The organism is Nonomuraea sp. NPDC049141 (assembly GCF_040648415.1).
Classification (GTDB): domain Bacteria; phylum Actinomycetota; class Actinomycetes; order Streptosporangiales; family Streptosporangiaceae; genus Nonomuraea.
This window is the reverse complement of sequence record NZ_JBEZDR010000003.1, coordinates 512,369-570,039: the sequence shown is the minus strand read 5'-3', so window position 1 is coordinate 570,039 and position 57,671 is coordinate 512,369. Positions and strand designations below refer to the sequence as shown.

At 69.8% G+C, this 57,671-nt stretch carries 40 protein-coding genes (2 of these 40 running past the window's edge); 12 read left to right on the top strand and 28 right to left on the bottom strand.

Annotated features, from left to right (window positions below):
• Both AB0B91_RS11030 and AB0B91_RS11025 read right to left on the bottom strand, forming a co-directional pair.
• Positions 1 to 772, bottom strand: partial view of a sugar ABC transporter substrate-binding protein gene (locus tag AB0B91_RS11030; protein ID WP_358318108.1) — the 5' portion only. Its footprint begins 389 nt before the window's first position; only the first 772 of its 1,161 coding nucleotides appear in the window; its start codon is at positions 770 to 772; its stop codon lies off the left edge, out of view.
• A gap of 41 nt (positions 773 to 813) precedes the next feature.
• A complete protein-coding gene (locus tag AB0B91_RS11025; RefSeq protein WP_358318107.1) occupies positions 814 to 1,995 on the bottom strand; it encodes an aldose epimerase family protein in 1,182 nt (393 codons plus the stop codon).
• A 197-nt stretch (positions 1,996 to 2,192) separates the two neighbouring features.
• Here AB0B91_RS11025 and AB0B91_RS11020 point away from each other — a divergent pair, with 197 nt between their 5' ends.
• Positions 2,193 to 2,837, top strand: a complete 645-nt coding sequence (locus tag AB0B91_RS11020; protein ID WP_358318106.1) for a sugar ABC transporter permease — start codon at positions 2,193 to 2,195, stop codon at positions 2,835 to 2,837.
• Positions 2,838 to 2,855: 18 nt separating this feature from the next.
• Here AB0B91_RS11020 and AB0B91_RS11015 read toward each other — a convergent pair whose 3' ends face one another.
• Positions 2,856 to 3,875, bottom strand: coding sequence for a LacI family DNA-binding transcriptional regulator (locus AB0B91_RS11015; RefSeq protein WP_358318105.1), 1,020 nt, complete (start codon positions 3,873 to 3,875; stop codon positions 2,856 to 2,858).
• Positions 3,876 to 4,217: 342 nt separating this feature from the next.
• Here AB0B91_RS11015 and AB0B91_RS11010 point away from each other — a divergent pair, with 342 nt between their 5' ends.
• Complete coding sequence (locus AB0B91_RS11010; RefSeq protein ID WP_358318104.1) at positions 4,218 to 4,436, top strand: hypothetical protein; 219 nt, start codon at positions 4,218 to 4,220, stop codon at positions 4,434 to 4,436.
• Between the two features lie 421 nt (positions 4,437 to 4,857).
• On the top strand, positions 4,858 to 6,771 hold the full coding sequence (locus AB0B91_RS11005; protein WP_358318103.1) for a PIG-L family deacetylase: 1,914 nt from the start codon (positions 4,858 to 4,860) through the stop codon (positions 6,769 to 6,771).
• An 84-nt stretch (positions 6,772 to 6,855) separates the two neighbouring features.
• Here AB0B91_RS11005 and AB0B91_RS11000 read toward each other — a convergent pair whose 3' ends face one another.
• The 3 genes from AB0B91_RS11000 to AB0B91_RS10990 form a co-directional block, all read right to left on the bottom strand.
• Positions 6,856 to 7,617: a peptidylprolyl isomerase gene (locus tag AB0B91_RS11000; RefSeq protein ID WP_358318102.1), complete on the bottom strand. Its 762-nt coding sequence runs from the start codon at positions 7,615 to 7,617 to the stop codon at positions 6,856 to 6,858.
• Positions 7,618 to 7,686: 69 nt separating this feature from the next.
• Positions 7,687 to 9,990 (bottom strand): FHA domain-containing protein, encoded by a 2,304-nt coding sequence (locus AB0B91_RS10995; protein WP_358318101.1) that lies wholly within the window; start codon positions 9,988 to 9,990, stop codon positions 7,687 to 7,689.
• 24 nt (positions 9,991 to 10,014) lie between these two features.
• Positions 10,015 to 12,993, bottom strand: coding sequence for a LuxR C-terminal-related transcriptional regulator (locus tag AB0B91_RS10990; protein ID WP_358318100.1), 2,979 nt, complete (start codon positions 12,991 to 12,993; stop codon positions 10,015 to 10,017).
• 170 nt (positions 12,994 to 13,163) lie between these two features.
• Between AB0B91_RS10990 and AB0B91_RS10985 the strand changes: the two genes are divergently transcribed.
• Both AB0B91_RS10985 and AB0B91_RS10980 read left to right on the top strand, forming a co-directional pair.
• A complete protein-coding gene (locus AB0B91_RS10985) occupies positions 13,164 to 22,778 on the top strand; it encodes a LamG-like jellyroll fold domain-containing protein (RefSeq protein WP_358318099.1) in 9,615 nt (3,204 codons plus the stop codon).
• Between the two features lie 90 nt (positions 22,779 to 22,868).
• Entirely contained in the window at positions 22,869 to 23,189 is a 321-nt protein-coding gene (locus AB0B91_RS10980; RefSeq protein WP_358318098.1) for a hypothetical protein, read from the top strand.
• Here the strand turns inward: AB0B91_RS10980 and AB0B91_RS10975 are convergent.
• The 5 genes from AB0B91_RS10975 to AB0B91_RS10955 form a co-directional block, all read right to left on the bottom strand.
• Positions 23,159 to 23,722: a dihydrofolate reductase family protein gene (locus tag AB0B91_RS10975; protein WP_358318097.1), complete on the bottom strand. Its 564-nt coding sequence runs from the start codon at positions 23,720 to 23,722 to the stop codon at positions 23,159 to 23,161. The genes AB0B91_RS10980 and AB0B91_RS10975 overlap by 31 nt on opposite strands.
• Before the next feature lie 136 nt (positions 23,723 to 23,858).
• Complete coding sequence (locus tag AB0B91_RS10970; protein WP_358318096.1) at positions 23,859 to 24,860, bottom strand: 5'-nucleotidase; 1,002 nt, start codon at positions 24,858 to 24,860, stop codon at positions 23,859 to 23,861.
• 226 nt (positions 24,861 to 25,086) lie between these two features.
• The gene (locus AB0B91_RS10965; RefSeq protein ID WP_358318095.1) at positions 25,087 to 25,908 is read right to left on the bottom strand and encodes an SAM-dependent methyltransferase; all 822 of its coding nucleotides are present in this window, start codon (positions 25,906 to 25,908) and stop codon (positions 25,087 to 25,089) included.
• Between the two features lie 177 nt (positions 25,909 to 26,085).
• Positions 26,086 to 27,000, bottom strand: a complete 915-nt coding sequence (locus tag AB0B91_RS10960; RefSeq protein ID WP_358318094.1) for an SPFH domain-containing protein — start codon at positions 26,998 to 27,000, stop codon at positions 26,086 to 26,088.
• 89 nt (positions 27,001 to 27,089) lie between these two features.
• Positions 27,090 to 27,410 carry a GYD domain-containing protein gene (locus AB0B91_RS10955; RefSeq protein WP_358318093.1) on the bottom strand — a complete coding sequence of 107 codons (321 nt, stop codon included), beginning with the start codon at positions 27,408 to 27,410 and terminating at the stop codon, positions 27,090 to 27,092.
• 178 nt (positions 27,411 to 27,588) lie between these two features.
• Here AB0B91_RS10955 and AB0B91_RS10950 point away from each other — a divergent pair, with 178 nt between their 5' ends.
• Both AB0B91_RS10950 and AB0B91_RS10945 read left to right on the top strand, forming a co-directional pair.
• A complete protein-coding gene (locus tag AB0B91_RS10950) occupies positions 27,589 to 28,320 on the top strand; it encodes a hypothetical protein (protein WP_358318092.1) in 732 nt (243 codons plus the stop codon).
• A 454-nt stretch (positions 28,321 to 28,774) separates the two neighbouring features.
• A complete protein-coding gene (locus AB0B91_RS10945; protein ID WP_358318091.1) occupies positions 28,775 to 29,206 on the top strand; it encodes a hypothetical protein in 432 nt (143 codons plus the stop codon).
• A gap of 62 nt (positions 29,207 to 29,268) precedes the next feature.
• On the opposite strand, the gene AB0B91_RS10940 is transcribed toward AB0B91_RS10945, so the two are convergent.
• From AB0B91_RS10940 to AB0B91_RS10905, 8 genes are all read right to left on the bottom strand, one after another.
• Positions 29,269 to 29,493 (bottom strand): hypothetical protein, encoded by a 225-nt coding sequence (locus AB0B91_RS10940; RefSeq protein WP_219533331.1) that lies wholly within the window; start codon positions 29,491 to 29,493, stop codon positions 29,269 to 29,271.
• A gap of 132 nt (positions 29,494 to 29,625) precedes the next feature.
• Positions 29,626 to 30,519: a CHRD domain-containing protein gene (locus tag AB0B91_RS10935; RefSeq protein ID WP_358318090.1), complete on the bottom strand. Its 894-nt coding sequence runs from the start codon at positions 30,517 to 30,519 to the stop codon at positions 29,626 to 29,628.
• Positions 30,520 to 30,591: 72 nt separating this feature from the next.
• The gene (locus AB0B91_RS10930) at positions 30,592 to 32,013 is read right to left on the bottom strand and encodes a hypothetical protein (RefSeq protein WP_358318089.1); all 1,422 of its coding nucleotides are present in this window, start codon (positions 32,011 to 32,013) and stop codon (positions 30,592 to 30,594) included.
• A gap of 40 nt (positions 32,014 to 32,053) precedes the next feature.
• Complete coding sequence (locus AB0B91_RS10925; RefSeq protein ID WP_358318088.1) at positions 32,054 to 32,536, bottom strand: hypothetical protein; 483 nt, start codon at positions 32,534 to 32,536, stop codon at positions 32,054 to 32,056.
• Positions 32,537 to 32,607: 71 nt separating this feature from the next.
• Entirely contained in the window at positions 32,608 to 32,886 is a 279-nt protein-coding gene (locus tag AB0B91_RS10920; RefSeq protein ID WP_358318087.1) for a hypothetical protein, read from the bottom strand.
• An 85-nt stretch (positions 32,887 to 32,971) separates the two neighbouring features.
• Positions 32,972 to 36,031 (bottom strand): BTAD domain-containing putative transcriptional regulator, encoded by a 3,060-nt coding sequence (locus tag AB0B91_RS10915; RefSeq protein WP_358318340.1) that lies wholly within the window; start codon positions 36,029 to 36,031, stop codon positions 32,972 to 32,974.
• 405 nt (positions 36,032 to 36,436) lie between these two features.
• Positions 36,437 to 37,561, bottom strand: coding sequence for a HupE/UreJ family protein (locus tag AB0B91_RS10910; RefSeq protein ID WP_358318086.1), 1,125 nt, complete (start codon positions 37,559 to 37,561; stop codon positions 36,437 to 36,439).
• A 59-nt stretch (positions 37,562 to 37,620) separates the two neighbouring features.
• On the bottom strand, positions 37,621 to 41,514 hold the full coding sequence (locus tag AB0B91_RS10905) for a metallophosphoesterase (RefSeq protein WP_358318085.1): 3,894 nt from the start codon (positions 41,512 to 41,514) through the stop codon (positions 37,621 to 37,623).
• A 385-nt stretch (positions 41,515 to 41,899) separates the two neighbouring features.
• On the opposite strand from AB0B91_RS10905, the gene AB0B91_RS10900 reads away from it, so the two are divergent.
• Positions 41,900 to 43,594, top strand: a complete 1,695-nt coding sequence (locus AB0B91_RS10900; RefSeq protein WP_358318084.1) for a glycosyl hydrolase family 28-related protein — start codon at positions 41,900 to 41,902, stop codon at positions 43,592 to 43,594.
• Positions 43,595 to 43,667: 73 nt separating this feature from the next.
• Here AB0B91_RS10900 and AB0B91_RS10895 read toward each other — a convergent pair whose 3' ends face one another.
• A complete protein-coding gene (locus AB0B91_RS10895; protein ID WP_358318083.1) occupies positions 43,668 to 44,222 on the bottom strand; it encodes a hypothetical protein in 555 nt (184 codons plus the stop codon).
• Here AB0B91_RS10895 and AB0B91_RS10890 point away from each other — a divergent pair.
• Positions 44,215 to 44,352 (top strand): hypothetical protein, encoded by a 138-nt coding sequence (locus AB0B91_RS10890; RefSeq protein WP_358318082.1) that lies wholly within the window; start codon positions 44,215 to 44,217, stop codon positions 44,350 to 44,352. The genes AB0B91_RS10895 and AB0B91_RS10890 overlap by 8 nt on opposite strands.
• A 142-nt stretch (positions 44,353 to 44,494) precedes the next feature.
• Here the strand turns inward: AB0B91_RS10890 and AB0B91_RS10885 are convergent, their stop codons facing one another.
• A complete protein-coding gene (locus AB0B91_RS10885) occupies positions 44,495 to 44,812 on the bottom strand; it encodes a hypothetical protein (RefSeq protein ID WP_358318081.1) in 318 nt (105 codons plus the stop codon).
• A 156-nt stretch (positions 44,813 to 44,968) separates the two neighbouring features.
• Here AB0B91_RS10885 and AB0B91_RS10880 point away from each other — a divergent pair, with 156 nt between their 5' ends.
• A complete protein-coding gene (locus tag AB0B91_RS10880; protein WP_358318080.1) occupies positions 44,969 to 46,171 on the top strand; it encodes an MFS transporter in 1,203 nt (400 codons plus the stop codon).
• Here AB0B91_RS10880 and AB0B91_RS10875 read toward each other — a convergent pair.
• The 6 genes from AB0B91_RS10875 to AB0B91_RS10850 form a co-directional block, all read right to left on the bottom strand.
• Complete coding sequence (locus tag AB0B91_RS10875) at positions 46,168 to 47,037, bottom strand: LLM class F420-dependent oxidoreductase (protein ID WP_358318079.1); 870 nt, start codon at positions 47,035 to 47,037, stop codon at positions 46,168 to 46,170. The genes AB0B91_RS10880 and AB0B91_RS10875 overlap by 4 nt on opposite strands.
• A 171-nt stretch (positions 47,038 to 47,208) precedes the next feature.
• Complete coding sequence (locus AB0B91_RS10870; protein WP_358318078.1) at positions 47,209 to 47,649, bottom strand: S26 family signal peptidase; 441 nt, start codon at positions 47,647 to 47,649, stop codon at positions 47,209 to 47,211.
• The gene (locus AB0B91_RS10865) at positions 47,646 to 49,499 is read right to left on the bottom strand and encodes an ABC transporter ATP-binding protein (protein WP_358318077.1); all 1,854 of its coding nucleotides are present in this window, start codon (positions 49,497 to 49,499) and stop codon (positions 47,646 to 47,648) included. Before AB0B91_RS10865 ends, AB0B91_RS10870 begins: the two co-directional genes overlap by 4 nt.
• On the bottom strand, positions 49,496 to 50,056 hold the full coding sequence (locus AB0B91_RS10860; protein WP_358318076.1) for a hypothetical protein: 561 nt from the start codon (positions 50,054 to 50,056) through the stop codon (positions 49,496 to 49,498). The genes AB0B91_RS10865 and AB0B91_RS10860 overlap by 4 nt, the downstream gene beginning before the upstream one ends.
• Positions 50,057 to 50,146: 90 nt before the next feature.
• Positions 50,147 to 50,332 (bottom strand): hypothetical protein, encoded by a 186-nt coding sequence (locus tag AB0B91_RS10855; RefSeq protein WP_358318075.1) that lies wholly within the window; start codon positions 50,330 to 50,332, stop codon positions 50,147 to 50,149.
• A gap of 140 nt (positions 50,333 to 50,472) precedes the next feature.
• Positions 50,473 to 53,226, bottom strand: a complete 2,754-nt coding sequence (locus AB0B91_RS10850) for a BTAD domain-containing putative transcriptional regulator (RefSeq protein ID WP_358318074.1) — start codon at positions 53,224 to 53,226, stop codon at positions 50,473 to 50,475.
• A gap of 117 nt (positions 53,227 to 53,343) precedes the next feature.
• On the opposite strand from AB0B91_RS10850, the gene AB0B91_RS10845 reads away from it, so the two are divergent.
• Complete coding sequence (locus AB0B91_RS10845) at positions 53,344 to 53,868, top strand: MauE/DoxX family redox-associated membrane protein (protein ID WP_358318073.1); 525 nt, start codon at positions 53,344 to 53,346, stop codon at positions 53,866 to 53,868.
• 123 nt (positions 53,869 to 53,991) lie between these two features.
• The gene (locus tag AB0B91_RS10840; protein ID WP_358318072.1) at positions 53,992 to 55,674 is read left to right on the top strand and encodes an aromatic amino acid ammonia-lyase; all 1,683 of its coding nucleotides are present in this window, start codon (positions 53,992 to 53,994) and stop codon (positions 55,672 to 55,674) included.
• Between the two features lie 70 nt (positions 55,675 to 55,744).
• Here the strand turns inward: AB0B91_RS10840 and AB0B91_RS10835 are convergent, their stop codons facing one another.
• Positions 55,745 to 57,671, bottom strand: partial view of a glycoside hydrolase family 6 protein gene (locus AB0B91_RS10835; RefSeq protein ID WP_358318071.1) — the 3' portion only. Its footprint extends 404 nt past the window's final position; the window shows 1,927 of its 2,331 coding nt (coding positions 405–2,331); its start codon lies beyond the right edge, outside the window; the stop codon is at positions 55,745 to 55,747.

Genomic DNA, 57,671 nt, shown 5'->3' with positions numbered 1-57,671 from the left:
GCCCCTGGGCATACGCGTCGATGATCGACAGCCCCTTGGTGATGTCGGCGTTCGTCCCGACCGACTGGAACGTGATCGCCTTGCCCGAGTCCTTGACCGCCTGGGCGGCGCCGTCGATCCTGGGCTGGATGTTCAGGGCGCCCGGGGTGGCGATGAACCCCACCACGTCGCCGGAGTCCACCTGCTGAAGGGCCCGCTGGCCCAGGGCGTAGCCGGATTCGTAGAGCCCCTGCCCGATGTACGCCAGCCGGCTGGTCCCCTTGTCGTCACGGGCGCCGTCGGCGTTGTAGGACACCACCGGGATACCCGCGTCCAGGGCACGGTTCACCGGCTCCTTGAAGGCCGCCTTGTCCACGACCGCCACCCCCAGCCCATCGGCCTTGGCCGAGATGGCGGTGTTGGTCGCGTTGACCATCTCGGCCACGATCGAGTCCTTCGACCCGGTCCATTGGAACTCGGTGCCGAGCAGCGCGCACGCGTCCTGGGCGCCGTACTGGGTGGGGGTGAAGAACGGGTTGGTGGTGACGTGGCAGACGAAGACGAACTTCCACTTGGGCGTGGACGGGAAGTCCCCGGCCCCGGCCGCCGCCGCGGTGCCGCCTGAGGCGGCGGGCCTGTTCCCGCCCGAGTCACTGGTGCACGCGCTGAGCAGCGCGGCCGCGGCGGCCGAGGCGCTGACCAGGCCCGCCCCGGACAGGAGGCGACGGCGCGCGACCCGGTTCAGGTTGAGTGTGTCGAGGGCCTCCTCGACCTTCGGATGGATGTCTTTCATGATCCTGCCTCATGAGATCGGCGGGGGATTTCACGCAGTTGTCACACCGTGGAGAACGCGTAGATCGTCGTGGTCCGGTAGACCTCGCCCGGCCGCAGGACGGTCGAGGGGAAGTTCTCGTGGTTGGGCGAGTCCGGGAAGTGCTGCGACTCCAGAGCGAAGCCGGACCGCTTCGGGTAGAGGCGGCCGCTGGTGCCGCGCAGCGTGCCGTCCAGGAAGTTGCCCGAGTAGAACTGCAGGCCCGGCTGGTCGGTGATGACCTCGAGCACGCGCCCGCTGTCCGGCTCGACGACCCTGGCGGCCAGTTTGAGGCCCCGCCCGTGGCTCTGGAGGACGTAGTTGTGGTCGTACCCGCCGCCTCGCACGATCTGCTGGTTCTCGCTGTCGATGCGGTCGCCGATGGCGGTGGGCCGGCGGAAGTCCAGCGGTGTCCCGCCCAGCCGGGCGATCTTTCCGGTGGGGATGAGCGTCTTGTCGACCGGCGTGTAGCGGGAGGCGTTGATCTGCAGCTCGTGGCCGAGGATCGTGCCGTTGCCCTCACCGCGCAGGTTGAAGTACGCGTGGTTGGTGAGGTTGACGATCGTGGGCCTGCTGGTGGTGGCTCGGTAGTCCATCCGGAGCTGGTTGTCGTCGGTCAACGTGTAGACGACCTTGGTACGCAGCGTCCCCGGGTAGCCCTCCTCACCGTTCGGGCTGGTGTAGGTCAGCACGAGCCCCACGCTGTTGTGCCGCTTGACCGGGTGGGCCTGCCAGACCTGCTTGTCGAAACCCTTGTTGCCGCCATGCAGGTGGTTGGGGCCGTCGTTGGTGGCCAGCCGGTACGTCTTGCCGTCCAGGGTGAACCGCCCCTTGGCGACGCGGTTGGCGTACCGGCCGGTGATGGACCCGAAGTACGGGCTCTTCTTCACGTAGTCGGACAGGTTGTCGAATCCGAGCGTCACGTCGGCGAACTTGCCCCCGCTGTCGGGGACCTCGATCGACTGAAGAATGCCGCCGTAGGTGAGGATCTTCACCCGCATCCCGTTGGAGTTCCGCAGTGTGTAGATGTCGATCTTCTTGCCGTTGGGCAGGATCCCGAACCGCTTCTTGGTGATGCTCGGCCCGCCGCCGGCGGCCTGCGCCGGGGGCACGGCCGCCAGGCTCATTCCCAGGGCGAGAACGGCCACGAGGACGACCCTGACGGTGGTGGCGAGTCTGTTTCGGATGCGGGCGCTACTGGGCATGGACGATCTCCCTTCAGCTGCGCTGATCTCCGTCATCGTCGGTAAGTCGCGAACCCCAGGCGCCCCAGAATGCTGCGGGTCATATGTCACCTGACGAATGGCCGTGGTTGCGTTAACAGTCCGCCCGGCAAGCGTGGGAATTGCGTGGTGCTACAGCAATGCGCAGAACTGAGAGGCCGCCAGAGGGGAGGCGCAATATGACCACACCTGGCTCCACCAGTGAGCCGGTGACTCCCGAATCACAAAATGAAAACGATTTAATGCAATCGTATTCATGGTTACGTTCCCATCAGCAGGGGGTCGTGTCAACACCGGTCCACTCCGAAGAGAGGAGCCTGGCACATGAGGACCCATCCCAGGCGGCCTGTCCGGGCGGCCGCGGCGGTGCCGTTGCTCGCAGCCACCGCCTGCGGCCAGGAGGAGCCTTCGCCCTGCTCTACACCGCGCTAATAACTCCATTCCTCATCATTGGCGGCTATCTGCTGGCACTGCTCACCGCCAGGAACACCGCCCTGCGCCGGGTCACCCGGACGGTGGTCTTCATCCCGGTCGTGATCGGTCTCGGAGTGTCGAGCCTGCTCTGGTACTGGCTTTTCAGCACCGATTTCGGTCTGGTGAACCGGGCGCTGCTCGATCTGGGGATCATCGACAAGCCCGTGCTGTGGCTGGGCGTGGACGCCGGCGTCTCCAACTTCGCGATCAGCGCCTCCGTGGTCTGGAAGGTGATCGGCTTCGGGATGATCCTTTTCGTCGCCGCGATCCAAGCCGTACCGACGGACGTGGTCGAAGCCGCCCTCGTCGACGGGGCGAGCCCCCGTCTGATGAGCGGAGCCGTCAAATAAGCGTTGGCATGATCGGTTTCAGCTCAGCGCAGGAGGTGCGGTCGAGTCCCGCACTATCAATTCCGGCTGGAAAATCTCAAGAGCCGGCAGGCGCTGGGCGTCGGCCGGTTCCCGGGCCAGCCTGACCGCCTGCGTAACGGCGTAGCCGACGATCTCCGATATCGGCATCCGCACGGTGGTCAGGGCCGGCACGGTATGCGCCGCGATGACGATGTCGTCGAAGCCGACGACCGACAGGCAATCCGGCACTGTCACGCCCAAGCTGTGCGCGGCGTGCAGCACGCCCACGGCCACCACATCGGTCGAGGCGGCGATCGCCGTGGGCGGGTCGGGCCGGTCCATCAGGCGCCGCAGCGCGGCATCGCCGCCGGCCAAGGTGCTGGGGCTGCGCTCGGCATAGCCCGGCGGCACGGCGCCGAATCGATCACGCATGAAATCGAGGTAGGCATCCTCCCGCGCCCGATATTCATTGGGAAGCTCAGCGTTGATGTAGGCGATCCTCTTGTGTCCCAGTGACACCAGATGGCGCAGGCCGGCCCGGATGCCGGCCCGGTCGTCGGCGTCAACGGTCGGGAACTCGTGCGGGCTCGTGCCCGGCCAGAGCGCGACCACCGGCACGATCGAGTTGCGCAGGTCGGCAAGGAACCGCGGATGCTGCTGCATGTCACCGAGCAGCACCACCGCATCGGTGTGCCGGGTCTCCAGCACGGTGGTCAGCGAGAGCGCCTCATCGCCCGCCCGGCCCGGCACGTGGCCCAGAACAACGTTGTAGCCGTGCGCCATCGACTCGACCACGAGCGCCTCGATCGCCCCGGCGAAGAAGAGATCGCTGAAGTCGCGCACCACCGCACCGATGAGGTTCGTCGAGGCGCCGCGCAGCCCGCGAGCCAGCGGGTTGGGCCGATAGCCCAGCTCCCGGGCGGTCCGCAGCACCCGCTGGCGAGTCTCCTCCGCGATGGGCACGGCGGTGGGCGCGCCACTGAGGACACGGGACACGGTGCTCTGCGAGACGGCAGCCACAGCGGCGATGTCCCGCATGGTAGGCACTGACCGCCTGGCCGACCGGTCTTTAGACATCCAGCCGAGACTATCGCATCACGATGCAGGCATACGATTTCGCCCACCTAGGAGGCAGTCTTGACCATGAGCGACAACACGTACAACCTTTTGCACGGCCACGAACAAGTGCTCCGCGGGATTTCCAGATTCTGGCGTCGAGCCACCCAAGCTGCCTTAGCACGTGCGAGCTCGACCGCGCGGCTGCCGGAACTCTGGCGGGCATGAGGGACATCATCCTGATAATCGCCAAGTGTCCTGACAACAGGTGGAAGCCCAGCTTCAGCGGATATGTTCCGGGCTTTCGCCTTGTCGCGGTCGAAAATGACTCGACGCGGCGACACTGACGGCATCGACCCCGGCCTGCGGCTCGGCTGGATCGTGGTCGTCGCCGACTGCCTGGTCACGGCCACGCTGGTCAACAACCTCCGGTCGCGCATACTGAACGCCCGACTCGTCGAGTACAGCCGGAAGGCGCGGGCACCGAGGCCGGCGACGTCAAATGATGCGGGCACCCTGAGCCCCGAGGAGGCGAGAGCGTAGGGGACCTGACCAGTCGCGGATGTCGTCGGATTTCTGACCGGCCGTCAAATTCACATCAACAGCGGAATGGATTCACCGGGTCGAGCAGGCGATGAGCCCAATGGTGGGAAAATTCTTCGACAGATCGCTTCCCTCGTGAATTTTATTTCTATTTTATACTCACCATTCATCCAATCGCAAAAGCAATACGCCAGGCGTACCTGTTCGTTCACGCCGAAGGCCACCGGAGCGATCGAGCTGCAACCTCGCCAGCACATATTCCCAGGCCAGAGCCATCTCGCCTGTTAAATGATCTTCCTTTTGAAGTGTGTTACGCAGTTGTTATCAGGCTTCCCCTTGCCCCCGGGTTGCAGACTATTCACTATTCGACTTTGGGCCACGAAAATCTTTTGTTCGGTACGGCCCGCGTGGGGGGAAGCACATGCGCGAAGGCAGGACTACGTCATTATGGATGCGGCTGTTAGCCGCGCTCGCAGCGCTTGTCGTGGTGGTGCCGATGGGTGGAGTGGCCGTCGCCACGCCCACCATCGCACCCGGCGCGTTCATGCAGATTGTGGCGCATGAGGACGACGACATCTTGTTCATGAACCCCGATATCGACGACTCGATCCAGTCGGGGGCGGCGAACGTCACGGTCTTCCTGACCGCGGGGCAGGTCACTGGAGACGGTGATACCGACGAGCAGCGGGCCCGTAATCGGCAGCGCGGCATGCTGGACGCCTACGCCCGGATGACGGGGGTGCCGGACGTGAATCCGGCCGCCCAGGAGGAGTGGACCGGGGTGGCCTGGACGATCGCGAATCGGCAGGTCGAGCGGTACACGCTCACGGACCATCCGCAGATCCAGCTGGTGTTCATGAACATGCGGGACAACGAGATCGGCTGGTTCAACTGGGTGGACGACTTCGTCGATCACACGATCATCCCCGAGGACGGCCTGGTGAGCGAGTCGTACACGTACGAGCGCGCTGACGTGATCGCCGTCCTGGCGGGGTTGATGAACCACTACCAGCCCAACGTGCTGCGCGCCCAAGACCCCATCGTCGACAACCGCTACGACCCGGGCCACGGCGACCATGTGGCCGCGGGACGGTTGGCCGGGGACGCGGCCCAGGCGTCAGGCTTGCCGATTCTGCTGGTGAACTACCGCGACTACAACATCGCCGACGCGCCGATGAACCTGACGACCGCGATCAGCGCCCGCAAGAGCGCGATCATCGATCACTACATCCAATACGACCACGCGTTCGACCCGAACGTGTGGCCTACCCGGATGTACTACCGCTGGGCCAGGGGAACCCATTGGGCGGGCCGGAACGCTGATGGCCGACCCCAGATCTTCGTGGTGCGCAACGGTGTGGTGAACACCTACGGGCAGACCCTGCTGGGAGCGTGGGACGGCCCGCACGTGCTGGCCGGCGCGGGCGGCGCCCTGGCGCCCGCGATCAGCGTGGGCAAGCAGGCCGACGGCCGCCTGGCGATCTTCGCCAGGCGAATGACCGACCACCACATCGTCACCATGTCCCAGACCGCGGCCAATGGCGCCTGGACAGGGAGCTGGACCGACCTTGGCAATCCCCACACGGACTGGGAGATCCAAGAACAGATCGGCCTGCCCGTGGTCGCCTCCAACGCCAACGGCCGGATGCAGCTGTTCGTCAAGAACGGCAACGGCGGGGTCAGCAGCCGCGTCCAGACCGCGGCCAACGGCGGCTGGGGCGCGTGGCAGAACCGGGGCGGCACTGACGTGCAGGACGGCCTCACCGCCGTTACCACGCCACTGGGTCTCATTGAGGTGTTCGCCAGTTCCAGGACTCGACTGCTGCGCTGGTATCAGTCCACACCCAATGGCAGTTTCACTTTCGCCACCACCGTCCCGTCGATGACCCCGGCCAGCCCGCCCTCGATCGCTCTGTCCCAGGACGGGCGTCTCCACGTGGCCTACCGCCGCGCCGGCACCGCTGAGATGGTCGTCAGCTACCAGCTCGTCGCCGGTGGCCCCTGGAGCACCACGCCTGCTGTGATCGGGGGACACGCGGGGGTTGGTGAGCCCGCTCTCGTCACCACACCGGCTGGTCCGGACGCGCGGATCCTGATGTTCGAGCGCAACGCCGGGACCGGGGTCAGCATGACCAAGCAGTTGACCGCGAACGGCAGCGGTTATGGCGCGTGGGCCGACCTCAGCGGAACCATTGTCGATTACCCTGCGGCCACTCTTGATGCGAGTGGGGCTGCCGTGATGTTCGCCATCGGCACCGATGGCGTTGTTCATGCCCGCAAGCAATCGGCGCCGGGAGCCGACAGTCCGTTCGGGGACTGGGAGGCTCTGCCCTGATTCACCTGGGGTTGCAGTGATCCTGTCGACGTTCTGGGAGGAGCTGTACTGGATCCGGCCGTGGACCTCCGCGGCCGGATCCAGCTAGCGGCAGACGCGGGCCCGCTCGATGTTCGCCGGCAGCACCGGCTTGCCGTCCACCGGCGGCGCCGGATCCCCGGGTGTCGGCTGGATGCCACCCGCGGCGATCCGGTCCAGCACGGCCAGCCCGGCGGCGTCCACGGTGCCGAAGATGGTGTAGCCCGGCCGCAGCCCTGAATCCCCGTACACCAGGAAGAACTGGCTCCCGTTCGTGTCCGGCCCCGCGTTCGCCATGGCCAGCACACCGCGCGCGTACGTCTTCCGCTCCCCCGTCGGATCCCCCGGCCACGGCGGCAGGTCGGTGGGCAGCTCGTCCTTGTACCGGTAGCCAGGCCCACCCTCGCCGGTGAAGCTGGGGTCGCCGCACTGCAGCACCTTCAACCGGTCGTAGGCGGTCAGCCGATGGCAGGAGGTCACGTCGTAGAACCGGTGCCGGATCAGGTGGACGAAGCTCTGCACGGTGCACGGCGCCTTGACCGGGTCGAGGGTGATCCCGATGTCGCCGTGGTTCGTCTTCAGCACGGCGGAGACGGGCCGGGTGGGCGTGCGGCGCGGGTCGGGCGGCAGCGGCACCTCGCGCACGGCGGGGTCGTCGGGCGTCTCGGTGTACTGGCACGGGCCCTTGGTCACCTTCGGCGGCCGGGCCCCGTTCGTGGTCGGGGCCGCGGCCGTCGTGGGCTCGTCCGGCTCCGCGGACGCGGGCGGCGCGAACGCCACCAGGCAACTCGCCGCCACCGCCAGTGGTAACCATGCTCTACGGATCATGACACCCGTTTAGTCGATCTCGACCGTCACGTCAACCATCGGTGAGCGCGGATTGTCCGGAAGTACCGGTCACTTGCCGCGCATCACCGCCGGCTCGTGTCGGCGCAGCATGCGGGCCACCAGGAAGGCGAAGACGATCGCGAGGATGGCCAGGACGCTCATGTCCAGGAACCAGGTGCCGAAGTCCTGGCTCCACAAGGGGTCCGGCGGATCCTGGACGTGCGGGATGAGCTGGCCCACGTCGAGCGTGCCCGCCAGCGCGGCCAGCGCCCAGCGAGCCGGTACGAGCCAGGAGATCTGCTCCATCACCGGCTTGCCGTCCAGGTGTACCAGCGCCCCGCAGAAGACGAGCTGGATCAGTGTGACGAGGACGAGCAGCGGCATGGTCATCTCGCTGGTCTTGGCCAGCGCGGAGATGAGCAGGCCCACGGTCATCGCGGTGAACGACAGCAGCGCGACGGCGAGCGACAGCTCGGTCAACGGCGCGGTGAACACCCCCTTGTCGTACGTTTCGACGTTCAGCATCGCCACGTAGGTCAGCACGATGCCCTGTGCCACGGTGATCAGGCCGAGCACGAGCAGCTTGGAGCAGAGATAGGCCGATCTGGACAGCCCGACCGCCCGTTCTCGCTGGTAGATGGCGCGTTCCTTGACCAGTTCGCGCACCGCGTTCGCGGCGCCGGTCAGGCAGCCGCCGATGCACAGGATCAGCAGCAGGTTCGCCGCGTTGCCGTTGCTGTTCGGAGGTCCCTTCAGGTCGCCGGTCGGGACGACGCGGGCCAGCAGGCCCATGATGATCGGCAGGGCGATGGTGATGCCGAGGAACAGCCGGTCCGCCACGATGCTCCGGCAGTAGCGGCGCACCAGCGTGCTGAGCTGCTCCGGCCAGCTCTGCGGTTTCGGCGGGATCTCCCGCTGCGCGGAGGGCCGCGCCGAGACCGGCGCGATCAGGTCGGCCGCGATGTACTTCCGGTGCAGCGGAGATCGCGCGTACTCGCCGGCCCAGTCCCTGGCCTGGTCGTCGAACGCCAGGAACACATCCGCCCAGTCGGTGAAGCCGAGGAACGGCAGCGCCTCGTCAGGCGGCCCGAAGTAGGCGATCTTCCCGCCCGGCGCCATCACCAGGAGCCGGTCGCAGATGTCCAGATTGGCGACGCTGTGCGTGACGACGGCGACGGTACGGCCGTCGTCGGCCAGGCCCCGCAGCATCTGCATCACCGACTTGTCCAGCCCCGGGTCCAGGCCGGAGGTCGGCTCGTCGAGGAACAGCAGGGACGGCTTGGTCAGCAGCTCCAGGGCGACGCTGACGCGCTTGCGCTGTCCGCCGGACAGCGAGGAGATGCGGTTGTCCTTGCGGTTGTCCAGCCCGAGCTGCCGCAGCACCTCGTCGACCCGCGCCTTCCGCTCGTGCTGCCGGGTGTCGTCGGGGAAGCGCAGCTCCGCGGCGTAGATGAGGGCGCGGCGCACGGTGAGCTGGCTGTGCAGGATGTCGTCCTGCGGCACGAGGCCAACCCGCGAGCGCAGTTCGGCGTAGTCGCGGTAGAGATCGCGTCCGTCGTAGGTGACGACGCCCTGGTCGGCCGGGCGCAACCCGGTGAGTGCGCGCAGCAGGGTGGACTTGCCCGAGCCGCTGGGGCCGACGATCGCCAGCAGGCACTTCTCGCCCACCGGGAACGACACATGGTCCAGGAGCACCTTGCCGCCTCCCACGGTGACGGTGAGGTCGTGCGCCTGGAGGCAGACCTCGCCCGTGTCGGCGTACTCCATGAGCGTGTCGCCCACGAGCTGGAACGTCGACGGCCCGATGCCGATGAGATCGTCCGGGGAGATCTGGGCGCGCCGCACGCGCCGGCCGTTGACATAGGTGCCCATGCCGCTGCCCACGTCGACGATCTCGTGGACGCCGCCGGTGATCCGGAGCTCGGCATGTCGCCGGGACACCCGCAGATCGGTGACGACCATGTCGTTGTCCGGCGCCCGGCCGATGCGCACGACCTGCGCGCCGCCGACGTTCCTGACGGCGGCCGGCTGACGCCACTGCCCGGTGCGCGGGAAGCGGACTGTGGGCGTCGCCGGCAGTTCCGGAGCGCGGAAGCCGATGAGTTCGCCCTCCGCCGGGTCTCCGAGGTGGATCCTGGTTCCCGGTCCGACGACGACCCGCTGGACGCGGTGGCCGTTCTCGTACGTGCCGTTGCTGCTGCCCGCATCCTCCAGGATCCACTGTCCGCCCTCGAACCGCAGCACGGCGTGCGTACGCGAGACGCGCTCGGCGCTGACGACGATGTCCGCCCCCGGGTCGCGGCCCAGCCGGTACGAACGGCCCGGATCGAGGGTCACCGACATGCCAGGGCCTTCGATGACAAGCTGCGTCACGAGACCGCCTTTCTCTTGGAGGGCCTACGCCGGCGTGACCGTCCCGAAACCGGTGCCGACTTGCCGCAGCAAGTCCGCCAGCTCGGTTCGGGAGGTGATGCCCAGCTTGGGGAAGGCACGGTAGAGGTGGTAGCCGACGGTCCGCGGGCTGAGGAAGAGCTTGGCGGCGATGTCCCGGTTGGACGACCCCTGCGCGGCGAGGGACACCACGTGCCGCTCCTGCGGCGTCAGCCCGCGCAGCGCCTCCGGCAGCGGCTCCGCCGGGCTCGCCTCCCCCGTCGCGCTCAGCTCGGCCGCGGCGCGCTCCGCCCAGGGGGTGCTGCCGAGCTGCTCGAACGCGGCCCGCGCGGCCCGCAGATGAGAGCGGGCCTCGGACCTGCGCCTGATCCGGCGGAGCCACTGCCCGTACGCGAGCTCGGTCCTGGCCCGCTGGAAGGAGGAGGCCGGGGACGGGCCGTGCAGATCGAGCGCGCCGGTGAAGAGCGGCTCCGCCTCGCCGTCCGGCGCGACCAGCGCCCGGCACCGCAGCGCCACCGCGCCCACCCAGCGCTGGCGCGTGTCGCCCGCCCATCGCTCCAGCAGGGCGAGCGGCTCGACGGCGGCGCCAGGCAGGTCGGCCTGGACGGCCGCGTCGACCAGGTCGGCCGCGCAGTGGACCGCCACCACCGGGTGGTGCGCGGGGCCGGCGACCACGCGCGCGAGGTGGTCCACGGCGGCGCCCGCCCGGCCCCGCCCCAGCTCCAGCAGGCCGAGCGCCCAGGTGGCCAGCGCCGCGCTGGCCGGCGCGTCGTGGTCGGCGCAGTAGGCCAGGCTCGACTCGGCGTAGGCCCGGCAGCGCTTCTCGTCGCCGCTCAACGCGGCGATCAGCGCGACCAGGCCGCTCAGGTGCCCGACCCGGTGGGTCTGGCCGAGGTCACCGGCGAGCTTCAGCCCCTCGGTGGCCTGCCTGAGCGCTTCGGCCTTGCGGCCGCTCAGCAGGAGGGCCTGGGCCTGGAGTTGCAGGGCGTACGGCAGGAGCCCCAGCAGGTCCTGGTGGCGGCAGTCGGTCACAAGCGTGGAGGTCAGCCGCAGCGCCGAGCCGGCGTCGGCGGCCATCAGCCCCAAAGAGGTGGCGGTTATGGCTTGCTGGGTGGCCAACGCGGGCGTCTGCTCGACCAGCTCGCCGATGGCGGCGAAGCCGCTGAACGGGTCACCGGCCATGATCTTCGCCAGCGTGGGCAACGATCGGGCCAGCGGAGCCGACCATGAGGGCTGGGCTCCTGACCGCGCGACCTGCGAAGGGGCTCGCGAAGCCGCCGGTGCCGTGTCCGGCACCGGACCCGCCGGATCCTCGACCGCGCTGCCGGACGCCCGACCTTCGACCGTGCCGCCGGACGCCCGACCTTCGACCGCGCTGCCGGACGCCTGGCCCTCGACCGCGCTGCTGGACGCCCAGACGGCGGCGGCGATCTGGGCGGCGAGCCCCTCGTCGCCGCTGTAGCCGAACAGCCGGATCGCGTCGGCGATCATCACGATGGCCATGGCGTGGTCGTCGTCGCCGATCCTGGCCGCCGCGTCGAGCAGCATCTGCGCGGCCTTGGTCGGCGAGCCGATCTCGGACTCCACGGTGGCCAGCACGCGGGCGGCCGAGGCCAGCGTCGAGGGTTCGGCGCTCAGCTCGCTCGCGCGGGTCGCCAGGTCCGTCGCGCGGCGGAGCTGGCCGGCGTCGCACGCGGCGACCGCGGCGGCCGCATAGCGCCGGGCGCGCGGCTGGGGGTCGGCGGTCAGTTCGGCCGCGCGTTCCAGCGCCGACGACGTCCCGATGGCCGCCAGCTCGCGCGCGATCTCCTCGTCCGGCCCCAGTACGGCAGCGGCGGCGAGATGCCAGACTCGCCGCTCGGGCGACACCTCGGCCAGGGCCCGGTGCGCGGCGATGCGGGCCGAGACCGGCGCGGACTGGTAGGCGGCGACCAGGATCAGCAGGTGGCGAGGGGTGAGCCCGGCCCGCCGCACCTCGACGAGCTGGGCGGTCTCGGCGGGCTCCAGATCAGCCGGGGTCGCTCCGGCGGCAGCGAAGAGCTCGGAATGCGAGGCCGGAATCGCCCTCGTGGCGGCGAAAGACTCGAAGTGGGATGCCGGGATCGCCTCGGCGGCCGCGAAAGACTCGGAGTGCGAGGCCGGAATCGCCTTGGTGGCGGCGAGCAGTTCGGGCAGGGAGGCCGCGGGGTCGGTGGCGGCCAGCAGGAGGAGGAAGCGGGTCCGCTCGGGCAGGGCGCGTAAGCGCTCGCCGTACAACTGATCGGCCCGGCGCGAACGCCCGGGCCAGCCGGTATAGAGGCCCAGCGGCGACAGCCCGCCCTCGACCTGCGCGGGGCTGAGCCCCGCGGCCAGCTCGCACAGGGACAGCGGATTGCCGCGGGCGTCACCGACGATCCGCTCACGCACCTGCGGGACGATGCCCGGCCTGCGCTCGGCGACGATGTCCAGCGCCGCCTGCCGGTCGACACCGGGCAGGTCCAGCTCGTCGATCCCCCGCAGCGCGGGCAGGTCGCCCTCGCCGGCCACCAGGATCACCACGCGCGCGGCAGCGAGGCGGCGGACGCAGAAGGACAGGACCGCCAGGCTCTCCCGGTCCAGCCAGTGCGCGTCGTCGATCAGGCAGAGCACGGGCCCTCGCCCCGCCAGGTGACGCAGGAGGTTCCAGACCGGAAGGTACGGCCAGGCATCGGGGCCACGCGGTTCCGGCTCGCCCAGGTGGTCGAGGACGTCGCGCTGCTGGGCGGGCAGGTGTTTCCAGCGCGGGCGGGTGGTCGCCAGCAGCATGTGCAGGCCGCCGTACGGGAGGTGAGACTCCTCGGGGGTACCGGAGGCGCGGAGTACGATTTGATCACTCGCGATCTCGGCGGCGAAGGCGAGCAACGCGCTCTTGCCCGCCCCGGCTTCCCCGCGCACCATCAGGGCGCCGCTCTCACCAGCGAGAAGTCGCATGATCCTGGCCTGCTCCGCGATGCGCCCGTGCAGCACGAGGCGAGAGTACCGGACTTGTAGTGGATCTCATACCTAACCGGGAAGGTTCGGACGACCTAGATCCACGTCCCCCGTACAGATGTGGGGCGGACAGGTGGCGATTACGGTCGCCGCCGGAGGTCTGCATGAGGAACCGTTGGGCTACCCGTCTTTGCGCTGCACTGACAGTGAGCACCCTTGTCATCAGCGTCGCAGCTCAGGGAGCCTCAGCGGCTCCCAAGGAGCCCACGCTTCCCGAGCAGCGGCTCGGCTCGGCGGCGAACCGTGCCCACCAGGTGGCGGCGGACGCGACCCAGGCGCGGACCGAGCCGGCGAAGCGGGCCGCCGCCAAGCCGCCCAAGGGGACCGTGCCCCAGGAGGCCCCGAAGACGCCCAAGCCTGTCTCCCGGCTGTCCAACAAACCACAGCGGGTGGGCGCGGCGACCGGCAAGCCGGGCAACGGGGAAGTTCACGGGTTCGACGCCAAGCAGAGCCAGGTGGTGCCCAGGCTGGGCGACGCGACGTCGAAGGTCTTCCAGAACCCTGATCAGACCTACACCGTACGCACCTACTCCAGGCCGGTGCGATATCAGACGGCCACCGGCGAGTGGAAGGACATCGACCTCAACCTGACCGGCGCGGCCGGGCGCTGGCGGCAGGCGGCCAACGACGTCGGAGTCGAGGTGGCCGACGACGCCGCCGACTCCAGGCTCCAGTCGATCACCTTGGACGAGGGGCACAGCCTGTCCTTCGCCCTCCAAGGAGCAAAAAGCACCAAAGCCAATATTTCTGGAAATATCGCGAAATACAGCGAGGTGCTGCCGGGGACCGACGTCGAGGTCGAGGCCACCTGGAACGGGATCAAGGAGTCGCTCGTCCTGACCTCGCGCCAGGCCGCGACGGGCCCCTGGGACTTCCCCTTCCAGGCCAAGGGTCTGACGCCGCGCAGCTCGCCGCAGGGTGTGGAGTTCGTCGACGAGCATGGCGCCGTCCGCATCACCGTCCCCGCCGGATTCATGCGCGACGCCGCGGGCGCCCGCTCCGACGCGGTCCATTACGCCCTCGTCGGCAACGTCCTGCGGGTCAGCGCCGACGAGAAGTGGCTGCACGCCGAGAAGCGCGCGTTCCCGGTGGTCATCGACCCTTCCTCCTACGTACGCACCACCAGCGGCGCCGCCTCCGACACCTACGTCGACAACCACTCCGGCGCCAACCACTCCGGCAGCGACCAGCTCCTGGTCGGCTCCCAGGACGGCACCAAGCGCAACAACTCCTACATCAACTTCAACCTCGCCTCCCAGATCCCGCACGCCTACGTGACCGGCGCCGCGCTCTTCCTCTACAACACCCTGTCGAACTCCTGCTCGGCCAACCCGGTCACGGTGAAGGAGATCACCAGCAGCTGGAACGTCGGCACGATCGCCTCCTATCCCGGCGTGACCCTCGGCGGCACCTGGGGCTCGGCCAGCTTCAGCGGCGGCGTCACCTGCGGCGGCGCCGGCTGGGCGTGGATCGGGATCAACAGCGCGGGCCTGTCCGCCCTGTCGGACTGGGCCAACGGCGCGGGTAACAACGGCCTGGCGCTGACCGCCGACAGCTTCAAGGAGTTCGCCAGCGCCAACTCGGCCAACCCGCCGTACCTCCAGGTGGATTACAGCCCCTGGCGGGCGCTCTACGTGATCGGCTCCGACGCCACGATCGACCCGCCGGTGACGGCCACCACCGCCGGCAAGCTCCCCGTCACGGTGATCAACAATGGGATGAACTCCTGGTCCCCCGGCTCGGTCAAGCTGGGCTACAAGCTGTACACCACCGGCGGCACCTTCGTGGGCAGCTCCACCGCGGCCGCGAGCCTGCCCGCCACGATCGCCAACAACGGCTCGGCGAAGGTGAGCGCCACGATCGACTCGCTCAACCCGGGCTCCTACCAGATCTGCTGGGACATGGTGGCGAACGGGCAGTTCTTCTCCGACTGGGGTGTGCCCGTCTGGTGCGTCAGCCTGACCGTGGTCAACATCCCGCCCCAGATCGACTCGATGTGGCCGGGCAGCGGGTACGTGGAGTCCACGCTGACGCCGGAGTTCACGGTCACCGGCCATGATCAGGACGAGTGGCCCGGCGGCTCGCTGAACTTCATCTTCAACGTCTGCCTGCTCTCCGACACCAACACGTGCCCCGCGGCCGGCCTGGTCAAGGGCGACTCCAACACCGGTGAGCAGAGCGCGAGCTGGACGGTGCCGCAGGGCAAGCTCAAGTGGGGCGAGCGGTACGTGTGGCAGGCCCTGGTCACCGACGGCAAGACCTCCAGCCCGGCGACGGGGTGGAGCACGTTCAGCACGGTCGTGCCGCAGCCCCTGGTCTCCTCCCATGTCTCCGACAGCGCGGGCACGGCCGCCGTCAAGGGCGTCGACCCGCTGACCGGCCAGTACGCGGCCACCACCACGGACGCCAGCCTGACCACCGCCGGTCCCGCGCTGACGATCACCCGCTCGTACAGCAGCCTGAACTCCCGCACGGGGATGTTCGGCGTGGGCTGGACCACCGCGTACGACATGAAGATCGTCACCGACGCGGACTGGACGGGCAACGTCGTCGTCACCTACCCCGATGGGCGGCAGGCGCGCTTCGGCCGCAACCCCGACGGCACGTTCGCGCCGCCCGAGGGCCGGTCGGTGAGCCTGGTGAAGACCGACGCGGCCTGGTTCCTGCGCGACAAGTCCGGCGGCGCGTACGTGTTCGACCCGAGCGGCCGGTTGACCGCGATCTACGACGACGACCTGCACGGCGAGTTCCTCACCTACAACGGCGACGGCACCCTCGCCAAGGTCGTGAACAAGCTCAGCGGCCGCGGCCTCTACTTCACCTGGAACAGCGGGGTGGTGACCTCGGTCGCCACCGATCCCGCCCAGGGAGCGCCCGCGTGGACCTACGGCTACGGTTACGGCCTGCTCGCCCAGGTCTGCCCGCCGGGGACGACGACGGCCTGCACGAAATACACCTACAAAATGGTGTCGCACTACCGGACGGCCGTCGTGGACGCCGCCCCCGCGATGTACTACCGGCTCCACCAGGGCGCGACCAACGAGACCCACGAGTTCATCGGCCAGGACGACGCGGAGGCGGTCAACCTGGCCTACGGAGCGGCGGGCGCCCCGGCCGGGGCCACGGACGGCTCAGCGACGTTCAACGGCACGAGCTCGTACCTGCGCATGCCGTACAACATCACCGACGACACCACCTACGCGGCGGTCGGGATGTGGTTCAAGACCACCAAGGCCGGCGTGCTGTACGGCGCCCAGATGAACACGCTGGAGGACTCACGGGGCCCGCTCCCCTGGGGCTTCCTGCCGATGCTCTACGTCGGGACCGACGGGAAGCTGCACGGCCAGCTGTCCGACGACGGCAGCTGCGGATCGATGAGCTCGACCACGGCGGTGAACGACGGGGCCTGGCACCACGTGGTGCTGACCTCGAGCGGCACCTGGCAGGGCCTGTACGTGGACGGGACGATCGTCGACGACCGGTCCAAGCAGATCGTGCCGACCCGCCTGCCGAACGCCAGCGTCGGAGCGGGCTACATCAACACCTCGGGCTGGTGCCCCGCCGCGCCCGCCGACACGCGCGGCCACTTCACCGGCCAGATCGACGACCCCGCCTTCTACACCCACCCGCTCGGCCCCACGGCCGTCACCGCCCAGTACAAGGCCGGGCAGTACACGGGCGTGCTGGAGACGGTCAAGCTGCCCTCGGGCAAGCTGCAGGCCACGCTCGCCTACGACGCCCAGAGCGACCGCGTCGCCTCGGTGACCGACGCCAACGGCGGGCTCTGGCGGGTGTACCCCGCCCAGACGCAGGGCTCCACCGAGTACTACCCCAACGCGGTGCTGAGCGCCCGGCCGCGCGAGTACTACCGCCTCGCCGAGTACTCCGGCACGCGGGCGGCCAGCGCGGCCTACGGCGACGGACGTGACACCGACGCGACCTACCACAACGTCACCCTGAACCAGAGCGCGCCCATCGTCCTGGCCACCGGCGGCGACACGGCCGCCGGGTTCAACGGCACCAGCTCCTACCTGGAGCTCCCCGACGGCGAGATCAAGGGCGGCGGCGACCTGTCGGCCGAGCTGTGGTTCAAGACCGCCAAGCCCGGTGTCCTGCTCGCCTACCAGGCCCAGGCCATCACCGACCCGGCCGGGCCGCAGGCGAACTACACGCCCGCGCTGTACATCGGGACGGACGGCAAGCTGCGCGGCCAGTTCTGGGACGGCGCCGCGGTCGCGCCGATCACCACCAGCACCGCCGTGACCGACGCGAGCTGGCACCACGTCGCCCTGACGGCCTCGGGCGGCACCCAGTGGCTCTGGCTGGACGGTGCCGTGGTCGGGACCAGGTCCAAGGGGCCGGTGTCCACGGTCGCGCAGGATCATGTCTACGTCGGCGCCGGCTTCATCGCGGGCAACTGGCCCGCCAAGCCCTCGGACACCCTGGGTCACTTCACCGGCACCATCGACGAGGTGGCGCTCTACTGGAACAGCCTGCACACGGACGCGATCCAGACGCACTACAACGACGTCGCGACGTTCGGCATCCCCGCCACCACCGTGCTCGCCGCCGACCCAGGCGGCAAGGCGATGGTCTACACCTTCGACCCCCGGCACGGCGGCCGCCCGACCTCGCTGTACGACGCGACAGGCGGCACCACCCGCTACGGCTACGACCTCAACGGCAACCTGGCCTCGGTGACCGACCCGGACGGGCACACCACCCAGCTCTTCAACGACGACCGGGGCAACCCGGTCATGAAGGTGACCTGCCGGGGACCGCGCTCCTGCCAGACCTCCTACTTCACCTACTACCTGGACACCGGCAACCCGCTGAACCCCCGCAACGACAAGCTCACCGGCACGTTCGACGCCCGGGCCACCAGCACGGCCGACACGGACCACCGCACCAGCTACACCTACGACATCTCCGGCGACCTGCTCAGCGTCACCACACCTCCCGTGGGCGGATCCGCCACCGGCCGCACCACCAAGTACGCCTACACCGACGGCACCGAGGCCGCCGTGGACGGCGGCACCGTCCCGGACTCGCTGCTCGCCTCCGTGACCACCTCCGGCGGCAAGACCACCCGGTTCTCCTACCGCCAGAACGGCGACCTCGCCCAGATGGTGGACCCGGCGGGGCTCACCACGAAGTACGACTACGACAGCGCCGGCCGGCCCACCGCCGTGTCCCAGGTCTCCGACACGTTCCCGAACGGCGTCACCACCTCGATGGGCTACGACGCCCTCAACCACCTCACCGCCACCGTCGGCCCCCAGACCACGGACGTGATCAGCGGCGTCAAGCACCTCCCGTGGGTCATCTACACCTACGACGTCGACGGCAACGTCACCCAGGTCGACCGGATGGACCCCACCGGCAAGGACCCCACCCGCACCACCACCTACACCTACGACTCCGCCGCCCGCGTCTCGTCCGTCAAGGACGCCGCCGGTAACACCACCACCTACGGGTACGACGTCTACGGCAACCTCAACCGCACCGTGGACGCCACCGGCGCCGATTATCGGAGCGTCTACGGACCGACCGGACTGCTGCTGACCACCAGCCTCGCCAACTGGGTGAGCGACCCGCTGAACAGCGACTCCCCCAAGGAGCTGGTCCTCGAATCCCGCGCCTACGACCCGGCCGGACGCCTGGCCACGGTCACCGACGCCATGGGCCGTACCACCCGCAACCACTACTACGACGACAACCTGCTCGAATCGGTCTGGGCCGAGGGCTTCCGCAACGCCGACGGATCCACCCGGGACATCCCGCTCCAGCAGAACACCTACGACAGCGCGGGCAACCTCATCCAGAGCGTCACCGGCAACGGCAAGAGCACGACCGCCTACACCGTGGACGCCGCCAACCGGACCACGGCGGCTCTGCTGGACCCCGCCGGCCTGAAGCGCAAGACCACGTACGGCTACGACGATGACGACCACGTGGTCTCCCTGGTCCAGGCGCAGGACAGCGGCTACACCTGGACCGCGTTCGACCTCGACGCGCTGGGCCGGCCCCTGGCCCAGAAGGTCTGGGACGGCGACAAATGGCTCACCACGTCCTGGACCAGGGACCAGCGGGGCCTGCCTCGGACGATGACCGACCCCCGTGGCGCGGTGACCGACTACACCCACGACGAGGCGGGCCGGCTCACCATGACCAAGGCGCCGACGGTGGCCGTCGAGCACCTGGGCAGCACGCCGTTCAACGTCAGGCCGCAGACGCGGGCCGGCTACAACAGCTTCGGCGACGTCGTGACGAGCGAGGACGCCGAGGGCTACCGGACCACGTTCGCCTACGACGCCATGAGCCGGCCGCTCAACGTCACCCTGCCCTCCTACCAGCAGGTCGGCACCGGTGCCACGGTGGCCGCGGGGTCCACCGCGACGTACGACGCGCTGGGCCGCGTGACGAGCTCCGTGGACGCGCTCGGCCACGGCGACACCTACACCTACGACCAACTGGGCAACGTGGTCGCCACGACCGACGCGGCGGGCAAGCAGTCGCGCTCGGGCTTCGACGTGGCCGGGGAATGGCTCTGGACCCGGGACCAGGCGGGACGGCTCACCGGGGCGACGTACGACGACCTGGGCCGCCGGATCTCCGAAACCGCCGTCGACCGCACACCCACCGCGGCCGGGTACACCACCGCCTACGACTACGACGACGCGGGGAACCTGACCTACGTCGCCACGCCGTCGGGCGCGCGCAGCCAGTTCGGCTACAACGCGGCGGGCGAGGTCGTGGTCGACGTCGACCCGCTCAACCAGGGCCACTGGTACACCCGTGACCACGCCGGCCGGGTGACCAAGGTCTCCAACCCGGACGGCACCAGCAGCACGGTCACCTTCGACGGTGCCGGCCGGGCGACCGCGATGGCCGATCTCGACGCGTCGGGCAAGCAGCTACGGCCGATGACGATCGGCTACGACGCGGGGAGCAACCCGGTCACCGTCAACAAGGCCGGGGGCGGGGTCACCACCTACGACTACGACGCGCTGAACCGGCTGACCGGCCAGCACGAGAAGACCACGTCGACGCACACCGTCAACACGACATTCGGCTACGACGCGGTCGGCAACACCACCCGCTTCACCGACGGCAACGGTAACGCGACCACGTACGGCTACAACCCGTGGAACCTCCCGGTGACGATGCTCGTCCCGGCGACCACGGCCTACCCAGCCGTCGCCGACCGCCAGACGATCACCGACTACGACGCGGCCGGTCGCCCCGTCCAGGTCAAAAAGCCGGGTGGGGTCACCGTCGCCCGTACCTTCGACGCGCTGAACCAGCTCACCGCGGAGACCGGCGCGGGCGCCGAGACCGCGACGACCGCCCACAGCTTCGGCTACGACGCCGTGGGCCGGCAGACGTCGGCCGGGGGCGACACCTTCGGCTACGACGATCGCGATCATCTCGTCAGCACGGCGGGGCCGTCCGGCACGGCGTCCTTCACCTACGACGCGGACGGCCGTATGAAGACCCGCACCGACAAGGCGGGCACGGCCACCTACGACTACGACGCGGGGAGCCGCCTCACCACGGTCCGTGACCCGCTCACCGGCGGGACCTCGACCTACTCCTACGACTCGATGAACCAGCTCAAGGCCGTGGACTACGGCGGCGCCAAGCGTTCCTTCGACTACGACGCGTCGCACCGGCCCACCGCCGACACGCTCAAGAACAACGCGGGCGCGGTGCTGGCCGCCATCGCCTACGGCTACGACGACGCCGACCGGCTCACCAGCAAGACCACGACCGGAACGGCGGGCGCCGCGGCCAACACCTACGGCTACGACCTGGCGGGCCGGCTGACGTCGTGGAACTCGGTCGCCTACGAGTACGACGACGCGGGCAACCGGACCAAGGCGGGAACGGCCGCCGCCGTCTACGACGCGCGCAACCAGCTCGTCTCCGACGGGTCGGCCGGCTACGCCTACTCGGCGCGCGGCACCCTGAGATCCAGGACGCCGACCGGCGGGAGCGCGAGCGCGACGAGCTACGACGCGTTCGACCGGATGATCAGCGACGGTGCCACGACCTACTCCTACGACGGGCTGGACCGGCTCGCCTCCACCGCGGGCCGCACGTTCAGCTACTCCGGCCTGGGCAACACCCCGGCCGCGGCGGGTACCGAGCTCTACGGCAGGGATCCGGCGGGCAACGTCGTCTCCGTCGCGGGCCTGTACGCCTACACCGACCGGCACGGCGACCTCACCGCCACCTTCACCGGCGCGGGTGTGCTGACCGATTCGGTGGCCTACGACCCGTACGGGAAGGTCGTCGCCAGCGCGGGCACCAAGCGCGGCGTCGGCTACCAGGGCGGCTGGACGGACCCGACCAGCGGCAAGGTCAACATGGCCGCCCGCTGGTACGACCCCGGAACCGGCGCGTTCCCCAGCAGGGACACGCTCGAGGTGGATCCGATGCCGTCGGTGAAGGGCAACCGCTTCACCTACGCGGACGGCGACCCGCTCAACCGGGTCGACCCGACCGGCCACTTCGGCTGCCCCGCCTTCGTCTGCGGCACCGCCAAGAACGTGATCAAGGTCGTCAAGATCGACATCGCCAAGCCGATCCTGACCGCGGCCGACTTCGTCCTCACCGGTGGCGGGGCGGCCGGCGCGGCCGCGCGCGGCTCACGGTTCTGCGGTCCGCTCTGGCTCGGCTGCCTCGCGGCGGTCGGCGTCGCCGGCGGCCTGGGCTACCTGGCTGGGAAGTGGTGGCAGAACAACTGGTGGAAGGGCTGGCCGGACGGCAGCGGACCGTCCATCGACTACCCGGGCGGCTCCTCGCCCGGCAAGGGCAAGTCCGACGGCACGCCCGGCGACGGCGACCCCGGCACCACGCCCGGCAAGGGCACGAAGACCCCGCCCAAGGCGGACCCGCCGCCGCCTCCGCCGCCCACGCCCCAGGAGCTCGCCGACATCGCCGCGAAGACGCGCGCGACCAGGCCGGGCCCGATCGACCATGACCAGCTCCCCGGCCCGGCGGGCATCTCGCTGGCCGACGCGCTCGACAAGGGGCTCAATCACCGGGTCGACAACGCCATCGACAAGATCCTGGACAAGGTCGGCGTGGCCTTCACGCCGATCGAGGCCGGAGCGGGCGACGGGCAGCCCAACGGCGGCCTCGACCCGGCCCCGCACGTCATCGGCCAATGCTCAGGGGTGTTCGGCGCGGACGCGATGCAGGACTGCCGCGTTGATCCGGGCCCGGGCGTCCCGCCGGATCCGACGGTGCAGCTGAACCCCTGCCGTGGCGTGACGGGCGCCGGCGCCGCCTGCTCCTCCGAGGAAGGGCTGCCCCTGGAGGACGCGGGGTATGGCGGCGACGATGGTGCGGGCGCGCGGGGGCTGTTCGTCGGCGGTGACTCCGTCAAGCTGGCCCGCGCCAGGGATGCCAGAAAGCCGCACTGGAGCGAGAAGCTCCCGATGAACATGGACACGGTCCGGCGGGTGGCCCAGACCTGGGACATCCGGATCGACGACCTGCGCATCAGGATCGACAAGAGCATCGACGGGCAGGCCGGGGTGACCTATCCCGATCAGACGGTCAAGCTGCGGCGAGCGGCCTTCCGCAGCGAGGAACTGCTGGCCCGCACCCTCGCCCACGAGCGGTTCCACGTGGAGGAGCTGCGCGGGGGCCTCCCCTACCCGACGACCAACGAAGAGGCGGACCCGTACGAAGACCGGGCCTATGCCTTCGAGGACGATTGGTGGGACAACCATCCGCGTAACCGGTGACTCATGGGGTCGGGCGGCTCGTTCGGCGAGCCGCCCGGGCATCGATCGCGGTATATGTACGTAGAGCCGGGAGACGACCGAGGTGGCCCATTGTCGAACACTCAGGACGAGGCACTCCGATGGGAGAGCTGGCTTCAGGCCTATGTGCGGGCCCGTGACGAGCTGCCCGGACCGATCTCCGGGCATTGCCCGAACTGCGGGCGAGCCTGCCTCCGCCTGGTGTACCGGCTCCGGATCCCCCACCTGCTCATCGGTGACGCCCACTTCTGGTGTGACCACTGCCTGCAGGGCCCCTATCTCGGCCGCGTCGAGATCCCCGAAGCCGCGGCGGCGGCCGCGGACGAGCAGGAGTACCAGCGGCTGAAGCCCACGATCCCGAACTACGAGCTCGTCCCGCCCGCGGGCTTGTAGACCAGGTACAGCACGCCTGTCGTGAACGTCTCGGACTTGATCAGCTCCAGCGGGACCGGGTTCTCCCCCTGGTCGAACAGCCGCTCGCCCTTGCGGATGGCGATGGGGTGCACCAGCAGGTGCAGTTCGTCCAGCAGACCCGTGGCCAGCAGCTCGCGGACCACCGAGATCGAGCCGCTCACGGCGATGGGGCCGCCCGGCTCCTTCTTCAGCGCGCTCACGGCCTCGACCAGGTCGCCCGGCAGGAGTTCGGAGTTCCGCCAGGTGAACTCCAGGGGCTGGCGGGACACGACGATCTTCCGCGCGTCGCCGAGCGTCTTCGCGAAGTCGGCGTCCTCGCCGCCCGCGGCTTCCCGCTCCGGCCACGCTCCGGCGAAGCTGTCATAGGTCTTGCGCCCCAGGAGCAGGGTGTCGGACATCTGCGCCCCCACGGCGGCGCCCATCTCATCGTTGAAGTACGGAAAGTGCCACTCCGCCGGGTTCTCGACAACCCCGTCGAGCGAGATGAACAGGCTTGCGGCGATCTTTCGCATGATGCTGCTCCTCGGTAAGGCGCGGGGGCCGTCCGGCCCCGCCGTTCTGATGTGCCTAAAGCGTCGCAGCACCTGCTTACGGATCTCTTAAGGTCTCCCTCTGGGCCGGGCGGGACGGCGCCCGCCCGGCCTGTCCTCAGTTGAGGGTGACGCGGTCGCCCTGCGGCGCGTGGATCGGCGAGTGCGCGACGAGGTACGTCGCCAGGGCCCCTGTGTCGTCCGGCCCGGCGGTGTACACGTTCGTACTCCAGTTCCAGGCCGGGAACCCCTCCTGGCCGGCCGCCAGGTTGTAGTTCGCGGCGATCCTGAGGACCTGGTCGTCGGCGACCTGAGCGCCGTTCAGCGTGAGCTCGGTGACCACCCCGCCGGTCAGCGTGTAGCGGATTGAGGCCGAAGGGGTCAGCACGCCGGCCGTCGGGCTCGCGTGGCCGAGCAGCGTCTTGAGCTGTGCGCCGGTCATCGCGTAGACGTTGATGGCCAGTCCGGCGGGTTGCACGTTCCAGACTTCGCCGAAGTCGATGGGACCCACCGGCAGGTCCCAGCGGATCGCCCGCCTGCTGACCAGGGCGGCCTGCGCGCCGGACAGGGACTTGACCGACTCCAGTTGCCCGTCGGCGATCAGCTCCGCCAGCGGGCCGCCCATGGCGGTCCTGGAGATGTCCTCCTCGGCGACGCCGAACGTGGGGTCACCGACGGGGTTGCCGCACTTGAAGTAGTAGATGACGTTGGACGTCAGCGGGTCCGGCTGGTCGATCTCGATCTGGATCGAGGTCTTGGCCGACTCCCAGTCGTACTCCCAGTCGAGCGTCTCCAGCACGGTCGTGTAGACGCCACCGTGGCCGGCCGGCACCTCGACGGTCTTCCACTCCTCGGTGCCGACGAGGCGGTACCTGATGGTCTGAGCGCCTTCGGGCAGCCCTTCGAAGAAGCCGTGGACCTTGATGGTCACCGGACACTTCGACGCGGTGGTCCGCTCGAAGGCGAGGGTGAGTTTGCCCACGGCGTTCTGCGCGTCATCCGCCACAGAGACGGCGTTGGAGAGAGCTGGTCGCGGAACCGCCTGCGCTTCTGAGGCGAGGACACCGGACGCCACGGCGACGATGGCCACCAGCCTTACGAGCAGAGTCGATAAACCCACAGAGTCTTCCCCTTCTCGACAACCAGTTCGAATGCCTTGATCGTGACATGCCTTGATCACGACGGCATAACGGTTCGGTGCGGCGATCGCTGGGCAATCAACTGGTCACGAAGGACGGGTACAGCTCAGGAGCTCATGGGCCGGGCCGTGCACCTACCGGAACCTCAACAGCGGCAAGTGCCTGGACATCTCGAACGGGTCGGCGGGGGCTCGGCGGGTCCGCAGGCTAAGGGACGCGGCCGACGCCGCCCAGGATGCCGCCCTTCTCCATCCCGGGGACGATGAACGGGTCGTCGTTGCGCCAGTTCTGCACCGGTACGAGGCCGGGTTCGAGCAGCTCCAGCCCGTCGAAGTACGTGCGCACCATCTCGTAGTCCCGCAGGTGCAGCGCGCCGGAGGTCGTACGCCGGTAGACGTCCTCGGTCTCGCTCCTCCGGTCGGGGATGCTCTGGCCCTTCTCCACGTACGCGTGGGTGATGATCAGCTGACTCCCCGGCACCAGCGGCTCGCGCAGGGCCTGGACGATGCCGGCCACCTCGTCGTCGTCGCTGAAGTAGTGGAACAGCGCCACGACCAGCACCGCCACGGGCTGACTGAAGTCGAGGTGCTGGGCGGCGGCGGTCAGGAGCCCCTTGGGGTCGTGCGCGTCGCCGTCGATGATCACCGTGTCGGGGTTGTCGGCCAGCAGCGCCCGGGCGTGGACCAGCACGATCGAGTCGTTGTCCGAGTAGACGACCTTGGCGTCGGGGATGATCCGGTGCGCGACCTGGTGCACGTTGTCCTGCGTGGGCAGGCCGGTGCCGATGTCGAGGAACTGCCGCACGCCGGCCCTGGCCGCCGCCTCCACCGCGCGGACCAGGAAGTCGCGGTTCGCCCGGGCCATTTCCCGTACGTTCGCGCCGCCCTGGCTGCTCAGCTCGACGATCTTCTCGGCGGCCTCGCGGTCGGCGGGGAAGTTGTCCTTCCCGCCCAGGAAATAGTCGTACATTCGGGCGACGGTGGGGACAGTCGGATCGATCTTCCCCGGAGGTCGCTCACGCTCGGTCACGCCACACCCTTCCTCACCTTTGACCGCATCTTATGGGTAATCGGTAGGTCTGTGATCGGGATCCGCCAGATGCCCTGTATTTACCGAGGAATCGTTCCGGCCGCTGGACAGCAGGGGTCCACGTGCGGGTCAGCCTGCATCGGCCGACCGTGCACCTCCGGTAACAGAGCGTGTGGTCTATGCGGAACGCGCGGCGCCGTTCTTCGCGGGCGAGTCGGCGGCGGCTCGTTCGAAGGAAGGCTCTGGCGGGGTCAGCTCGGGCGTGGCGGAGTCCGTCACGGCCGGCCGCTCTTCGGCCTTCGGCTCCGCGGAACTGACAGCCCCCGCTGCCGGGGCGCTTGTCGCGGAGCGCTCGAAGAAGCGCAGCAACTCCACGGGCAGCGGCATGACCAGGGTGGAGGTCTTCTCGGCGGCCACCTCCACGACGGTCTGCAGCAGCCGTAGCTGAAGCGCGCCGGGGGCCTCGGTCATGATGGCCGCCGCGTCGGCGAGCTTCCGCGAGGCCTGGAACTCCCCGTCCGCGGTGATCACCCGGGCCCTGCGCTCGCGCTCGGCCTCCGCCTGGCGGGCGATGGACCGCTTCATGCCCTCGGGCAGATGGACATCCTTGATCTCCACGCGGTCCATGTGGATGCCCCAGCCGAGCGCGGGGCTGTCGATCATCAGCGCGAGGCCCCTGTTCAGCTCCTCACGGTTGGAGAGCAGGTCGTCGAGATCGCTCTTGCCGATGATCGAGCGCAGTGAGGTCTGCGCCACCTGCTCGATCGCGAACAGGTAGTCCTGCACCGCGATGGCCGCCCGCAGCGGCTCCTCGACCCGGAAGTAGGCGACGGCGTCGACCTGGACGGAGACGTTGTCACGGGTGATGCCCTCCTGCGTGGGCACCGGCATCGTGACGATCTGTACGTTCACCTTCCTCATGCGATCCACGACCGGAATGAGGAGGGTGAACCCTGGCTGGCGGACCTCCCGCTGAACCCTGCCGAAGCGGAAGACCACACCGCGCTCTACCTGGTTGACGATCCTGATGCTGCTGACCGCCAGCAAGACCGTCAGCATGACGATCAGCCCGAGCACGATATTGATGATCATGGCGTGCCCCTTCCAGTTCAAGGCTAGATCCGGGTACACACCTGCCAGGTAAGGAATGCGTCAAGTCCTGGTCAGCGGCGTCGGCGCCGTCATGCGCCCGGGGCTCGGTAGTCCACCTCCTGCCGCGCCGCCTCGTCGATCTCCTCCGGGGTCAGCAGGACGACCGTCTTCGTCCGTGCTCCTCCGGCCGCCGTCACCGCGAGGCCTATGGCGGCCGAGGCCGCGTTGTTGGGCAGGTCCCCGATGATGTAGACGTCGTTCTCGCCGAAGGCGAAGTACATCTGCTCGACCCGGCCGCCGACGCTCTCCAGCATGCGCTCCACCACCCGGCATCGTGCGGTGCCGCCATCGCGAAGCACCCCCTTGATGCCGTCCACCGAATAGCTCGCCTGAATCAGGTATTTGGGCATGGTCGAACTCCCCTTCACGTGGCGCCGCCCTCACGAGAACGGCGGTGAATACGATCTCGTGGGCGAAGTTCTCGGTTTCGGGTGTCGGCAATCCCAGCCGGTGTACTGATTTCCGTCTGGAAGCTCAAGCGGCGAAAATCGGGTGTAACGCGCCACGCCACCACCTAAGGTCATGACCGTGACCAAGCTCAACCAGATCCTCGCGGTCGAGAAGGGCGTCAAGGCCAGCACGCAGCGTGCGGTGTCCGACGCCTACCACACCGTCCAGAAGGCGCCGCTCCTGTCCGGCCTCTCGCGTACCTACCAGCCGATCGACGACGAGGGCGAGCAACTGCCGCCGGAGTCGACGCGCGTGCAGGTGAAGACCGAGCAGGTCATCGCCGACGTGGCCGCGGCACTGACCAGGCTGTTCGACGTGACCGCGACGAAGGACTGGACGAACGCGCTCGCCAAGGCCGACGTGGTCGTCGACGGCCGGACGATCGTCTCGGGGGTGCCGGTCACGTACCTGCTGTTCCTGGAGAAGCAGCTCGTCGACCTGCACACGTTCATCTCGAAGCTGCCGACGCTCGACTCGGCCGAGACGTGGACGTTCGACGACAACGCCGAGACGTGGCGCACCGAGCCGGTCAAGACGACCCGCACCAAGAAGGTGCCGCGCAACCATGTCCTGGCCGAGGCGACGGACAAGCATCCGGCGCAGGTCCAGGTGTTCACCGAGGACGTCGTGGTCGGCTACTGGACGAAGACCACCTTCTCCGGCGCGCTGCCGGGCCGCCGCGTGAACGAACTGCTGGCCCGCGTGCAGAAGCTTCAGGACGCGGTGAAGTACGCCCGCGAAGAGGCCAACGCGACTGCCGTCGAGGACCAGGAGGTCGGCGACGCGGTGTTCCGTTACCTGTTCGCCTAACCTAGAGACTCCCCGTTGAGCGCGGGGTGCGCGAAAGCGCGAAGCTGAAGCTCAGATTGAAACTGACGAACGGCCCCAGCGGAGGTTCGAATCCTCCCCGCGGTACGAGCCGCGGTAGCCCAGTTGGCAGAGGCAGCCGATCAGACTCAGATTCTCGCTCCAGGCTCAGCATCGCCGTCGGCGCCAGATCAACCGAGGATGGACTGTGATTGTTGAGATGCCGGTTCGAATCCGGCCCGCCGCTCTTCATGCGGCGGTTGCTCAATGGCAGAGCGCACGTCGTCAGGACTGATCCGCCCTCTTAAACGCCGCTGGCGCCTTACATGGCGGCACAAGACAGGCCCCCCGGCTTGGGTAGTCCGGGGGGCCGCTGCCTGTCCATGGTGCTGGCGCTCCACATCCTCGCTGATTACTATGCGTAGTGGAAAGGCTGCGTAGAGTAGTAGGAGGTTCCGTGAAGCGTCTCATCGCCACTCTCACCACCGCCACCATGGGCGTCGCGCTCGCCATCTGCCTGACCACCCCAGCCGCCGCCGAGCTCACCAAGCCGCAGACCCTCAGCGAGCCACCCGGGCCGTCGTCGACGCGTCTCATCGATTTCGAAGAGGCGCGGGTCATACCCGGGATCATCCCCAACACGTTCATCCTGGTCGTCCGTGGCGAGAAGCCCTATCTCAACATGCGGGTCGAGCTGGTGCCGCTGCGTTACGTCCACCGGCCCGACTACTGGGGCATCGAAGTGACCGGCAGACTCCCCGGCGGCATCGGCCTGCCGGTCACCACGCCGTACACGGCGTCGCTGCCGCTCGACGGCATCCTCGGCTACCGGGGCATCGAAGTCATCGGGGCGACCTCCAGCAAGAGGATCGACGTGCCCTCGACCTGACGGCTATGCGAGAGACGCCCCGTCCCCTTCGAAGGTGGACGGGGCGTCTTCGCGAAGCGCCGCTATTTGCTGACCTCGACCAGGTTGACGATGGCCACCGCGGCGCGGAAGTACTTGTTGCGGCCGAGATCGCCGATGGTCTTGATGTTGAACGCCTTGGCCAGCGACTCGGCGTCAGCGTCGCTCACACCGGCGAGCGCGCTGACCGGGGCGGTAGGAAGCTTGTCCAGGGCGTACTCCTCGAATGCCTTGTCGAGCAGCTTGTCGAGATTGGCGGTAATCGTCATGGCGCACCTCCGTGTGGTGATCGGATAGCGGGTCGCTAACCCCCACCGGGAGGTTTTCAGCCTTGTCGTGATCCGCCCTGGATCGACCCGGCTCCTTTCCGGGTCATGAGGCTGGCTTGCCGAATCGCTTTCCTACCAGTCGCCCTTGTAGAGCTGGCCGCGGATCGCGCCGCCGGGGAACTTGGCGGTGTGCAGGTTCACGTACCAGTTCTTCGGGTTCTTCCAGATGCGCTGGGCCACCGCGGTAGAGGTGGTCACGCTGCCGGCGACGCCGTTGACGCTGGGCGGCAGGCCCTTTTCGGCGGCGAAGAAGGGCACGACCACCGGCCCGTTCTTGCCCTTCGGGGCGCGGTGGATGTGCGAGCCGATCGGCGGCTCGATATCCCCCCATGAGGAGGCGAACCACACCCGGTTGCCCTCCGGCTGCACCAGCCAGCCGGCGAACCCGTTGTGGTCACCGACCTTCATGCCGGGCGCCGGGACCTCCTGACGCCCGTTGGCCCGCGCGGTGAGCGTGGTGCCGAACCCGTGCGACAGCACCGACTCCAGCTCCACCGGGCGGATCCGGTACAGCTGAGCCCGTACCGCGCCGCCGCCGAACTCGGCGTTGTGCAGGTTGGCGTACCAGTTGCCGGGGTTGTTGACGATGCGGCCGAGCAGGTTGAGGTCCTTGACCAGGACCGTGCCCTTGACCGCGTGGAGCGAGGCGGGCATCGCCTCGCCGAAGAACGGGACCCTGACGTCGCCGTTCTCGCCCTGCTTGCCCTTGTGGATGTGGAACCCGCTGGGCGCGTCCACCTTCTGCCACCGGACGGCGTAGTCGACCCGGTTGCCATGGATCCGGAACACCGCGAGGGCGTTGCCGTCCACGTCACCTACCTTCATTCCCGCGGCCGGCACCTCGTTCGCGCCCTTGAGCGACGCGGCCAGGTAGATGGGGGTGCTGGCCTGCGCGGCGATGGGGCTGAGCGAGGTGGCGACCAGGGTGAGGGCGGCGGTCAGGCCAGGGATAACGAGGGGGCGCATGTTCATGATTACCCTTTCAGTTCTCTCTGGCCTGGTACGGCTGCCTTCCTTGCGGGGTTCAAACCACCTTGATTACTCGATGGCTCCGGACTGGGTGAGCAGGTTCTGATACCAGGTCTCGTAGGGGCGGTTGGTGGCCGGATAGTTGGCCGGCGGGGTGGTGGCGTCGCTCGCCGAATCGAAGTCCCAGCCGCGTACGAGCCGACCCGCCTGTCGTGCCGCGGTGATGAACGAGGACTCGGTGGCGGGCGCCGCGTAGAACAGCGCGCCCTGCTGGAGCTCCGCGCTGTCGCCTTGCTGGTACTCGTCGAAGGCGACCTGCTGGTAGCGGATGCGGTCGCCGTTGGACCGGTCGGTGTCCAGCCGCAGGGTCTGGGCCGAGGTGGGGCCGTCGGCGCCGGTCCACACGTGTACGCGCGACGTGCCACTGGTCGAGGTGGTCTTGTCGTAGCGGGCGTCGGAGGTCTTGGCGTTGCCGCTCCACGAGACCGTCCCCGCGCCGGCGTTGAGCACGCCGTTCCAGTTCCAGTTCTGGGAGTTGCTCTGGCTGCGGTGTATCTCGCGCAACTGGGTGCCGGCCGCGTCGGTGAACCTGACCGTCGGCAGGACGCCGTTGTCGTACTGATGGCTGGACGACCAGGTGATCTCGCCGTCGGCACCGAGGTGGCCGACGCGGTACCACAGCGTGGTCGCGCTCTGGGACTGGTGGACCTCGACCAGGTCGCCGTTGTCGTTCAGGGTGACGGCCGGTGTGACGCCGTTGTCGTACTTGCCGTGGCGTAACCACGTCACGCGGCCGTCGGCACCGTACGTGCCGGTCCAGTACCAGAGCGCGCCGGAGCCCGAGTCGTGCACCTCCACGACCTGGCCGCGGCCGTTGATCGCGACGGCCGGGTTGGCGCCGACGTCACGCTTGTACTGGGTGCGGGTCTCGCCGTTGCCGGAGATCACCGCGAGCACCCGGCCGCGCAGCGTGTCGACCGTCGGCGGACTCGCCGGGTAGTCCTTGGCCTGCAACAGCCGGGAGCCGAAGGCGGAGGTGAGTTCCTGGTTGAGCGCGGCCGGCTCGCCGGCGGCGAAGGAGGGGTTGTCGGTCAGGTTGTCCTTGACATCGAGCGCGACGACGATCGGTGCGGCGGCGGGATGCTGCGCGGACCAGGTGTTGATCACGCTGAGCCAGTCGCGCAGGAGGTTCGACGCGGGGTTTCCGGTGTGGTCCACCTGGTTGCCGGGCGAGTCATGGCCGATGGCGTAGTCGTGCGAGGTGGCGTAACCGTTGTCGTGTATGTCGAGTTCGATGAAGCGGATGCCGTGGTCGAGCTGGTAGGTGATCGAGTTCTTGGCGCCGTCGACGTTGCCCGAGTAGCTGTTGTGCGTGGCGCGGAAGATGGCCGAGGGTAACGGCGGATCCGCCGCCGCCTCGGCGTTTCCGCTGATCAGCAGCGTGGAGGCGGCGACGGCAAGTAAGGGGAGAACCGTTCTTGGTCGGGGCATTCTCTGATCTTCACACCGGGGGTGATCCCCGACAACACGATCACATACTTTGGGCCCGTGGCTCCGCGCCGCCTTCGTCGAGGCGTAGGAAGGTCGCACCCGCGGCGGCCGCGCGGGCTCCGAGGACGTGCCCGTCGCACATCCTCGTCTCCGTCCCGGCCCGGTCGATCACCTTCCACGCCACCGGCTCCTGGCACGGCCGGCCGCGCCGGTCGTGGTTCCAGGTGCGCCGGCACACCCGGCACGTGGAGACGCCGGCCGTGGAGGAGAGGGTGTTGCCGTGCTCGGGGCAGATGCCCCACGGCAGGCCGCACGGCTGGGTCTGGAGCCTGGCCAGGTCCTCGGCCGCGCGCTCCAGATCCTCGGCGCCTCGGGCCAGCCAGTTCGCGGCCTGCCCGGCCGCCACAAGGGGGTCGCGTTCCGGCGATCCGATCGGGGCGCTGTCGCAGAGCGCCCGGACCTCGGCGGCGAGCGCCTCGGCGCGGCTCGCGAAGGCGCTCAGGTGCGCGGGGGTGACGGTCATGCGGGCTTCCATCTCGCGAAGGACGACGGCTGGTTGCTGATCTGCACCCTACGTCCGCGAGGGCCTCGGGGTTACGAAGGTTGGCAGCCGGTGGCCGACAGGCTGCTGTTCCACGGAAGAGCCGTGCGGCACGTGTGCCCGCCCGCCGCGGCGCCCGACCGGATGGTGACCGTCACGTCGAAGTAGCCCGAGCCGCTGCAGCCCCAGGCGGTCAGGGCATACTCGGCTCCGTCCTGGCTCCGCTCACCGAAGAAACAGTCGTGCGAGCCGTCCGCGTGCGCGGGCGTCGCGAGTAAGGGTGCCGCCAGCAGCGCTGTGGCGAGAGCGGCGAGGAGGCGTCTGATGGACATGTCTCGACGGTATGAGCTGGGAGCGACGTCCCATAGATGCCGTTTGTCACCACTGCCGGTGTGATTCCCACACGGCGCATCCGGGTCAGAGCAGGTGTTGCTTGATCAAGGCGGCCACCTGTCCGACCTCCGATGAGGAGGTGGCCTCCAGGATCGCGAGCGAGCGCCGCCAGGCGTCCACGGCCGCGGGCAGGTCTCCGGCCTCGCGGTGCACGTCACCGAGGGCGCGCAGGGCGAGGCCGTGGCGGCGTGGGGCGGGGATGGCCTGGCAGATCTCTATGACCTCCGTCAACGTCGCGACGGCCTCGTCGAATCGGCCCTGCAGGCGCCGGAGCTCGGCCCGGGCGAACAGGACGCGGGCCCGGCCCAGGCTCTCTCCGACGTTGTCGTAGATGGCCAGGGCCCGCTGCAGAAGACGTTCCGCGTCGACGAGGTCGTGCTGGGCAAGTCTGGCCGACGCCAGCCCCAGAGTCGCGTACGCGGTCCCTCTGGGGAAGCCGAGCGTGTCGAAGTAGGACATCGCCTGGCTGAAACCGGCCTCCGCGGCGGCGGAATCGCCTCGTGCGAGCTCGATCTCGCCGAGAATGATCCTGGCGAACTCCCGCGAACGGACGTCGCCGGTGTCGTCGGCCAGCCGTACCGCCCGCCGGAGGTACGGGCCGGCGAGGTCGTAGCGCCCCTGGTTGAAGTGGATGTGGCCGATGCCCCGCATGATGGCGATCTCCGTGCCGTGGTCGCCGGCCCGCGCCACGCCTTCCGTCGCCTGCTCGTACACCTCCAAGGCCTGGGCGTAGCGGCCTTCTAGACGATGGAGCTCGGCCAGGTTGACCAGGACCAGGGCATGGCCGTGCCGGTCCTCGGCCTTCTCGAACAGCCCGAGGGCCTCCTCCAGCGCCTCGCCACTGCGCTGCATGTCGTCGCGGGCGAGGAACAGTCCCGCCAGGCCGTTGAGTACGGTCGCCTGGCCCCGTACGTTGCCCGAGGTCCGGGCGCAGAGCAGGGCCGTCTCGTGCGTCGCGCGCCATTCGTCGTAGAAGCTGCGGGTCTCGAAGAGGTGCATGGCGCTGGAGGCGAGTTCCCAGCAGAGTTCGTCCGCTCCCAGCGCCGCGCTCTGGCCGACCGCGGTGACGATGCCCGCCCGCTCGGCTTCCACCCAGGCGAGCGGGTCGCGTACATGGCGTTCGACGATCTCCGGGTCAGGCGACCAGAGCGGGCTGCGGCCGTACGGCAGGCGGTAGTGGCCGCCGCACAGCCGGACGTGCGCCTGGCGGGTCAGGGCGAGCCAGGCGCTCAAAGCACGTCGCAGCGCGGCGATCCGTTCGTTGTCGGACTCCTCGGCCTCGGCGCATTCTCGCGCGTACGCACGCGTCAGGTCGTGGAAGCGGAACCGCGCCTGCCCGGACGGGTCGTGACCCGCGACGTCGAGGAGGCGGACGTCGACCAGTTGCTCGATCAGATCCTCGGCCTCGGCGTGCGGCATGTCGAGCAGGGCGGCGGCCGTCCAGGCGGCGAAGTCCTGCGCTTCCAGCAGCCCGAGCAGGCGGAACAGCCGTCGCGCCGGAGAGGTCAGGCCCTGATAGCCCACGGCGAGGCTGGCCCGCACCGCCTGGGAGCCGTGGGAGAGCTGGCGCAGGCGGCTGCGCGTGTCGCTCAGCCTGGTGACCAGCTGGTCCAGGCCCCAGTGCGGGCGGGCGGCGAGCTTGGCTCCGGCGATGCGTACGGCAAGGGGCAGGCCACCGCACAACTGGACGAGCGTGTCGGCGTCGCCGGACGCTTCGGCGGCCCGATCGGCGCCGATGAGGTGCCGCAGGAGTTCGAGCGCCTCGCCGGAGGGCATCATCGGCAGATCGATCATGCGCGCCGCGGGCAGCCCCGTCAGCCGGTGCCTGCTGGTGATGAGGACCGCGCACCCCGGCGTGCCGGGCAGCAGCGGGTAGAGCTGGCCCTCGTCCGCCGCGTCGTCCAGCACCACCAGGTAGCGCCCGTTCGCCAGCTTGCCGCGGTACAGCTCCGCCCGCTGGTCCAGTCCCGCGGGGACGGTGGCGCTGTCGACCTCGAGCGCGCGCAGGAACCGGCCCAGCGCCTCCTCCGGGTCTGTGGGGCGGTTCTCCCCGCCGCGCAGGTTGATGTACAACTGCCCGTCGGGAAAGTCGTGCCGGGCGTGGTGGGCGATGTGGATGGCCAGGGCGGTCTTACCCACGCCCCCTTGGCCGGAGATGACGCAGAGGGGCACCGTCAGCGTCGGCGGGATCCGCGCGGGCTCGGCCCCCGCCGGCTCGGAGGTCGTCGCCCGCTGGCGGGCCGGGCCGAGCGTCTCGAGCGCCGTGGCCAGCTCTCCTTGCCTGCCGACGAAGTCGGCGATGTCCGGAGGCAGCTGGCAGATGCCCCTCGCCCGCGGTTCGGGCACGACGGGCGGCAGGCCGCCGCCAAGGATCATGGACTGCAGGTCTTGCAGGTCCTTGCTCGGTTCGACGCCGAGCTCCTCCACAAGCACGTCGCGGGCGCGCCGGTAGGTGTCGAGCGCCTTGTCCCGCTGCCCCGCGCGCGCGTGTGCCAGCATGAGCAGATACCAGGCCTTCTCCCGTAAGGGCTGCTCAGCCAGCAGGTGGTGGAGATCGTCGATGATCTCTTTGTGGGCGCCGAGGACGAGTTTCACCTCCGCGTAGTCGAGCAGTGTCTCCGTGCGGCGCTCCTCCACCTCGGCGACGCGGGCGAGCAGGTCGCCCCCCAGGGGAGTGCCCTCGGCGGGCTGGCCGCGCCACAGCGCCAGCGCCCGCTCGAACCGCTCAGCCGCGGCCCCGGCCTCGCCCCTCTCGGCCTCCAGCCGAGCCTGTCGCACCTCCTGGTCGAAGATGAGCAGGTCGACCTCGTCCGCACCGGCTTGCAGCAGGTAGCCGGATCCTTTGGTGAGGAGGCGGGCGCCCGCCGGCAACGCCTTTCTCAGCCGGGCGACGTAGGTCTGAAGGTTGGAGACCGCGGAGTGGGGAGCGTTCTCCCACAGCGCGGCGATCAGCCGGTCCCTGGACACCGTGGTGTTGACATTGAGCAGCAGGCTGGCCAGGACCACGCTCGGCTTGCCGCTCAGCTCGATGGATTGCCGACCGTCCAGGCGAACGCATACCGGCCCCAAGATGCCGAAGAACACCGCCGCCAAATCGCGCTCCCTCCTGTGATCAGTGGGTCGATCGATGGCTCCTGGGGTCATTGTTGATCAGGCGAGGCCCTCAGTCGAGAGTCTGACCTGGCTGCGGCGGGGGCGCACGACCGACGGGCCCAGCGGGGAGCGGATTATGCGGGGCGCCACAATGCGACACGGAAAGGCGTCTTCCATGGCGTCGGCGCGGCGCGGAAGGCTTGCCGAAAATCGCGCTTCGGCCGCTTCGACATTATCGGCCGTACGATGTAGAGAGCGCGCACATAGGGATGACTGCCTGCGCATATGCCTTTATATGACACAGCGCCGAATATCGGCTTGAGCATTTATCCAGGCTCTACAGCAAGCTGACGAACACCTGTGGTGAAGCCGAGCTCGATAAAGGCGGCCCATCCGTCAGAGTGGCAGGGGGATTCGCTCGACGAACCAGTACAGGCTGACCGCCACGATGGGGACCGACATCGCGGCCAGCGCCCAGCGGGCGGCGGAGGTGCGGCGCAGGAGCACCAGCAGCGGGAAGAGCACGGCGATGATCGCGAGCTGGGCGGCCTCGATGCCGAGGTTGAAGCTCAGCAGTGACAGGAGCAGCTCCCACGAGCCGCCCTGGTCGATGTCGAGCGCGCCGGCGAAGCCGAGCCCGTGCACCAGGCCGAAGGCGAAGACGATGGGCAGGCGCCACTTGCCCAGCCGGTCTTCCGCACGGCCGAGCAGGTTGGCGAGCGCCACGACGATGATCGAGCCCGCGATGATCGGCTCGACGATCGCGCTGGGAACGTCCACGATGCCCATCGCCGCCAGGAGGAACGTGATGCTGTGGGCGGCGGTGAAGGCGGAGGCGGTGACGATGACATCGCGCAGGCGGCGCGCGCCGATGAGCAGGGCGAGCAGGAAGAGGACGTGGTCGAGGCCGAACAGCAGATGTTCGGCGCCGAGCAGGAAGAACTCGCCGATCTGGCTGGACGCCTTGTGCTCGCCGACCCGCACCGTGGGGGCTGTGGCGTCCAGGACGGCGGAGCCCTTCTCCCCGTCGAGGTCGTAGCGGACGATGGTCTTCGTGCTGTGGACGAAGGACTCCGAGTCGGGGAAGAGCGCGCTGGAGATCGCGTGGGCTCCCCCGCTCTCGCCCCGGCAGGCGTAGGTGAGGGTGACCACGGCGAAGGCCACCTTGCCGCGCGGGCGCACGTCCGCGTCGCCCACCGGCGTGGGCGCGCACGGTTTGTCGCCGTACGCCACGGCGAAGCGGCCCGTGACGTATGTGGTCACGGCGTCTCGGTTGATCTTGAGCTGGCGGAGCTGCTCGGTCCGTTCCTTCGCGTCGTAGGCCTCGGCGTAGAGCCAGGCCGACTTCATCAGCAGGTCGTACTCGAGGTCGAGGACGACCTTGACGTTCGTGCCCGTGCCGGTCACCTCGGCCTGGGCGGTGGTGGTGACGTCGTGCGCCGCCGCCGGAGCGGGAAGCACCAGATCCGTCAGCACGCCGCCGAGGATGGCGGCGAGGAGCACCGCGGACAGCCAGCGCATGTCTAGTCTCCAGATCGGGGTGGAGGCCGCCCCGGACCGAGGTCCGGGGCGGCGCCGGCTCAGCGGTTGTTGAACCAGTGGTACATCGGCGAGTCGGCGTCCCACTTGCCGGGGCGGCCGTGCTCGTCCTTCGTGACGAAGACGCTCGGCTCGGAGGCGGTCACACCGCCGCCGGCGGAACGCGCCACGACGAACCAGGCGTAGGCCGTGTCGTCCTTGAGGCGGTTCCAGGTGACCGAGGCGACCTGGCCCGAGGTGACCGTGCTCTTGCCGATGATCCGGCTGGGCTTGTAGAGCGCCAGGGAGTCGGTCTGGAAGCTCGTCGTGCGGGAGGTGAGGTCGACCGGCAGCACCATGTTGTCCTCGCGGCCGTTGTAGCGGCGCAGCGGATCGAACTCGGTGGCGCCGAAGTCGTTGAGCAGCGGAGAGTAGGCGTCAATGCTCAGCTCCGCCCGCTTGACGTTGAACTGCAGCAGCCGGAAGAAGCTCGCACCGAACTGGAGCTGGTCGTCCGGCTTGTACCCGCCGATCTCGGTGAGCCCGAGCCGGTCGGCCGAGACCGTGTAGAACTGGTAGTCCGCCAGCAGCTCGACGACGCCGTTGCCGACCTGGCCGACCTTCGGCTTCACGTTGGTGCCCACGCCGTGCTCGTGACCGGCGAGGATGAGGAAGACGTTCGGGTTCTTCTCGACCACCGTCTTGTACAGCATCGAGCCGTCGGGTGCGGAGAATCCGGCGCCGCGCCCGTCGGGGTTGGTGCTCGGCACAAGGTAGTCGTGCGAGAGCAGGATGCCGTTGCGGTCGGGGAACTTCTTGAAGATGGAGTCGGCCCATTCGGCCTCCTCCCTCGTCACGCCGAACGACAGACCGACCACGACGAAGTCCAGCCCGCCGGCGGAGAACAGGTCGTAGTGGTTCTGGTTGTCGCCCTCCTTCCACGGGCCGCCGTACTTGGCGTGCTGCCAGCCCTGTGAGGCGTCCTGGTAACGGCTGGGGCCGTAGTACTTGTTGTAGATCGCCTCCGGCCCCTCCTCGGTGCCCGACTGGTTGTCGTGGTTGCCGGCGATCACGCCGTTCGGGATGTTGGCCTCGTCCAGCACGCGCTGCTGCTTCGACGACACCTCGAACTCGCCGGTGATCTGCTTCTGTGTGGCCTCGTCGGCGGGCTTGCGGATGTTGTTCTCGATGATGTCGCCGGTGTGCGCGACGTAGGAGATCTTGCGCTGGTCCTTGTTCGCCTTGATCCAGTCGACGACGCCGGAGTAGGCGGACTCCCACACCGCGCGTTCCTCGGGCGTCTCCTGCTCCACCGCGCCCTCGGAGATGTACTGGGTGTCGGTGTAGTGGACGATCGAGAAGTCGTACGAGGCGGGGTCGTCGAAGTGGTTCGGGTCACCGGGATCGACGTCGTCGGCGAACGGGTCCTCACCCGTCACCAGGACGTGCACCTGCCGCTTGTCGATGTACTTCTCGTCGACCACGGCCGTCAGGGCGGTCTTGCCCTGGGCTGCGCCGCGGGCGCTCGTCAGGAGGTCCCACGCCTTGTCCTTGGTGTTCCACACCCGCAGCGACACCAGACGCTCGGGGTCGATGGCGCCCTCCCAGCGCAGGACCGGGGCTTCCACGTGCCCCTCCACCTTGACGTCGTACCGCTGATAGGTGATGTCCTGGCCGGCGAGCGCGTCGAGCGTCTTGCCGTCGGCCGGGTCGAGCCCGTCGGCCTTGACGCGCTTCTCACCCGGAACCTGCAAGGTCGTGGGGAGGGACTTGGCCGTACCCTGGTACACCTCGTTCGGAGTGAGGATCTCGGCCTGCGAGAACGTCGCCGTCACCTTGCCGCCATCCGGCTCGGCGACCTTCGCCGAGAGCTTGACGGGATCGGACACATCGACGGCCCCCAGTGCCGGGGTCAGCTCGGCGGGTACGTCCGGGATGCCCGCGGACTCGAACACGATCTCGCGGGTCGCGGTGTTGCCGAGCCCGTCGGCCCCGGTCACGGCCAGCGTGTGCTTGCCGGCTCGAAGGCCCGGTCCCACCTTGGCGCCCAGCTCGATCGGCTGGCCGTCGAGCTTGACGTCCGGCCCGGACACCACGCCCGAGGCGTCCTCGAGCTTGACGTCCAGCACGACCGAGGCGGAGATCTTCTCGTTCGCGGCCGGGACGCTCTTGCCGACCTTCGGCGCCGAGTTGTCGGTGACCAGGAGCCGTGTGGCGACCTCGCCCGCCGCCGACGTCGCGGACAGCGTGTGCTTGCCGTCCTTGATGGCGGTGGTGTCGAGGTCGGCGCGCAGGCCGCGGGCCGGGGCGTCCACGAGGAATTCGAGGTCGATCTCGGTCAGCGGGTTCACGGTGTCGCCGCAGTTGCCGTCGCCCATGCCGTACGAGGTCTTGAGCATCTGACCGGCCGCCGTGCCCGCCGCCGGGGTGAGGGCGATGTTGGAGATCGCGAAGTCGTCGCGGTTGTTGCCGCACGACGTCGGGAAGGTGCCGGCCACGAAGTCGATCGTGTTCCAGCCGGGCACCAGGAACTCGTTCGGGATCGTGAAGTCGACGCGGCGGCTGACGAAGTCACCGTCGAGCACGACCTTCTGGCCGTTGACGAGCACGTAGTTCTGGTAGCGCGCCTCGATCGAGTTGGTGCCCACGTTGAAGCTGAGCGTCGCGTTGCCCGAGCCGAGCGTCTCCATGACGTGCACCGGCGGAGCGTCGATCTTGTAGCGCAGCTCGGCCTCGCGCAGCGCGGTCTGGCTGCTGCCGCAGGTGCCGTCGCCCATCTCGTACGACGGCTTGATGTCCTGGCCGGTCACGGTGCCGCCGTCCAGGGCGAGGGCGAGGTTGGCGATGACGAAGTCGTCGCGGTTGTTGCCGCAGGTCTCCTTGAAGTCTCCGGTGACCACCTTGATCACGTTGTCGCCGGGCACCAGGAACCGGGCCGGGACCGCGATGGTCACCCGCCGGCTCACCCAGGAGCCGCCCAGGTCGATGCGCTTGCCGTTGACGAGCAGGAAGTTGTCGAACTTGTCGTCGATCGAGTCCGCGCCCACGTCGAAGCTGAGCTGCGCGGCGCCGTTGCCGAGCGTGGCCTTCGTGACGGGCTCGGCGCCGTCGACGGTGAGGGACTTGACCCCGTCCCCGGCGCCGGCCGGGACGGTGGCGAAGACCGATTTGGTGCCCGCCACGAGCGTGCCGTCCGTGGGCAGCAGGCGCGGCGCGCCGGCCGGGGCGTTGTTCACGCTCACGGTGTTCTTGACCTTCGCGCCGGCCGCGGTCGTGGCGGTGATGGTGTGCTCACCGTTGGCCAGCTTGGTCGTGTCCACGTCCGTGGCGAGGCCGGTGGTGCCCTGCGGGTCGGACTGGACGAAGAACTTGAGCGTGGCGCGCTTCAGCAGCGAGGTGTTCGTACCGCAACTGCCGTCGCCGAAGGAGAGGGTGTAGGGGTTGTCCTCGCCGTCGGCGACCTCACCGAGCAGCGCGAGACCCACGTCGGACAGCACGAAGTCGTCGTAGTTGACGCCGCACGAGGACTGGACCGTCCCGACCACGATCTCGACGGTGTTCTCGCCCTTGACGAGCTGCTCGTTGGGGATGTCGATGGTGGCCCGGGTGTTCACGTAGTCGCCGATGTCGGTGCGGTGAGCGCCGTTGACGAGCACGTAGCTGTGGTACTGCGCCTCCGTGGAGTTCGAGCCGACGTCGAAGCTGAGCTTGGAGACGCCCACGGTACGGGTGGCGTCGAGCGCGGTGCCGTCGATGTCGAGTTTCGTGACGCTGTCACCGGCCGTGGACGGGACCGCCGCGACCTTCACCTTGCCCTCAAGGTAGGAACCGCTGACGGGGGTGAGCGTCGGAGGGGTCGACGGGCTCTGGGAGGTGGTGGGCGTCGGGCTGGGCCGTCCCCGCTCTTGCTGCGCCGGGTCGGGATCGGCGTACGCCGAGGTGACGAGACTGCTCATGAGCAGGGCCACGACCGTGCCGATCGCGGCGAGCCGCCATCGGCGCCCTAAACCACCCCGTGATTTATGTGCTGCTGACCGCATCAGGTGCAGTCCCTTCTTTCCTTACGTGCCCTTGCGGCGAACACTTTCGAGCGCACCCGTGAACGGTGCGCATGGAGGGGCTGAAGAGAAAGCAAACGATCAAATGATTCTGCTCATCTGTTACGAGATAGGAGCAAATGGGTCACAAGACCGAACATCCTTACAGAACGGCCAGACAAGGACGAGACAAGCTTTTCGGAAATACATCCGATGTATGACCGAAGGTCGCCCGCACAAGGCCATTGACAGCCCTAGCCTTCTATGGGATCACAGTCAAAAGATCCCATCTTTGAGGAGTGCCATGCGTCAGGACCTCGCCAAGCTGAGCCGCCGATCGCTCGTCGGGGGCGCGGTGGCGGCCATCGCCGCGCCCGCGCTCGCGAGCGGCGCCGTGGCGGGGGCCGAACCCGCCCGTGCGGCGACGGGCCGCCCTTTGGACGCGTCCACCGCGCTGCTGGACCAGTGGGCGCAGGCGCCCGGATCCCACCCCCTGATACCCGACATATCCCGCGCGGGCTACCGCCTGGGCAGCCGTCCGCCGCGCCTGGACGTGGTGACCCGGGTGACCGACCACGGCGCCCGCGCGGACGGGACGACGGACTGCGCACCGGCGTTCAACGCGGCGCTGCGCGCGGCCGGGGAGCGGGGCGGCGGCGTGGTGCTGGTGCCCCGCGGCACCTATCTGCTGTCGTCGCCGGTCTTCGTGCACTGGTCCAACGTCGTCCTGCGCGGTGCCGGGCGCGACGCCACCGTGCTGCGTTTCAGCCGGACGCTGGACGACGGTTACCGGCCGGCCCGGCAGTCCAACGGCAACAGCCGCTGGTCGTGGACCGGCGGGCAGATCTGGTTCATGGCGGCCGAGCGGCGGGCCCGGTCGGAGGCCGAGGACTTCGCCGGCACCGAGGGCTGGCTGCTGGGAGACACCCTCGCGGAGGCCGGCGCCGCCTCCCGTGGCCAGTGGACGCTCCCGATCTCCGGCACCAGCCGGCTGCGCGCGGGCGACATGGTGGTGCTCGAATGCGACAACCCGCCGGACGCGAGCTTGCTGACGCATCTGGCCGGCGACATCCCCGGCGCCCGGTCCTCCTCCTACGACTGGCCGCGCCGGGCGCCGCAACTCGTCACCGGCTCCGGCGGCCAGTACGTTCAGTACGCCACGCTCCAGTGGCCCGTCCGCATCGAGGCGATCCTCGGCGACCGGCTGGTCGTCCTGGCCCAGCCGCTCAAGTACGACCTGCGTCCCGGCTGGCCGGCGCGGCTGCGCGCGATCGGACCGACCGTCCACGACAGCGGCGTCGAGCAGCTGACCGTCCGCAACGAACTGGTCGCGATGACCGCGCACAACAGACATCCCGGCTCGAACGGTGTGTGCTTCCAGGCCGTGCACGACTGCTGGGCGAGCGAGGTACGCGTGGAGAACTGCGACCTCGGCTTCGGCTTCACCTCCGCCAAGTCGACCACCCTCTCCAAGGTCACCGTGGGCGGCCGGTCCGCTCACCACAGCTTCGCCTGCCGGATGCAGTCGCATGACAACCTCGTCGACGACTTCGAGATCGAGGCGTTCACCGTGCCGGTGCCCTCCGGCGCCGTCCACCACGGCCTCAATGTGGAGGGCCTGTCCTCGGGCAACGTCTGGCGGCGCGGCCGGATGGCCGAGGGCACCTTCGACACCCACCGGGCGCTGCCGTACGAGAACGCCCGGACCAACATCACCCTGGTGAACAACGGCCGCGTCGGCGGCTCGGCCGCGTCCGGCCCGCTGTTCGGGGCCCGGATCGCGCACTGGAACGTCCGGGTCACCGGCGGCAGCGCGTACGCCCTGACGATCGCCGACGTGGCCCCCCGCAGCGTGACCGTCGGCATCCAGGGCACCGACGGCACTGCCAGCGAGCTCACCCCGGACTTCACCGGCGACCTGGAGAGCCTCCTCGTCCAACAGGGCACCCCGCCCCGCGTCACCGACCTGTACGCCGCCCAGCGCGACCGCACGGACTGACCGGCGATCGCGCGTCAGGTGCTCGTGAACGGCTCATGCCCTCGCTGAGGGCGAGATCAGCACGCGGAGGAGGTCAGCACGCCGACGAGTCGGCCGCCGTGCCTTCGGCGCAGGAGCTCGCCACCAGCCTGGTGCGCAGGGCGGACAGGGTCGGCGCCGTACCCGCAGTGGGCGTGGCAGTCGCCGTGGGGGCGGTCTCCGGCTCTCCTGCGGGCACGGAGGTGGCCGTCGCGTCCGGCTTGCCCGTGGGCTGGGGGCAGAGGTCGTCGTCGCAGGTGGACGTGGGAGTCGGCTCGGTCTCGTCCTCGGGTACGTATTGCGCGGGGTCGGTGACCGGGCGGCCGATGAGCTGCCGGCGCGCGGCCAGGTTGTGGACGTACATGAGGCCCGTGCCGGCCGTGCCGATGGAGTCCTTGAGCTCGGCCAGTGTCGAGGTGGCGGGATGCTCGACCTGCAGTCTGATCTTCCCGTCGGCATAACCTTGGCCGAGCTGCCCGGCCAGGACCTTGTCCACGCGCACGACCAGACTGGCGTACCGGATGGCGGCATCCTCGCTGTCGTAGGCGACGATCGCGGAGGAGCCGTCGGAGTCGTCGGAGGCGAACGCGATGCCCGGCTCGATGTCCACGATCGTGCCCTGGACGAGGGCGGCGGCGGCCTTGAAGGCGGCCGAGTCCGAGGCGCCGGGGGTGACGTCGGCCAGCGAGGCGCATGGTCACCACGCTCCGTTGATGTGCGAGCGGTCGTGGCTGCTGTAGGTGGCGGTGGTGGACGTGCCGGCCTTCATGCATGAGGTTCGTGTGGCCCAGTCCGATGCTGTGCCCGATCTCGTGGCAGGCGGTCTTCCTGCGGACGGTCGTGTTCGTCATGTCGGCCAGGTCGAAGCGGAGCTCGGCCCGGTCACAGGTGTATTCGCCGCCTATCTGGGCCAGCACCCGGACGCACGGTGTGGGTGCCGGCGGTGCTGTCGTAGCCTCCGATGCGCAGATCGGTCTGGTAGTCCAGGTTGGCCATGCCGTAGTCGGCCGCGTACAGCATGTTGGTGGTGAGGGTGGAGGCGTTCCAGTAGACGTCGCGGTTGTCCGTCTTGGGGCAGCACCAGGTGGGGTGCCAGGCGTAGAAGCCGAAGGTGTTGGCAGTCGCGGGAATGGCCATGGTGACCGCGGCCGAGGCGGTCGTGACCACCGCGAAGAGTAAGGCGAGAGCTGACTTGCGCATGAATGATCACTTTGGGATCGACGCGCGGCGGTAGGTGGAAATTTACCCCAACGGTAGACGTACGCCAGGCGACGACTCGGCTCCGCTTGAACGGCACAGACAGCACGGCAATGATCGAATCCGGCAGTGCGCCCCGGAACTGTGCGAAGGAGACTCATGGACCCCCAGCAAACGCCCGGCACATTAGCAGCCCCGCCGCGCTCGCCGTGGCTGACGATCGTCATCGTCTACCTCGGCGGGGTCGTCGCGGCGATGAGCCTCGGCAAGTTCGCCTCGGTGGGGCCGGTGGTGGCGGCCGAGCTCGGGCTGTCGCTGTCGCGACTGGGCTGGGTGATCTCGGCGGTCGTCGGCGTGGGCGCCGCCGTCGGCCTGCCCGCCGGTTATCTGGTCCGCCGCTTCGGCGCGGAGCGGTCGCTGGTCACCGGCCTGATCCTGATCGCGGCGGCGAGCGCGGTCAGCGTGGCCACCGGTGACTTCGCCTGGTTGCTGGCCGTCCGGGGCGTCGAGGGCATCGGCTACCTGCTGGTCACCATCTCCTGCCCCGCGCTGATCCTCCGGCTGGCCCGCGAGCGGGATCGCGGCATGGCGCTGTCGTTCTGGGCCACGTTCGTCCCGATGGGAATCGGCGCGAGCACGCTCGCGGGGGGCGCGATGGGCTCCGCCCTGGGCTGGCGCGGCTGGATCGGGCTGCTCGCCGGTCTGACGTTCGTGATGGCGCTGGTGGTCTGGGTACGGCTGCCGCGCGGGGCCGGGCGGCAGCCGGCGGCCGGGCCGGTCCCCCGCGCTGGGGCGCTGGTGTGGCCGGCGGTGCTCGCCGCGGCCTTCTGCCTGGCCGCGTTGGTGACCATTCCGGTGATCGTCCTGCTGCCCACGCTCCTCATCGAGCAGCACGGCCGCTCGGCCACCGCCGCCGGCGCCGTGACCTCGGTGATCTCGCTGCTCAGCGTGTTCGGCGGGCTGGTCGTGGGCGTGCTGCTCCGCCGGGGCACGCCGGTCGGCGTCCTGGGGCTGGTCGGGGTGCTGACCGTACCGGCGGCCTGGCTGATGTACGGCGGCCCCGGCTCGGTGGCAGCCGTGCAGGCCGGCGCGGGGGTCGTCTCGATGGAGAACGGGTTCCTCGGCGCCCTCGTCTTCGCCGCTCTCCCGCTGGTGCTGGCGCGTCTTGACCACGCCGACGTCGGCAACGGCGTGGTCGCCCAGGCGGGCAGCCTCGGATCGCTGCTCGGTCCGCCGCTGTTCGGCCTGGTGGCCGGCGGGATGGGCTACCAGGCCCTGGTGCCGGTCATCGCCGTCGGGATCCTGGCCGCCGTCGGGCTGTTGCTGCTGGTCGGTGTACGGGTGGCCCGGCAGCCTTCCTAGCCTCTCCCTGGTTCGAGCACGGCGGCGGCGGTCTCCAGAGCGGCGAGGTGCTCGTCGACCGAGCGCAGTCCCGCCCGCATGGTGTCGATGGCCACGTGCGTGGCTCCGGACTCCCGCCACCGGTGGACTGACTTGTGCAGTTCGTCCGCACTGCCGTCCCAGCGGACCCGGCCTTCCATCCCGAGTGCGGCCGGGTCGCGCCCCGCCTGCGAGGCGGCCTCCTCGACCATGGCCTTGGCCTCATCGAGCTGAGGGCCCGGAGACATCTGCGGGAACCACCCGTCGGCCAGGCGTCCGGCACGGCGGTACGCCGCGGGCGACTGCCCGCCGAACCAGACGGGGATCGGCCGCTGCACGGGCAGGGGCGCCAGCCCCGCTCCCGTCACCCGGTCGAAGGTGCCCTCGAACGTGACCGAGGGCTCGGTCCACAGCCGGCGCATCAACTCCACCTGCTCCTCGACGCGCTTGCCCCGGGTGGTGAAGTCCTGGCCGAGGGCTTCGTACTCGACCCGGTTCCAGCCCAGTCCCACGCCCAGCCGGAACCGGCCGGTGGTCAGCAGGTCGACCTCCGCCGCCTGCTTGGCCACCAGGGCCGTCTGCCGCTGGGGCAGGATGATGATGCCGGTGACGAGCTCCAGCGAGGTCAGCGCGGCGAGGTATCCGAACAGGACCATCGGCTCGTGGAACGTGGTCCGCACGTCATAGGGGCCGTCCCAGCCCCGGTGGACCGCCGGGTCGGCGCCGACGACGTGGTCGAAGGCCATCACGTGCCGGAACCCGAGCTCCTCGACCCGCTGCCCGTAGGCGCGTACGGCGCCCGCGTCCGCGCCGATCTCGGTCTGAGGAAAGACGACACCGATCCGCATGCATGGCTCCCGTCAAGTTCCGGCGACTCCCGGACATCATCCCGTACCCGGGCACCCGATCAGCGGCACAGGCCGGCCAGCCGGCGGATGTCGGCACGGACCGCCCGCCGCAGCAGCCACCCCAGAACCGGCTCCAGCAGCCTCTCGGCGGCGGGGCGCGGGGCGACGCGGCTACCCGACCTTGCGCAGCACCACGCCGAGCAAGCGGTCCGTCGTCAGATAGCCGGAATGGCGAGAGTCATGTGAGTGGTCCGCGTTGTCCCCCAGCACGATCAGGTGGCCGGCCGGCACGCGGGTTCCTGGCGCGGTTCGCAGCGCGGGCACGGTGTCCCTCGGTATCGGGTCACCGGGTAGGGCCGCGACTCGCTTGATGATCAGGTGTGGCCCGCTCATGGGCGCGTCCGGCTGGGTGTGACCCGGCTCCGTGAGCACCACGACCTGCCCGGTGCGCAGTGAACGGGGTGGCGTCCGCCGAAGGACCAGGCGCTCGCCCGGACGATACGTCGGCAGCATGCTCTCCCCACGGACGGTCACCACCATGTACCGCCTGCGCAGCCGGACGACGGCGAGCACACCGGCGACGGTGACGAGCACGGCGATCGCGCCGATCATCGCGCCGCTCCGGTCGGGTGGACCTCGTCCCGGTAACCGGTGGCCTGCCGGGTGAACAGCCGCGCGTACGTGCCGCCGTCCGCCAGCAGTTCGGCGTGCGTGCCCTCCTCGGTGACGACGCCGTCGGCCAGCACCACGATCCGGTCGGCGGCACGAACCGCGCCGAGCCGATGGGAGATCACCACGCTGGTACGCCCGGACCGCAGGCTCGCGAGCCGGCTGTGCACCTCGTACTCGGCTTCGGGATCGAGGCCCGAGCTGGGCTCGTCGAGGATCATCAGGTCCCGGTCACGGCGCAGGAACGCCCGCGCGAGCGCAACCCGCTGCCACTGCCCGCCGGACAGCAGCACGCCCTCCGCCTCCTCACCCTCCTCGTCCAGGGTGAATCCACGGCTCAGCAGCGTGCGATAGCCGTACGGCAGAGCCGCGACGGTGTCGTGGACGCCGGCGTCCTGCGCCGCCCGCTCGACCCGCGCCTGGTCCTGGGTGGCGGCCTGGTCGCCCAGGGCGATGTTGTCGGCCGCGGTCAGCTCGTACGTCACGAAGTCCTGGAAGACCGCGCCGATCCGGGCGCGCAGCGTCTCCGGCGCCACGTCGCGGAGGTCCACGCCGTCCCACAGGATCGCGCCGCGGGTCGGGTCGTAGAACCGGCACAACAACTTCACCAGCGTGCTCTTGCCGCCGCCGTTACGGCCGACGAGCGCGACCGTACGGCCGTGCGGGATGAACAGGTCGACACCGCGCAGTACCCAGGGATGATCCTCGCCGTACCTGAACCAGACGTCGCGCAGCTCGATGCCCCGGCGCAGTGGTGCGAGCGGCGCCGGCCGGAGCGGCGCCGGCAGGTCGGGGCCCGCGGTCACGATGGTGACGTGATGGTGGAACGTCAGCAACTGTTCGTAGGCCATCACACCGGCCGACACCATGACGTTCAGCGCGGACTGCACACCGGCGACGGCCGCCACGAACATCGACACGTCACCCACGCTGAGCTGCCCACGGCCCGCCGCGAGGATCGTCCAGACCAGCCCCGCCCCGGCCACGATCGCCGACGTGGCCGACAGGCTCGCCTGGACGAAGAACTCCCGCCGGTCCATCCGGCGGCGCGCGGCGTTGGCGGTCCGCAGCTCGGCCAGCATGCGCAGGCGCAGGAAGGCGCCGAGGTCGAAGAGGCGGATCTCCTTGGCGGCGTCCGCGGTCGACATCAGCTGGGCGTAGAACAGCTCCCGGCGTTCGGCCGGCCCGATCCGCCACAGCATCGCGACCCGCTGCCGGGACAGCCGCAGCTCGATGAACAGCGCCGGTACGGCCGACAGCAGGACCAGGACGGTGAAGGCGGGACTGATCAGCGCCAGGGAGCCGACGAACCCGGCGACGGTCATCGCGCTGCGTGCGGCGGAGGCCGCGGTGTCCACCAGCCTGCCCGGGTTGGTCGCGCTCTGCTGGGCCAGACGCAGCCGGTCGAGGAAGGCGGGGCTCTCGAACGGGGCCAGTCCCGTGAAGTGGGTCACCGCCGCGAACAGTTCGTCCTTGGAACGCAGCGCGGTTCGGCGGTCCACCTCGGCGCGCAGGTACTGCGCCGCGTGCGTGGCCGCCACCGCGGCCGTCGTCACGGCGGCGATCGTCACCGCCAGGCCGAGCAGGATGGTGGTCCGGCCCTGCGCCAGGCCGTCCAGCACGGCCTTCGTCAGCCAGGCCAGGGCGATCGGGGTGGCGGCGCCCACGAGCGTGACCGCCAGGTATCCGAGCAGGTGGACCGGCGCCGAGCGCCACACCATCCCGGCGGCGCGTACCGCGCATCCCGCCAGGACCCGGGGCGTCGGTGACGTCTCCGGACCGCGGCTGGTCACGCCGGCGACCCGGCCGGCAGCCGAGAGATCCGGGACGCCGTCGCGAGCAGCCTGCCGCCCGCGGCCACCTGGAAGAAGCTCGGGAACGACTGAACCTGGAACGCGCCCGCGACCTGCGAGAACGCATCCCCGGTGATCACCTGCGCAACGGGTGACAAGGTCGTGACGAGCTGCTCGGGATCACCCGACCGGTCGTCGACCACGGCCAGCACCCGTGACCGGTCCTGGCCCGCCGCCCAGGAGGCCAGCTCGGGAAGCTGCTCGTGGCAGCCCTTGCAGTCGGGCGACAGGAACGTGACGACCGTCCCCTCAGCCAGCAGGTCCCGCGTCACGCCGGTTCCGTCCATGGTCGTCGCGTCGAAATCGCCGACGACCTCACCGACGGCCAGTCCTCCGCCGCCGCCCGCTCCGGCCAGGGCGCCCGTGCCGACGACTTCGTACAGCGCGTCGATCAGCTTCGTCTGCTCCCGGATCCGCCGGACCACGCCGAGGGTCAGCAGCAGGTCCACCAGGCAAAGGATGCCGACAAGGGCCACGATGGCGATCAGGTAAGGCACAGGACATCTCCGTGTCGAAAGCTCATGAGGGTGTGCCCGGCCGCGGCCGACCACCGCCGGGCACCGTGAAACTGCCATCTGGTCCAGCGGTTACGAGCAGGCGATGGAGCTCTTGCAGCCGCCGCACGACACGTGGCCGTTCGGGTAGTAGCAGCAGTACTTCGCGGTGAACGCCGGGAACTTGCAGCACTCATAGCCGCAGTCGGTAGCCCGGGCCACGGTGTGCGGGGCGATGAGCTCAAGGAGCCGATCGGCCATTCTGGTCACGACGCGCATGGAACCTCCCAATAAGCGATCCCGGGCGGGCCGAGTCCCGCCCGGAGCGGCCGGGTACGGCCAACCTGCCGCCGTCCCGCTGCCGCACGTCGCAGCCTGCACCGGAGGGTTGAGCGATTTCTCAATGATTTCTTAACGGCCTATCCCCGCTGGTCGGAGTCCTGGCCGTCGGGCTGGTCGGCGGCGGCGATGCGGTCGCGCACCTTGCCGGCCTTGGCGTCGCCGAGAGCGTCGTAGCACTCCGCCGCCCGCTTCCAGGCGTCGAGCGCGGCCGCGGTGTCACCCGCCAGCAGGTGCGTCTCGCCCAGCCGGACCAGCGTCTCGGCGGCCGGGTGCAGGTCGTCGCAGCCGCGCAGCAACTCCACCGCCCGCTCGTACGCCGCCACCGCCTGCGCGAAGTCACCTTTGGCCTCCAGCACGGTGGCGATGCTGTCCCAGGCGTGCCCCTCGCCCTGGGCGTATCCGAACTCGGCCAGGATGCGCTGCGCCCGGCGGCAGTCGGCCAGCGCCTGGTCGTACTCGCCGACCTGGGCTCGCCACCAGCCCGTGTTGTTCAACGCCCGCGCCTCACCGATGACGTCGCCGCCCTGCCGGAACAGCTCCTGCGCGCGCAGCGTGTGCTCCAGCACCTCGCTGGGTCGCACCCGGTTCAGCGAGACGGTCAGGCCCAGGTGGACGTGCGCCTCCAGAACCGGCTCGTCCAGGTCCTGATACAGCTCGAGCGCCTGATGGAAGTGCTCGACCGCCTCCAGGTCGCGGCCGAGCCTGACATGGGCGCGGGCGATGCTGTTGTGGCAGCGGGCCTGGGCCGCCCGGTCGCCGAGCCGCCTGGTCGCCTCCAACGCCACCCCCTGAACGTGCAGGATCTGCTCCCATGGACCGCGGCGCTGCATGAACTCGGCGAACGCCCACGCCAGCTGCCACGCGTGCCGGTCCAGCCCGGCCGCGGTCGCCTCCGCCAGCAACCCCGGTAGCGCCACCGACTCGTCGGCGTACCAGCGCAGGGCCTCCGCCTGCCCGGCGAAGGGCTCCAGCACGGCGCCTCGCGCCCGCGGTTCCAGCTTCAGCTTCTCGCGGTGCGGGTAACAGATCTCGCTCGCGGCGCACGCCGAATGCAGGTAGTAGTCCAGCAGTCGCCGCGTGGCCGCACGCCGTACCGTCCGGCTGTCGGCGGTTCGCTCCTGCTCCAGCGCGTACACGCGCAGCAGGTCGTGCAGCCGCAGGCGGCCGGGTGCGCGGAGGCCGACCAGGTTGGCGCGGTCGAGCTGTGCGGCCAGTTCCCGGGTGCGGTCCATCGGCAGAGCGGCCAGGCTCGCCGCCGCCGCGAGCGGCAGGTGCGGCCCGGGGTGTCGCCCGAGGCGCCGGAACAGCCGGATCGCGGGCTCGGGCAGGTCCCGATACGAGCGCCCGAACACTCCGCGCAGGTCCACCGCCGGGTCGCTGTGGGCGAACGGCTCCAGATCCGCGTCGGCCCGCGCGAGGTCGGCGGCGACCTCCGCCAGCGGCAGATCGGTCCGCCGCACCAGCTGCGCCGCGACGATCGCCAGGGCCAGCGGCAGCCGGCCGCACCGGCGGATGATCAGCTCGGCGGCTTCGGGCTCCGCCGCCAGCCGTGGCTCGCCCAGCCTCGCCGCCAGGAGGCGGTAGGCGTCTTCATCGGGCAGGACGTCCAGGCACACCAGGGAGGCACCCGCGGTGACCGCGAGGCCGGACAGCTCGGATCGGCTGGTGATCAGCGTCAGGCACCCCGGCGCGGTGGCCAGCAGCGGGCGTACCTGTTCGGCGCCGCGGGCGTCGTCCAGGACGACGAGGACCCGCCGGGAGGCCAGCATGCTGCGGTAGAGCCCGATCCGGGCCTCGGCGCCCGAGGGCACCTGGGCTTCCGGGACCGCGAGCGCGCTGAGGAACCGGGGCAGGACCATGGCCGCGTCGGCCGGGTCGACCGTGCTGAGATCGGCGTACAGCTGCCCGTCGGGGAAGCGGTCGCGATTCAGGTGCGCCCAGCGCAGCGCGAGCGACGACTTGCCCACGCCGGGCGGTCCCGAGATCGCGCAGACCGCCGCGGTCTCCGGCCGGTCGCCGGTCGCGATCGCGGCCAGTCGTTCCAGCTCAGGCGCCCGTCCGACGAAGCCCCTCAGATCGACCGGTAGCTGGGCTGGGACCACCTGTCCGGTCTCGGCCGCGTCGCCGGACCGCAGCAGCGTCCGATGGACCCGCCGCAGCTCCGTACCCGGCTCGACGCCCAGCTCGTCGGCGAGCGTCCGGCGTACCTGCGCGAAGTGCGCCAGCGCGTCGGCGGTCCGCCCCCACGCGTGCAGCGCCTCGATCAGCGCGGCCGCCAGGAGCTCGTCCAGCGGGTACTCATCGGCCAGCGGCGACAGTGCCGCCACCGCGGCCGCGGCGTCACGACCGGTCATCGTCCGCGCCCACCGCAGCATGCTCTCTTTACGTTCGTCGCGCAGACGGTGGCGGGCCCGCTCGGCCCATTCACCGGGCAACCCCGTCAGCGGGTCGCCGCGCCACAACGCGAGAGCATCACCCAGCAACGGCGCCGGATCCGGCTCGGCCATCGCCTGGTAAGCGAGACTCCGGAACCGCGACACGTCCACCGCGGACTCGTCCACGTCGAGCAGATAACCCCCGAGCCGATGGACGACGGCGCCGTCACCCGCCAGTACGTCACGACGGATGCGGGTGATGATCGTGTACAGGGTGCGCCGCGCGCCGGGCGGAACCTGCTCGCCCCAGACCCGGGCGAGGAGCGTCTCGACGGACACGACCCGGCGAACCTCCCAGGCCAGCGCGGCGAGTGCGAGCGCGACCTGCGGCGGCCGTACGGGCCGGGTCTGGCCCGAACGCTCCACCTCGATGGTTCCGAGCAGCCGAATCAGCACGACGGTTTCTCCCTGCTTGCAGATCTTCGAGGGTAACCAACCGTTATGGCACCGGTACGCAGTACGCGGTAAGCAGCGCTCTTGCCGCGTTCGCCCCACCGTGGCTAGGTTGTGATCATGCAGTACGTCGACGTGGCGAGCAGACTGCTGCTGCTCACGATGTTCGCGCTCGCCCTGGTGAGCAAGATTTCGAGCCGCCGGGCCTGGGGCGAATTCGTCGAGTCGACCAGAGCGATGGCGGTGGTCGGCGACTCGCAGGTCGTGGCGGTGGCGGTGGCCACGGCGGCGGCCGAGGGTGCGGTCATCGTGCTGGCCGCCGTTCCGCTCCGCTGGGCCGGATCCGTGGCGTTCATCATCGCCGCCGGGCTGCTCGGGTGTCTCACCGTCGCGGTCGGCCTGGTCGTCCGGCGGGGGAAGTCCGTCACCTGCCGCTGCTTCGGCGCCTCCCAGACGCCGTTGGGCGTACCGCACGTGGTCCGCAACGTTCTTCTCGTGGTGATCGCCCTGCTCGGGCTGGCCGGATCGTTGGTGAACGGCCCCTTCGACCCGTTCCTCACCGCGATCGTCGGCGTCTTCGGCGCCGTTCTGGGGTTGCTCGTCTCCCGCTGGGACGATCTCGTCTCGTTGCTGGCAGCACCTTGAGGTAAGCGCCGGTCATAGGGCTGGTCGAGCACTCGTCTCCCGGTGTTGAGCCCTCTCTGGTTCTCCTCCGTCCGATGCTTATAACGGAGCGGCATTGATCTTCGTGACGCTCCGGGAGACACCTTGATCACCCAAGTAGGACGAATAGCCGCCGGCATGGGCCTGCTCGCCGCCCTGTGCGTGCCAGGGCAGGCCGTCGCCGAGCCTGAACCGCCCTTGGCAGCGACGGCGCCGCCGGTGCTGGACCTGGTGCTGGACGGCGATTCGCTCTCCCTCCGGGACTCCTTCGCGATCCTCGAAGGCCGTCCCGTCGTCGCGCGGCTCGCGGCGCAGGCGTGGGCGAACATGAACGAGACGCGAGCCGGCGCGCTGGCGGCCCTGGACGACCAGCGGGTGTACGGGTGGAACCAGGCGCTCGGGCCGCTGAAGGACCGTCCGCTGACGCCCGAGCAGGCGGAGCAGTTCCAGCGCAACGTGCTGCGCTCCCACGCCGCGGGCGTCGGTGAGCCGCTGCCCGACAACGTGGTCAGGCTGGCCCTGATCCTCAAGGCGAACCAGATGGCCAGAGGCACGGTCGGCGTACGCCCCGAGGTGCCCCAGCGACTGCTGGCCATGGTCAACGCCGGGGTCCTACCGCGAATGCCGCAGATCGGCTCGCTGGGCACCGGAGACCTGCAGCCGCAGGCGGCGGCGGGACTGGCGGCGATCGGCGAGGACGCGCCGGTGCGCTACCGGGGTGAGGAGGGACCCGCCTCCGAGCTGCTGCCGAAGGCCGGGCTGGCCGCCGGCTTCACCTTGCAGGCCGGGGAAGCGCTGCCGATCATCAGCGGCAGCACCGTCCTGGCCGCCACGCTGATGGACGCCGTACACCGGGCCACCGTACTCGCCGACCAGGCAGAGGGCGCTTTCGCGCTGTTCATGGAGGCGACCAGGGCCGAACAGGGATCGCTGGACGCGCGTACCCACCAAGAACGCCGCATCCCCGAGCAGAACGCGATCGCCGCGCGGCTGCGCGCGATGGTGGCGGGCTCGGGCTGGATGACGGAGGAGGGCCGCAAGCGCCTCGATCCGGCGAACTACCACCCGCGCGTCCAGGACGCGGTGTCGGTGCGGGCGGCGCCGCACATCATGGCCGGGCTGCGGCACGTGCTCGCCGACACGCGCCGGACCCTGGTACGGGAGGCCAACGCTTCGACCTCCAACCCGCTGATCTTCAAGCGCGATCAGGGGCCGGGGTACGAGTTCGTGATGGGCGGCAACTGGGACGGCTCCGTCATGGGGCATCTCGCCGACACCGTGAACGCGGAGATCACCGACCTCGGGGTGCTGTCGCAGGAGCTGTCGGGGCGGCTGCTGTCCCCCAGGTGGAGCTACGACCTGCCGGCCAACCTCGCCGGTGGGACGGTCGGCCTGAACTCCGGAATGGTGCAGGTGCAGACGGTGGCCGCCGCGCTGATCCCGGAGATGCAGGCCAGGGCCACACCCGCGGGCACCCTGTCCCGGCCGGTGAAGGACGGGCAGGAGGATCACAACACGATGGCGATGGCCTCGGTCCGGCACCTGCACGAGAACCTCGACCGGCTGGAGATCGTGCTGGCGGTCCAGTACCTGATGTCCGCTCAGGGAATCGACCTCATCGCGCAGAAGATGGCGGGCTTGCCGCTCGGCGCCGGCACGCGGACCCTGCTGGCGGAGCTCAGGGGGTACATCACGCCACTGGACGAGGACCGCTATCTCACTCCCGACCTGGAGCGGGCCATCTGGCTGGTGCACAACCGGCACCTGGTGCCGTCCGTCGCGGGGTGACGCGGGTGGCGTGACCGTCGAGTGGCCGCGGCCAGGGAGTCGCGGGGTGACGCGGGTGGTGTGGCCGCGGCTAGGGGGTCGCGGGCGTCAGTGGTGGAGCCGCGTTCCGCGCTCTGTCCAGTGCCTGGTCGGGCCACCACTGGCCGGCGGCCGGGGTGACGATGCCGTACGCCGGGTCCGCCGGTCCCGGGGTGCCGCGGGTGCACTGGCCGTTGGAGAATCCCGGGCTGTTGAGCCACAGCAGCGCGTCGGCCAGCGGCCGCCCGGTGCCGGCGGTCGGCCGTGCCCCGGTGCCCCTGCCCGGAGGGTTGCACCATTCGTCCGGCACCGGGAACCGCCCGGCAGGTGGCTGCCACTCGCCCGTACCGTTCCGGCTGGTGTCGACGACGAAGTGCGGCAGGCCGGGCGTGTCGTCCGGTACGGCGGCGAGAGCCGCGTCGGCGCACGAGGCCGTACGCGACGCCGTTCTCAGGAGGACGCACCTGGACAGCTTCGCGGCGTAGGCGAGCGAGCGATCGGTCGGACGGTAGCCGACGATGTTGACATAGAAGCCATCCGCGCGGGCCGCCCCCGCGTTGACCAGCCGGTCGGCGATCTGCGTGAACCCGGGCCACCCCGCCAGCCCGCCGTCGAGATAGACGGCGGTGTCGGCCAGGCCCGTGAGGGTCTCCACGGCGTAGGACAGATCGCCGTACCGCTGGACGGCGGCGGCCTCCCCGCCCCGCGGGCACTCCGGGCCGCCGGGTATCCGCGCCAGGCCACTGGGCTCCAGGGCGACGACCGCGGGCCGGTTCCCGATGCCCTCGGCCACGGCGTCGATCCATGCCCGGTAGGTCTCGGTGTTCGGGGCGCCGCCGTTCCAGCAGTCACGTCCCGGGATGTTGTTGGTGACGAACACCGGAACGGTCCGCTGCCGGTCCGCCTGGGTGACGATCTCACGCACCGTACGGGAGACGTCGGCGGGCGAGCCGCCGGCGAGCCAGATGGCCTGGGGCACCTCCGACATGGCGCGCATGAGAGCGGCGTCGGCCGTCCTGCCCTGGGCCGACCAGGTCCGGGCCTGCCGGGCCGCTTCGGTGTCCGGCTGCGTGTAGAACCGTACGCCGTCGGCGCGCAGCGGGTTCTCGCCGGGGAGCTTCCGCCGGCGCGTCCCGGCGTCCGCCGCGACGGCGGAGGTCCCGGGGGTCCGCGTGGACTGGCCCGGAAGGCCGCGGTCGGCGGTCGCCTGGATGGCGAGGATGGTGCCCGCCGCCAGGGCGAGCGCGGCGCCGGCCCACACCCAACGCCTGGACGTGGCCCGACGTCGTCGCCGACCCCTGCCCGGCACGGCGACGCGACCCGGCTCGGGAGCGGTCGGCTGACCCCTGGAATCGGTGCGAGAGATCTTGCTCCCGGCCGCTCCGGACGAAGCACGCGGGGGCTCGGACTCACGCGCCTCAGGCGGAGTACCCCCGGCCCGAGTCGGCACAAAGGCGGGCGCAGCGTCCCCAGCCAAGGCGCCCAAGGGGTCGGCCCCGCGCACCTCGGGCGGAGTGTCCTCGGCCCGAGGCGGGACGGAGGGGGGTGGAAGGCGTTCCGTTGTGCCCCCGGCGAGGGCGTCCACGATCTCCGCGGCCGTCGGGCGGGCCGTCGGGTCCTTGCTCAGCGCACGCCGCACCAGGTCGCCGAGGACGCCGTCCAACTGAGGGAGGACGGGGTCGTCGTGGATCACCCGGTACAGGACCCCGTGACTCGCTCCGGTGCCGAAAGGCGGCTGACCGCAGGCCGCGAAGACCACCACACCGCCCCACGAGAAGACGTCGGAGGCGGGCGTCGCCGACCCGCGGGCCTGTTCCGGAGACATGTACGCCGGCGTGCCCATCGCGGTGACGGAGAGCGTGGTGGAGTCGGCCGAGAAGGCCAGGCCGAAGTCGATGACCTTCGGGCCCACAGGGGACAGCAGCACGTTCGACGGTTTGAGGTCCCGGTGGACGACGCCCGACGCGTGGATCGCCCCC

What these genes read in the sequence shown, in the direction of transcription:
- AB0B91_RS10920 (WP_358318087.1), bottom strand. Translation starts at nt 32,886, where the DNA reads ATGTCCATCAGACGCCTCCTCGCCGCTCTCGCCACAGCGCTGCTGGCG.
- AB0B91_RS10975 (WP_358318097.1), bottom strand. Translation starts at nt 23,722, where the DNA reads ATGCGAAAGATCGCCGCAAGCCTGTTCATCTCGCTCGACGGGGTTGTC.
- AB0B91_RS10930 (WP_358318089.1), bottom strand. Translation starts at nt 32,013, where the DNA reads ATGCCCCGACCAAGAACGGTTCTCCCCTTACTTGCCGTCGCCGCCTCC.
- AB0B91_RS10845 (WP_358318073.1), top strand. Translation starts at nt 53,344, where the DNA reads ATGCAGTACGTCGACGTGGCGAGCAGACTGCTGCTGCTCACGATGTTC.
- AB0B91_RS10960 (WP_358318094.1), bottom strand. Translation starts at nt 27,000, where the DNA reads ATGATCATCAATATCGTGCTCGGGCTGATCGTCATGCTGACGGTCTTG.
- AB0B91_RS10905 (WP_358318085.1), bottom strand. Translation starts at nt 41,514, where the DNA reads ATGAGCAGTCTCGTCACCTCGGCGTACGCCGATCCCGACCCGGCGCAG.
- AB0B91_RS10870 (WP_358318078.1), bottom strand. Translation starts at nt 47,649, where the DNA reads ATGATCGGCGCGATCGCCGTGCTCGTCACCGTCGCCGGTGTGCTCGCC.
- AB0B91_RS11005 (WP_358318103.1), top strand. Translation starts at nt 4,858, where the DNA reads ATGCGCGAAGGCAGGACTACGTCATTATGGATGCGGCTGTTAGCCGCG.
- AB0B91_RS10910 (WP_358318086.1), bottom strand. Translation starts at nt 37,561, where the DNA reads ATGCGCTGGCTGTCCGCGGTGCTCCTCGCCGCCATCCTCGGCGGCGTG.
- AB0B91_RS11000 (WP_358318102.1), bottom strand. Translation starts at nt 7,617, where the DNA reads ATGATCCGTAGAGCATGGTTACCACTGGCGGTGGCGGCGAGTTGCCTG.
- AB0B91_RS10900 (WP_358318084.1), top strand. Translation starts at nt 41,900, where the DNA reads ATGCGTCAGGACCTCGCCAAGCTGAGCCGCCGATCGCTCGTCGGGGGC.
- AB0B91_RS11020 (WP_358318106.1), top strand. Translation starts at nt 2,193, where the DNA reads ATGACCACACCTGGCTCCACCAGTGAGCCGGTGACTCCCGAATCACAA.
- AB0B91_RS10855 (WP_358318075.1), bottom strand. Translation starts at nt 50,332, where the DNA reads ATGCGCGTCGTGACCAGAATGGCCGATCGGCTCCTTGAGCTCATCGCC.
- AB0B91_RS10940 (WP_219533331.1), bottom strand. Translation starts at nt 29,493, where the DNA reads ATGACGATTACCGCCAATCTCGACAAGCTGCTCGACAAGGCATTCGAG.
- AB0B91_RS11025 (WP_358318107.1), bottom strand. Translation starts at nt 1,995, where the DNA reads ATGCCCAGTAGCGCCCGCATCCGAAACAGACTCGCCACCACCGTCAGG.
- AB0B91_RS10955 (WP_358318093.1), bottom strand. Translation starts at nt 27,410, where the DNA reads ATGCCCAAATACCTGATTCAGGCGAGCTATTCGGTGGACGGCATCAAG.
- AB0B91_RS10885 (WP_358318081.1), bottom strand. Translation starts at nt 44,812, where the DNA reads ATGCGCAAGTCAGCTCTCGCCTTACTCTTCGCGGTGGTCACGACCGCC.
- AB0B91_RS10935 (WP_358318090.1), bottom strand. Translation starts at nt 30,519, where the DNA reads ATGCGCCCCCTCGTTATCCCTGGCCTGACCGCCGCCCTCACCCTGGTC.
- AB0B91_RS10875 (WP_358318079.1), bottom strand. Translation starts at nt 47,037, where the DNA reads ATGCGGATCGGTGTCGTCTTTCCTCAGACCGAGATCGGCGCGGACGCG.
- AB0B91_RS10925 (WP_358318088.1), bottom strand. Translation starts at nt 32,536, where the DNA reads ATGACCGTCACCCCCGCGCACCTGAGCGCCTTCGCGAGCCGCGCCGAG.
- AB0B91_RS10880 (WP_358318080.1), top strand. Translation starts at nt 44,969, where the DNA reads ATGGACCCCCAGCAAACGCCCGGCACATTAGCAGCCCCGCCGCGCTCG.
- AB0B91_RS11015 (WP_358318105.1), bottom strand. Translation starts at nt 3,875, where the DNA reads ATGCGGGACATCGCCGCTGTGGCTGCCGTCTCGCAGAGCACCGTGTCC.
- AB0B91_RS10890 (WP_358318082.1), top strand. Translation starts at nt 44,215, where the DNA reads ATGTCCACGATCGTGCCCTGGACGAGGGCGGCGGCGGCCTTGAAGGCG.
- AB0B91_RS11010 (WP_358318104.1), top strand. Translation starts at nt 4,218, where the DNA reads ATGACTCGACGCGGCGACACTGACGGCATCGACCCCGGCCTGCGGCTC.